The 41046-nt window shown below is 71.3% G+C and carries 43 protein-coding genes and 1 pseudogene; 25 read left to right on the top strand and 19 right to left on the bottom strand.

Translation table 11 applies throughout. The features are described from left to right. Nucleotides 1-271, top strand: a pseudogene (locus AB0J80_RS37210) (glucose-6-phosphate dehydrogenase); the annotation flags it as partial. A gap of 149 nt (nucleotides 272-420) precedes the next feature. On the opposite strand, the gene AB0J80_RS37205 reads toward AB0J80_RS37210, so the two are convergent. Continuing rightward, nucleotides 421-1023 carry a hypothetical protein gene (locus AB0J80_RS37205; RefSeq protein ID WP_364714400.1) on the bottom strand — a complete coding sequence of 201 codons (603 nt, stop codon included), beginning with the start codon at nucleotides 1021-1023 and terminating at the stop codon, nucleotides 421-423. Between the two features lie 1424 nt (nucleotides 1024-2447). Between AB0J80_RS37205 and AB0J80_RS37200 the strand changes: the two genes are divergently transcribed. Together AB0J80_RS37200 and AB0J80_RS37195 are read left to right on the top strand one after the other, a co-directional pair. Next, nucleotides 2448-2744 carry a hypothetical protein gene (locus tag AB0J80_RS37200; RefSeq protein WP_364714399.1) on the top strand — a complete coding sequence of 99 codons (297 nt, stop codon included), beginning with the start codon at nucleotides 2448-2450 and terminating at the stop codon, nucleotides 2742-2744. Nucleotides 2745-3008: 264 nt separating this feature from the next. After that, nucleotides 3009-3179, top strand: coding sequence for a hypothetical protein (locus AB0J80_RS37195; RefSeq protein ID WP_364714397.1), 171 nt, complete (start codon nucleotides 3009-3011; stop codon nucleotides 3177-3179). Nucleotides 3180-3662: 483 nt separating this feature from the next. Here AB0J80_RS37195 and AB0J80_RS37190 read toward each other — a convergent pair whose 3' ends face one another. The 3 genes from AB0J80_RS37190 to AB0J80_RS37180 all read right to left on the bottom strand — a co-directional run bounded on the left by AB0J80_RS37190 (nucleotide 3663) and on the right by AB0J80_RS37180 (nucleotide 5867). Then, entirely contained in the window at nucleotides 3663-4022 is a 360-nt protein-coding gene (locus AB0J80_RS37190) for a cyclic-phosphate processing receiver domain-containing protein (RefSeq protein WP_364714395.1), read from the bottom strand. A 61-nt stretch (nucleotides 4023-4083) separates the two neighbouring features. Then, nucleotides 4084-5331 carry a formaldehyde dehydrogenase, glutathione-independent gene (gene fdhA / locus AB0J80_RS37185; RefSeq protein ID WP_364714394.1) on the bottom strand — a complete coding sequence of 416 codons (1248 nt, stop codon included), beginning with the start codon at nucleotides 5329-5331 and terminating at the stop codon, nucleotides 4084-4086. 113 nt (nucleotides 5332-5444) lie between these two features. Further along, entirely contained in the window at nucleotides 5445-5867 is a 423-nt protein-coding gene (locus AB0J80_RS37180; RefSeq protein ID WP_364714392.1) for a MarR family transcriptional regulator, read from the bottom strand. Nucleotides 5868-5937: 70 nt separating this feature from the next. Here AB0J80_RS37180 and AB0J80_RS37175 point away from each other — a divergent pair, with 70 nt between their 5' ends. Continuing rightward, nucleotides 5938-6558 (top strand): maleylpyruvate isomerase family mycothiol-dependent enzyme, encoded by a 621-nt coding sequence (locus AB0J80_RS37175; RefSeq protein ID WP_364714390.1) that lies wholly within the window; start codon nucleotides 5938-5940, stop codon nucleotides 6556-6558. Between the two features lie 20 nt (nucleotides 6559-6578). On the opposite strand, the gene AB0J80_RS37170 is transcribed toward AB0J80_RS37175, so the two are convergent. Next, nucleotides 6579-6917: a DUF952 domain-containing protein gene (locus AB0J80_RS37170; RefSeq protein ID WP_364714388.1), complete on the bottom strand. Its 339-nt coding sequence runs from the start codon at nucleotides 6915-6917 to the stop codon at nucleotides 6579-6581. A 75-nt stretch (nucleotides 6918-6992) separates the two neighbouring features. Then, nucleotides 6993-7535, bottom strand: a complete 543-nt coding sequence (locus tag AB0J80_RS37165; RefSeq protein WP_364714386.1) for a hypothetical protein — start codon at nucleotides 7533-7535, stop codon at nucleotides 6993-6995. 22 nt (nucleotides 7536-7557) lie between these two features. On the opposite strand from AB0J80_RS37165, the gene AB0J80_RS37160 reads away from it, so the two are divergent. Further along, complete coding sequence (locus AB0J80_RS37160; protein ID WP_364714385.1) at nucleotides 7558-8175, top strand: hypothetical protein; 618 nt, start codon at nucleotides 7558-7560, stop codon at nucleotides 8173-8175. Between the two features lies 1 nt (nucleotide 8176). Here AB0J80_RS37160 and AB0J80_RS37155 read toward each other — a convergent pair whose 3' ends face one another. Then, nucleotides 8177-8560 (bottom strand): nuclear transport factor 2 family protein, encoded by a 384-nt coding sequence (locus AB0J80_RS37155; protein ID WP_364714383.1) that lies wholly within the window; start codon nucleotides 8558-8560, stop codon nucleotides 8177-8179. 22 nt (nucleotides 8561-8582) lie between these two features. Here AB0J80_RS37155 and AB0J80_RS37150 point away from each other — a divergent pair, with 22 nt between their 5' ends. Then, entirely contained in the window at nucleotides 8583-9422 is an 840-nt protein-coding gene (locus AB0J80_RS37150; protein ID WP_364714381.1) for a DUF1028 domain-containing protein, read from the top strand. Here the strand turns inward: AB0J80_RS37150 and AB0J80_RS37145 are convergent. After that, nucleotides 9407-10048: a response regulator transcription factor gene (locus AB0J80_RS37145; protein ID WP_364714379.1), complete on the bottom strand. Its 642-nt coding sequence runs from the start codon at nucleotides 10046-10048 to the stop codon at nucleotides 9407-9409. The two genes, AB0J80_RS37150 and AB0J80_RS37145, sit on opposite strands and share 16 nt — an antisense overlap. Nucleotides 10049-10061: 13 nt before the next feature. Then, nucleotides 10062-11300, bottom strand: coding sequence for a sensor domain-containing protein (locus AB0J80_RS37140; RefSeq protein WP_364714378.1), 1239 nt, complete (start codon nucleotides 11298-11300; stop codon nucleotides 10062-10064). 111 nt (nucleotides 11301-11411) lie between these two features. Between AB0J80_RS37140 and AB0J80_RS37135 the strand changes: the two genes are divergently transcribed. From AB0J80_RS37135 to AB0J80_RS37085, 11 genes are all read left to right on the top strand, one after another. Then, the gene (locus tag AB0J80_RS37135; protein WP_364714376.1) at nucleotides 11412-12158 is read left to right on the top strand and encodes an ABC transporter ATP-binding protein; all 747 of its coding nucleotides are present in this window, start codon (nucleotides 11412-11414) and stop codon (nucleotides 12156-12158) included. Further along, on the top strand, nucleotides 12155-14446 hold the full coding sequence (locus AB0J80_RS37130) for an ABC transporter permease (protein WP_364714375.1): 2292 nt from the start codon (nucleotides 12155-12157) through the stop codon (nucleotides 14444-14446). Before AB0J80_RS37135 ends, AB0J80_RS37130 begins: the two co-directional genes overlap by 4 nt. An 88-nt stretch (nucleotides 14447-14534) precedes the next feature. Further along, nucleotides 14535-16085, top strand: coding sequence for a long-chain fatty acid--CoA ligase (locus AB0J80_RS37125; RefSeq protein ID WP_364714373.1), 1551 nt, complete (start codon nucleotides 14535-14537; stop codon nucleotides 16083-16085). 151 nt (nucleotides 16086-16236) lie between these two features. Continuing rightward, nucleotides 16237-17556 (top strand): hypothetical protein, encoded by a 1320-nt coding sequence (locus AB0J80_RS37120; protein WP_364714372.1) that lies wholly within the window; start codon nucleotides 16237-16239, stop codon nucleotides 17554-17556. After that, nucleotides 17556-18530 carry a glutamate ABC transporter substrate-binding protein gene (locus AB0J80_RS37115; protein ID WP_364714370.1) on the top strand — a complete coding sequence of 325 codons (975 nt, stop codon included), beginning with the start codon at nucleotides 17556-17558 and terminating at the stop codon, nucleotides 18528-18530. Before AB0J80_RS37120 ends, AB0J80_RS37115 begins: the two co-directional genes overlap by 1 nt. Further along, on the top strand, nucleotides 18527-19717 hold the full coding sequence (locus AB0J80_RS37110; RefSeq protein ID WP_364714369.1) for a hypothetical protein: 1191 nt from the start codon (nucleotides 18527-18529) through the stop codon (nucleotides 19715-19717). The genes AB0J80_RS37115 and AB0J80_RS37110 overlap by 4 nt, the downstream gene beginning before the upstream one ends. Next, nucleotides 19714-21891 carry a tetratricopeptide repeat protein gene (locus AB0J80_RS37105; protein WP_364714367.1) on the top strand — a complete coding sequence of 726 codons (2178 nt, stop codon included), beginning with the start codon at nucleotides 19714-19716 and terminating at the stop codon, nucleotides 21889-21891. Before AB0J80_RS37110 ends, AB0J80_RS37105 begins: the two co-directional genes overlap by 4 nt. After that, on the top strand, nucleotides 21888-22862 hold the full coding sequence (locus tag AB0J80_RS37100) for a PP2C family serine/threonine-protein phosphatase (RefSeq protein WP_364714365.1): 975 nt from the start codon (nucleotides 21888-21890) through the stop codon (nucleotides 22860-22862). Before AB0J80_RS37105 ends, AB0J80_RS37100 begins: the two co-directional genes overlap by 4 nt. A 9-nt stretch (nucleotides 22863-22871) precedes the next feature. Next, nucleotides 22872-24137, top strand: coding sequence for a VWA domain-containing protein (locus AB0J80_RS37095; protein WP_364714364.1), 1266 nt, complete (start codon nucleotides 22872-22874; stop codon nucleotides 24135-24137). Beyond that, complete coding sequence (locus AB0J80_RS37090) at nucleotides 24134-24781, top strand: FHA domain-containing protein (protein WP_364714362.1); 648 nt, start codon at nucleotides 24134-24136, stop codon at nucleotides 24779-24781. Before AB0J80_RS37095 ends, AB0J80_RS37090 begins: the two co-directional genes overlap by 4 nt. A 65-nt stretch (nucleotides 24782-24846) precedes the next feature. Further along, nucleotides 24847-25287 carry a DUF1707 domain-containing protein gene (locus AB0J80_RS37085; protein ID WP_364714360.1) on the top strand — a complete coding sequence of 147 codons (441 nt, stop codon included), beginning with the start codon at nucleotides 24847-24849 and terminating at the stop codon, nucleotides 25285-25287. 8 nt (nucleotides 25288-25295) lie between these two features. Here the strand turns inward: AB0J80_RS37085 and AB0J80_RS37080 are convergent, their stop codons facing one another. Further along, nucleotides 25296-25715 carry an SHOCT domain-containing protein gene (locus tag AB0J80_RS37080; RefSeq protein WP_364714359.1) on the bottom strand — a complete coding sequence of 140 codons (420 nt, stop codon included), beginning with the start codon at nucleotides 25713-25715 and terminating at the stop codon, nucleotides 25296-25298. Nucleotides 25716-25892: 177 nt separating this feature from the next. Here AB0J80_RS37080 and AB0J80_RS37075 point away from each other — a divergent pair, with 177 nt between their 5' ends. Together AB0J80_RS37075 and AB0J80_RS37070 are read left to right on the top strand one after the other, a co-directional pair. Further along, the gene (locus tag AB0J80_RS37075) at nucleotides 25893-26207 is read left to right on the top strand and encodes a carboxymuconolactone decarboxylase family protein (protein WP_364714357.1); all 315 of its coding nucleotides are present in this window, start codon (nucleotides 25893-25895) and stop codon (nucleotides 26205-26207) included. Nucleotides 26208-26344: 137 nt separating this feature from the next. Further along, nucleotides 26345-27157, top strand: a complete 813-nt coding sequence (locus tag AB0J80_RS37070; protein WP_364714356.1) for an inositol monophosphatase family protein — start codon at nucleotides 26345-26347, stop codon at nucleotides 27155-27157. Between the two features lie 10 nt (nucleotides 27158-27167). Here AB0J80_RS37070 and AB0J80_RS37065 read toward each other — a convergent pair whose 3' ends face one another. Further along, nucleotides 27168-27788 carry a phosphoribosyltransferase family protein gene (locus AB0J80_RS37065; RefSeq protein WP_364714354.1) on the bottom strand — a complete coding sequence of 207 codons (621 nt, stop codon included), beginning with the start codon at nucleotides 27786-27788 and terminating at the stop codon, nucleotides 27168-27170. A gap of 284 nt (nucleotides 27789-28072) precedes the next feature. On the opposite strand from AB0J80_RS37065, the gene AB0J80_RS37060 reads away from it, so the two are divergent. Next, nucleotides 28073-30661 carry a SpoIIE family protein phosphatase gene (locus AB0J80_RS37060; RefSeq protein WP_364714352.1) on the top strand — a complete coding sequence of 863 codons (2589 nt, stop codon included), beginning with the start codon at nucleotides 28073-28075 and terminating at the stop codon, nucleotides 30659-30661. 16 nt (nucleotides 30662-30677) lie between these two features. Here the strand turns inward: AB0J80_RS37060 and AB0J80_RS37055 are convergent, their stop codons facing one another. Continuing rightward, nucleotides 30678-31532 carry an inositol monophosphatase family protein gene (locus tag AB0J80_RS37055; protein ID WP_364714350.1) on the bottom strand — a complete coding sequence of 285 codons (855 nt, stop codon included), beginning with the start codon at nucleotides 31530-31532 and terminating at the stop codon, nucleotides 30678-30680. Between AB0J80_RS37055 and AB0J80_RS37050 the strand changes: the two genes are divergently transcribed. Further along, a complete protein-coding gene (locus AB0J80_RS37050) occupies nucleotides 31527-31901 on the top strand; it encodes a VOC family protein (protein ID WP_364714349.1) in 375 nt (124 codons plus the stop codon). The two genes, AB0J80_RS37055 and AB0J80_RS37050, sit on opposite strands and share 6 nt — an antisense overlap. Here the strand turns inward: AB0J80_RS37050 and AB0J80_RS37045 are convergent, their stop codons facing one another. Next, complete coding sequence (locus AB0J80_RS37045; RefSeq protein ID WP_364714347.1) at nucleotides 31902-32714, bottom strand: phytanoyl-CoA dioxygenase family protein; 813 nt, start codon at nucleotides 32712-32714, stop codon at nucleotides 31902-31904. A gap of 59 nt (nucleotides 32715-32773) precedes the next feature. On the opposite strand from AB0J80_RS37045, the gene AB0J80_RS37040 reads away from it, so the two are divergent. After that, nucleotides 32774-33775, top strand: coding sequence for a LacI family DNA-binding transcriptional regulator (locus AB0J80_RS37040; RefSeq protein WP_364714345.1), 1002 nt, complete (start codon nucleotides 32774-32776; stop codon nucleotides 33773-33775). A gap of 88 nt (nucleotides 33776-33863) precedes the next feature. Next, nucleotides 33864-34688 carry a MarR family transcriptional regulator gene (locus tag AB0J80_RS37035; protein ID WP_364714344.1) on the top strand — a complete coding sequence of 275 codons (825 nt, stop codon included), beginning with the start codon at nucleotides 33864-33866 and terminating at the stop codon, nucleotides 34686-34688. Nucleotides 34689-34703: 15 nt separating this feature from the next. Here AB0J80_RS37035 and AB0J80_RS37030 read toward each other — a convergent pair whose 3' ends face one another. After that, the gene (locus AB0J80_RS37030; protein ID WP_364714343.1) at nucleotides 34704-35012 is read right to left on the bottom strand and encodes an NIPSNAP family protein; all 309 of its coding nucleotides are present in this window, start codon (nucleotides 35010-35012) and stop codon (nucleotides 34704-34706) included. 15 nt (nucleotides 35013-35027) lie between these two features. Beyond that, nucleotides 35028-35627 (bottom strand): YdeI/OmpD-associated family protein, encoded by a 600-nt coding sequence (locus AB0J80_RS37025; RefSeq protein ID WP_364714341.1) that lies wholly within the window; start codon nucleotides 35625-35627, stop codon nucleotides 35028-35030. A 130-nt stretch (nucleotides 35628-35757) separates the two neighbouring features. Here AB0J80_RS37025 and AB0J80_RS37020 point away from each other — a divergent pair, with 130 nt between their 5' ends. Beyond that, a complete protein-coding gene (locus AB0J80_RS37020) occupies nucleotides 35758-36975 on the top strand; it encodes an FAD-dependent monooxygenase (RefSeq protein WP_364714340.1) in 1218 nt (405 codons plus the stop codon). Nucleotides 36976-37064: 89 nt separating this feature from the next. Here AB0J80_RS37020 and AB0J80_RS37015 read toward each other — a convergent pair whose 3' ends face one another. From AB0J80_RS37015 to AB0J80_RS37000, 4 genes are all read right to left on the bottom strand, one after another. After that, complete coding sequence (locus AB0J80_RS37015; protein WP_364714338.1) at nucleotides 37065-37574, bottom strand: DUF664 domain-containing protein; 510 nt, start codon at nucleotides 37572-37574, stop codon at nucleotides 37065-37067. 146 nt (nucleotides 37575-37720) lie between these two features. After that, nucleotides 37721-39265, bottom strand: coding sequence for a hypothetical protein (locus tag AB0J80_RS37010; RefSeq protein WP_364714336.1), 1545 nt, complete (start codon nucleotides 39263-39265; stop codon nucleotides 37721-37723). Between the two features lie 48 nt (nucleotides 39266-39313). Beyond that, complete coding sequence (locus AB0J80_RS37005) at nucleotides 39314-39640, bottom strand: TraR/DksA C4-type zinc finger protein (RefSeq protein WP_364714335.1); 327 nt, start codon at nucleotides 39638-39640, stop codon at nucleotides 39314-39316. Nucleotides 39641-39737: 97 nt separating this feature from the next. Next, nucleotides 39738-40013, bottom strand: coding sequence for a hypothetical protein (locus tag AB0J80_RS37000; RefSeq protein ID WP_364714333.1), 276 nt, complete (start codon nucleotides 40011-40013; stop codon nucleotides 39738-39740). Between the two features lie 110 nt (nucleotides 40014-40123). On the opposite strand from AB0J80_RS37000, the gene AB0J80_RS36995 reads away from it, so the two are divergent. Continuing rightward, a complete protein-coding gene (locus tag AB0J80_RS36995) occupies nucleotides 40124-40663 on the top strand; it encodes a GNAT family N-acetyltransferase (RefSeq protein WP_364714331.1) in 540 nt (179 codons plus the stop codon). Nucleotides 40664-41046: the final 383 nt, after the last annotated feature.

Genomic DNA, 41046 nt, shown 5'->3' with positions numbered 1-41046 from the left:
CCTGGACCTCAACATCAACGGTCCCGGTGATCCGTTCGTGATCGACCCGGTGACCCTGGACGCCGATTTCGGGCCCGGTGAGCTGGCCGCATACGAGGAGGTGCTACGCGGGGTCCTCGACGACGACCCGAGCCTGTCGGTCCGCGGCGACACCGCCGAGCAGTGCTGGCGGATCGTGGACCCGGTGCTCTCCGCATGGCGCAAGGGCGCCGTACCTCTGCTGGAGTACCCGGCCGGCAGCAGCGGCCCGGAGGACTCCCTGTTGTCGTAGATGTCCGCAGGCGCCGAAGCAGTTGCTGTCTCGACATCAGCGGTGGCTGCTCCGTCGCATTTCGGTCGCCCGGAGACAAGCGCCGCTGCCATCCGACTCGGCTGTGTCCGTACCTTTCAAGGCGATTTGCTACAGGTATTGGGACCGGTTCAGGGTACGTTCCAAGCAGTCAGCGTGAAAACGAGTTTGCCGCGATTGTTCACGGATGAAACCTGAGTGACCGTCATAAAGACGATCTTCTGAGTTTGTGCCTCGCTCTCAGCCTGGGGAGCACTCGTCTCGAAGCAAAGCGTCAAACCTTTGGCCGCGGCGATCGGAGAATGCGCCGGCTGCGTGCGGATCTTGTCCAGACACTCGGCAGGCGTCACTTCCGGCCCGGAGACCTCAGCCTGGCGCAATTGAGACCGAATGGTGCCGGGGTTGCATCCTGAGTAGATGGCATCGTCGGTGCCAGCATCTATCTGAGGCCTGTCGAAGTCGATACCGATCGTGAAGTTGCCGTTGTCCACGCAGCCGGGTGACTCGGCGATCAGGCGCTCGTCCTGGTAGGCGCGTGTGTAATCGCCTACCGGGTCGATGGTCTCGGTCCCCGCGGGCTCTTGAGTAGCAGGTGCGGTGGTCGCTGAACCGGTATTCGCTTCGGGCGCGGTCGTAGCCGTTGGGAGTCCACCATCATTAGTGACCGGATCGTCCGATGTGTTCGAGGTGCACCCAGCTGCGCTCAGCGCGGACACGCTCAGCACGAGGCCCACAACACCGTGCATAACGGCGAAAGTTCCGGACCTACGTGAACGTCCTCGAGCCTGCAAAGAATTCATGGTTCCGCTCATCTCGTCAATACAGCGTTAGAGAAGGTCACACCTCCGCCCGGGCGGGCGCAGGTGATACGTAACTCGAATACGGAGTGACTCGCGACGTCGGAGGACACTTCCCTGCCGGGTTGCCCGGGGTCGATCCTCAGCGATGTCAAAATCACGCTGTCGTCTCGAACGTCAAGCTGCGCGGTGTCCGTGATTCCGGACGGGACGACTCGAGTGCGGAATGCCGAGTAGCCGCGAGGAACCTGGAACTGGACCGCCCGCTCCAGGTCCCTGTCGCTGTTAGTCGCGCAGGCCAGGTCAAAGACGGACGCGGACCTGACCTTCATCCAGGAGCCTCCGGCCACCGGTTCAAGGGCGGTCAACTGCAGTACAGCCGCCGGAGTCGGGTCTGGTTCCACGGACGTGGCAGCCGTAGTGGTAGGTGGGGTGACTGGCGTTGTCACGGTGGTTGTCCGGGGAGTATTCGAATCGCTTCCGATCTCGAAACCGGAGACGTCGCGCCATAGGGCGAGGACGGCGACGACCAAGGTTACGACACCGAGCACGACAGTCGGGCCCTTCCAATGCCATCGTTCGGGGGAAGAAGAACTGCCGCGCTGATCTTCTGTTGGGTATTCCATTCTTCGTCGATGCTCCCGTTCCCGACCATCCCGTCAGGGAGTCAGTCACGCCGATCCAGGCCTACGCCGGTAGGTGATGGCGGTCATGGGCAACTTACGGCACTGCCGATTGCGCCTGGGCCGCCACGAATCGAGCTGCCGGTGCAACGCGACGCAGCCCTTGAAATAGTGCTCCTCGTGAAGATTGTTCCTGTAGTCGGTGAAGCTTCACCCTAAGGCAGCGTCGGATCGGTTTGCGTCTCCCGAGATTCGCCCTCAGTGGAGAGTCGCGGCTGCTAAGTCGATCGAAAGTTACCCCGGCATCCGTCACGGCGCACTACACGGTTGTGACAGATCAAGGACAGCACGAGAGTCTGTGTCTGGAGATCGGATGCCTCCGCGCTCGTCTGCCGCCGATCGCGAGCGAGGGCCGGTGAGTCCGCGCGGCGGATCCCTTGCTGGCGCCGTTGCACCGCGAGCCGTCGCGTGTAAAGCCCCCTCACGGGATCCGTTTCGCGGCTTCGGCCGTCGGCGACGCCAGGGCATGACTTAGTTCAGCAAGGCGTGTGCCGGGCGCCGGCGCCGGACTCACCGATGCAGCCAGCCCCTGCTGGACCGACTCCGTCCGGGATCGCCCGGGAGCGGCCGGCACCGCCTGCTGCACGACATCCTCCGACGCCGAGTTCACCCGGACGAGCGGACGCATAGTGAGGGCGAAGACGCCGGCGGTAGCGTGAGGCCGATCGTGCCCGCACCTTGAGGAGAGACGTTGGAAATGAGATCCAGCTGATCAGTGACTGCGATGGCCTGGCGGTCATCGGGCATCCGGAGGCTGTCGATCGTTTCCTGTCGACAGAGCGACTGCTATGGAAGGACCTCGAACTGAAGCGGCTCAGCTTCGCTCTGCATACCGGATTCACGATCGCCGCGGCCGGCTCCGAGATCGCCGAACACTCCGGTCGCTGGGTCCAGTTGACCGCCGACTCCGCCCGGGCGATGAAGAAGTACGCCTGTTCGAAGTGGTGCGACGACGAACCTCCGGAGCGCTACTGACCAACCTGGCGTTACTGACCGGGGCCGCCGGTTGATGGCGCAACTGGCGATGCGATAGACCATGGATGAGTTCACCGACTATCTCGCGGTGATCGACGCCGTGCTCCGCGCCCACACCGACGCCGTGGTGGCGACATGATCGCGGTGGAGGTCGTCATCGACGAGGCCTTGGGGATCCGCGAGCAGGTAGGCCGGGCCTCCGAGGTCACCTGGTCGAAGGTCTAGGCCACACCGGTACCGCTGGCCCGGACTCAGGTGTATGCGTTGCGCCGGCTGGACACTCTCGCCGAGGAACTCGAGACCCACAACAAGGTCGGCGACTCGGCCAAGACCTCGAAGGAAGCCGAAACCAAGGTTCAGGAGTGGCTCGCCGTTCTGGCCCGCTGCCTTCCTACCGGCCGCTCCCGCCAGAGGCACCGCAGTCGGGCGATGTAGGGCGTGGGCGTCGGGCGAGGCCACGGCCTGCCTCGGGGAAGGCGACATCGAACAAGCAGGCGGCTACGCTGACGAACCCTCGCCCGCACGGACTGCGACACCGCCTGCTGCCGAACCTGGGTTGACCACGCAGATGCTGACCTGTCAAGAACGCCTCGAGAGGCTGGCGGAGATCCAGCGCAGCGGGTGGTGGCCCACGACGACATTTCACTGTCGGTGCCGATCGAGTGAACAGCAGGTTCGCCATGAACGCGGGGCGCAGCTTCAATACTCCGTTTCCCCGCAGTGGATGATCACCGCACTATGTTCAACCGCTGCGATCGCCCGGAGAAGCGCGCATTCCGCGCTCGCCGGACCGTCACCATGCGTGAGGAAGGCACCAGCAGTGCGGCCGCCGGAACCGGCTCCGCCCGGCGGTCGCGCAACGGCCCGCACGGGCCGCTTTCGGCGCGGGGATGCGGCCGGGCTCTGCTGTGTCCGTACCTATGAAGGGTTTGCCAGCGACGGGGAGCCGGACGCGTTCCGGATGCTGTACCCCCACCGGGCCAGCGCCTGGGCGATCTTCGCGGCGCCGGGCGGGTTGGCGGAGTGAATGTGGATCGTGCCGATGTCGTAGGGGTGCCCTTCGAAGGCGGCGCGTTCGAGGAGCTCGACGACCGGCCAGATGGTGTCGTCGCCGCCCAGGTCGTGGTCGAGCCACAGCTCGTGGATGCGCTGTCCGCGGTGGCGTTCCAGGAGCTCGACGCCCGCGGCGCTGGTGCGGGCCACGGCGGCGGTGCGGCCGTCGACGAACGAGCGCAGGTCGTCGACCAGGAGGATGGGCGGGGCTTCGGGCTCGATCATGCGGCCATCATGCCGGGAACGCACCCGGGCCTTGAGCCGGCCCGGGTGCGTCCGGTGGGTGTCACGCTGTGCGGGATCCGAGCATGCCGTGCGGGTCGAGGACGTACTTGCGGGCCGCGCCCTGGTCGAAATCCTGGTAGCCCTGCGGGGCCTGGTCCAGGGGGATCGGGGTGGCGTTGACGTTCTTCGCGATCTGTACGCGGTCGTGCAGGATCGCCATCATCAGCTCGCGGTTGTACTTCATGACCGGGCACTGGCCGGTGACGAACGAGTGGGACTTGGCCCAGCCGAGCCCGAGCCGCAGGGACAGCGAGCCGACCTTGGCGGCCTCGTCGACGCCGCCGGGGTCGCCCGTGACGTAGAGGCCGGGGACGCCGATCGCGCCGCCGGCGCGGGTCATGTCCATCAGGGAGTTGAGGACCGTCGCCGGCATCTCGGTGGCCGAGTCGGAGCCGTGCCCGCGGGCCTCGAAGCCGACGGCGTCGACCGCCGCGTCGACCAGGGGCTGGCCGATCGCCGGTGCGTCCTTGCCGAGGATCTGCTGGACCTGCTCGACCGGGTCACCCTGGCTGACGTCCACGGCCTCGCAGCCGAAGCTGCGCGCCTGGTCCAGCCGTTCCTTGTTGAGGTCGCCGACGATGACCACCGCGGCTCCGAGCAGGAACGCCGAGGTGGCGGCGGCGAGCCCGACGGGGCCGGCACCGGCGATGTACACCGTGGAGCCGGTGGTGACGCCCGCGCTCACGCAGCCGTGGTAGCCGGTCGGGAAGATGTCGGTCAGCATGGCCAGGTCCAGCATCTTCTCCATGGCCTGGTCCCGGTCCGGGAACGGCAGCAGGTTCCAGTCGGCGTACGGCACCATCACGTACTCCGCCTGGCCGCCGACCCAGCCGCCCATGTCGACGTACCCGTACGCCGAGCCCGGCCGGTCCGGATTGACGTTGAGGCACACGCCGGTCTTGCGTTCCTTGCAGTTGCGGCACCGCCCGCAGGAGATGTTGAACGGCACCGAACAGATGTCGCCGACCTTGATGAACTCCACGTCGCGGCCGACGTCGACCACCTCTCCGGTGATCTCGTGGCCGAGGACGAGCCCCTCGGGGGCCGTGGTCCGCCCGCGGACCATGTGCTGGTCGCTGCCGCAGATGTTGGTGGCGACCGTCTTGAGGATCGCCCCGTGCGGCGTTCTGCGCCCGACGTTGGCCTTGTTGACGCCGGGGCCGTCCTTCATCTCGTACGTGGGGTAGTCGGTGGTGCGGACCTCGACCTTGCCAGGGCCCTGGTAGACGACCGCTCTGTTGCCTGCCATCGGCTTACGCTCCCTTCCTGGCGCTCTACCGCCCCATCCTGCTCGCGTCGGCCGAGGAGAGAACCCCGCAATAGTGTCGATGGTTGTCGATAAAGGCATAACGCCCCGTGGCCTCACGCGTACGGATCGGTGATCTCCCGCAGGCTCGTCAGGGCGCTGCGCAGCTGAGCCGTCGCGCGCTTGCCGAGGTGCCGGGTCCACTCCGCCTCGACCCGGACCTCCACCTCGCGAGCCACCGCCACGACCGCCTCGCCGCGCGGCGCCATGCGCACCAGCCGGGCCCGGGCATCGGTCGGGTCGGGGGTACGGGTGACGTATCCGGCACGCTCGAGCTGGTCGACCAGGAAGCCCGCGGTCTGCTTGGTGACCTGCGCCTGCTCGGCCAGATCGGTGAGCCGCGTCCCCTCGGGCCCGATCCGCGCGGCGAGCCGGCCCTGCGCCACCGTGAGGTCGTCGAAACCCGCCTCGGCCACCGCCTTCATCACCTCTGTCTCCATCGCCCGGTACGCGATGAAGCACAACAGTCCCAGGTTCACCGTACCCCTTGACTCAGTCAGTCTCTCTTACCAATATAGTCAGAGAATCGTACCAAAGTCGGGAGGCGTCATGGAACGCGACGCGGTCTGGAAGACGATCGACGACGAGCGGCTGAGCATGGCGGACCTGCTCGACGACCTCTCCCCAGCCGAGTGGGACACCCCGTCGTTGTGCACCGGCTGGCGGGTACGCGACGTCGCGGCGCACCTGACCCTCGCCCACACCGGCATCCTCGCGGGAACCGTGGCCTTCGTCCGGGCCGGCGGCGGCTTCGACCGCATGATCCGCGACTCGGCGGTGCGCCAGGCGGCTCGGCTCCCGACCGCCGACTACGCACCTCTGCTGCGCGCGATGGTCGGCTCACGCCGCAAGGCGCCCTTCATCTCCCATCTGGAACCGCTGATCGACATCCTCGTGCACGGGCAGGACATCACCATCCCGCTGCACCGCGAGCGCGCCATGCCTCCGGAGGCGGCGGCTGCAGCGGCGGACCGGGTGTGGCCGGACCTCTACCCGTTCCGGGCGGCGCGGCGGTTGCGGGGGGTGCAGCTGCGAGCCACCGACCATGAGTGGTCGGCGGGCGAGGGCTCGGTGGTGGAGGGGCCGATCTCGGCGCTGTTGCTGCTCCTGACCGGGCGGCGAGCGGCTCTGGCGCAGCTTCGCGGCCCAGGCCTCGCGCTGCTCCCGTGAGGCGTGACCGGATGGGGTGATCAGTGAGGCGGCAAAGTCTCGTCCACGGCGGATGCTCCGGCGATCTCGTGCACCGCCGTCACGGCCGTTCGAGGAAGAGGGCCGTACACGTGTGGGAACAGACCGCCTCTGCCAGGCGCCTCCTCCCAGCGCAGCGCCTCGCCGAGCGCCTCGGCTTCGACGGCCACCACCACGAGCGCCGGCTCCTGACCGAACACCCGGGCGGCGGTGAGGCTGACCTGGTCCCGCGCGGAGCAGTGGATGAACCCACTGCTGCGGTCGAAGGGTGAACCGTCGAAACGCCCGAGGGCCTCGAACGCAACCCACTCGGACGGCAGCAGGATCTTGTAGATCAGCACCGGACCAGGGTGCCAGACGGGCGACGACGCCCCTCCCCTCGCTCACCAGGACAAGATCGGGGCCGGCCACGGCTGTCAGTGGCGCGAGGGCCGGCGGATGTCGGCCTGGCTGACGCGCAACGCGTCGACGCCGCCATCCGACCCCGGTGGCCGCACCCTGTCGAGCTCCTGCCACACCCGCTCCAGCGCCTCCTCAAGCACGCCGTGCTGCCGCTGGAATTCCGCCCGCAATGTCTCAATGCGACGCACCCAGCCCGCCGCAGCCTCGGGAGCGCCGCGAGTGCTCGGCGTCGGCACGGACCCACCGGGACCGGCCGTTGCCTCGGGCACGCCCCGCACGCTCGGTGACTGCGTCGGCCGGGCTGCGCCGTCGCCCGCCGGCGCGGGCCCGGCGGGGGCACCACGACCAGCCGGTGTCGGCCCCGCCCGCTGCAGGGCAGCCGGGGCGGTCACCGTGTCTGCCGGGACGATCGCCGCCAGGGGCCGGCCGGCGTCGGTGACGAGCGTGGTCTGCCCGGTCAGGCTCGCCAGTCGCGCCAGCTGCACGAACCGCGTGCGCGCCTCCGGCAGCGACAACTCCAGCCGCGGACGCGGAATCTCACCAGCAGGCTCAGCCATGGCCCTATGATGGCCGCCGGGTATGACACTTTTCCGCAGCCGCCGAGCGGCGATCACCGTCGCGGCCGCGACCACGGTTCTGGCGCTCATCGCCGGGATCGGGTTCGAGCGTTTCCAGCGCGAGCGGGAATGGGCGCACGGCGGCGACCGGCTCACCGTCGACGCCGAGGTCGCCCTCGCCACGGCGAAGGACTTCGACGAGGTCGCGGTGCGGCTGGGTGCACCACCGGGCGAGGCGGTACCAACCATTGAAGCGGACCAGACGGTCGTGGTCCGGGTGCGCTGGTCGGGGCTGCCCAAGGGCGGGTACCTGCACGTGATCGCCCTCGACAAACGGGTGACCCCTCCCGCGTTGCTGGACCCGGACGGCGGCTGGAACTCCGAGGGTGGGACGGGCTACGGGTGGTCGTCCTACCTGCCGCTGGCGGAGCACTACGACTGGTTGCGTGGTGTCGCAAAAGCGGAAGATCCCGGCGCGGTGGACGCCCCGGGCACCGCCACCGGGACGGTGACGGCGTGGTTCCACCGGCACGGGGAAGGCGGAATCCCGTTCCGGGATCCCGCCTCCGAGATCCTGGTGGCGATGTTCTCCGAAGACGAGGACAGCGAGGTGCGCTCGGCCCGCCGCGTCTCCGGATAGCTCAGGCCGCGAAGTAGTCGCGCATCAAGGCGATCTCCCCGTCCCGGATACGGAAGATCTGCACGAGCGAGATCTCGCCCGCGGCGACGAAGGCGGTGTCGGTCTCGACGATGAACACGTCGGGATCGGCGGTCTCGTGCAGCACGTACCGGGACCGGGCGAGATCGACCGCGCCCTGGAAGGCCGGGTGGTGGTGGAAGGCGCCAATGCCGGTGCGGATCTCCTCGCGGCCTGACAGCCGGCGTGGGAGGGCATGGCCGGCGGGGAGCAGCGGGGCTTCGAAGACGCCGTCGGGCGTGAAGAGTGCCGCGACAGCGTCCGGGTCGCGGCTGATCGGGCCGGCGTGGACGTACCGTTCGAAGATTTCCTGATGTGTTCGGCTCACTCTCCAGCCTAACGTGAGCCGCATGACCTTCTCGATCGTGGCGCGCTCCGCCGACGGCAGTGCCCTGGGTGTGGCTGTGGCCAGCAAGTTTCTCGGGGTCGGCGCGGCGGTGCCGGCCGCGCTCGCCGACGTCGGTGCGGTCGCGACCCAGTCGTACGCCAACCTCGCCTACCGTCCGCAGGCGCTGGCGTTGATGGGGACCGGCGTCGCCGCCGCCGAGACGGTCGCCGCGCTCGTCGCCGGGGACGCCGGGCCGGTCGATCATCGGCAGGTCGGCGTCGTCGGCACGACCGGTGACGGCGCGACCTTCACGGGTACGGCCTGCCACGACTGGGCGGGCGGCGCGGCCGGTGACGGCTATGCGATCCAGGGGAACATGCTCGCCGGTCCGCAGGTGGTCGACGAGATGCGGGCGGCGTGGCTGGCGAACGCCGTGCAGCAGCGGCTGGCGTACCGGTTGCTGGCCTCGCTGCGCGCCGGGGACGAGGCGGGCGGCGACCGGCGGGGGCGGCAGAGCGCGGCGCTGCTGGTCGTGGCGAAGGGCATGGGGTACGGCGGCACGAGCGACGTCTTGGTGGATCTGCGGGTCGACGACCATCCGGCGCCCGTGACGGAGCTGGCGCGGTTGCTGGAGATGCACACCCTCTACTTCGAACGGCCGGATCCGGCGACCCTGCTCGACCTGGACGGCGCGGTGGCCGGCGAGGTGCGGAAGCGGCTGGCCGCGGCGGGGCATCCGGCCGGGCCGTCGCTCGCCGAGCTGGACGAGGCGCTGGCCTCGTGGGCCGGGATCGAGAACCTGGAGGAGCGGATCGTGCCGGGCCGCATCGACCCGCTGGTGCTGGATCAGCTGCGCAGGTAGGCGAGCACGGCGCGGACCCGGCGGTGGTCGTCGGCGTCGGGTGGCAGGTCGAGCTTGGCGAGCAGGCTGCCGATGTGCTTGGCGACCGCCGCCTCGGTGACCACGAGGGTGCGGGCGATGGCGGTGTTGGACCGGCCCTCGGCCATGAGGGCGAGCACCTCGCGTTCGCGCGGGGTGAGGCGCTGCAACGGGTCGCGGCGGCGTCCGAGCAGCTGCCGGACCACCTCCGGGTCGACCACCGTACGCCCGGCCGCGACCTGCTCGAGCGCGTCGACGAACTCGGCCACCTCGCCGATGCGGTCCTTGAGCAGGTAGCCGACGCCCGCCGAGCGGCCGGAGTCGAGCAGCTCGGCGGCGTACGTCTGCTCCACGTACTGGCTCAGCACGAGCACCGGAAGGTCGGGGTCGGCGGCGCGCAGGGCGATCGCCGCCTGCAGCCCTTCGTCGCTGTAGCCCGGCGGCATGCGGACGTCGGTCACGACCACGTCCGGCCGGTGCTCGGCGACCGCGGCGTGCAGGGCGGGGGCGTCGGCGACGGCAGCGACCACGTCGTGCCCGAAGCGCCGCAGCATGCCGACGATCCCCTCGCGCACGATGAGGCCGTCCTCGGCGATCACGACACGCACGAGATCTCCACGATCATGATTCGCACGGGATCTCCACGTGCACGAGGGTAGGGCCTCCGGGCGGGCTGGAGAGCGCGACCGTCCCGCCCACCGCGGCGACCCGGTCCGCCAGCCCGATGAGGCCGGTCCCCCGCTCGGGGTCCGCGCCGCCGCATCCGTCGTCGCGCACGTCCAGGCGCAGCCGGCCGCCGTGCACACCGGCGCTCACGACGGCCCGGGTGGCCCGGCTGTGCTTGGCGACGTTGGCCAGCGCCTCGACCACGACGAAGTACGCCGCCACCTCGACCGTTTCCGGCAGCCGCCCGGTGAGGCGCAGGTCCAGGTCGACCGGGACCGGCGCGTGCCCGGCCGCCTCACCGACCGCCGCCGCGAGGCCCCGGTCGGTGAGCACCTTGGGGTGGACGCCGCGGATGAGCTCGCGGAGCTCGGCGAGTGCCTGTTTGGCGAGGGCCTGGGCGGCGGCGAGCGGCGTCTCCGCCGGGGAGCCGGGCGGGACCTCGAGGCGGGCCAGGCCGAGCTGCATGCTGAGCGCGACGAGCCGTTGCTGGGCGCCGTCGTGCAGGTCGCGTTCGATGCGCCGCCGTTCCACCTCGAAGGCGTCGACGAGCCGGGCGCGGGACCGGGTGAGCTCCACCAGTTTCGCGTCCGTGTCGTCGCTGCGCGGGGCGAGGATCGCGCGGGCCATCGCCGCGCGGGCGCCGGCCCAGGCGGTCACCGGGTAGGCGGCGATGACGAATGCGACGGGCGCCAGCAGGGTGAGCGGCACGGTCTTGGACGCCGGCTCGTCGTGCATGTAGGCGGGCGCGAACAGCAGCGCCGCCGGCACGTACAGGGCCATGAAGACGACCGCGGCGTCCATCCAGCACAGCACGACCGCGGACACCATCGCGTAGCCGAGCTCGCGCCAGGTCGCCTGCTCGCGCAGCCGGCACTTCAGCCAGGCGCGCAGCCCGGGCTTCGGCGGGCGGCGGTGCGGGTCGGGCAGGGCATCGCGGTCGATGAGGCGCATCCGCCACCGTTCCAGGCGTCCGACGGCGACCCCGGACAGCAGGGTCGCCAGGTAGCCGGCGACGCCGATGACCAGGACGGAGAGCACGAGGCCGGCGCCGAGCAGGCCCAGGACGACGAAGATGGTGGCGAAGCCGAGCAACGCGCCGCCGGTGAGGTAGGCCAGCGAGCGCCACGGCCACGACGAGACCAGGAACCGCGTCGGGCGCATGGTGAGCGCGTCGAGGGCGTTGCGGACCGGCATGGGCAGTGACGCTACCGGTGTGGCGTACCGGTCACGGTAGTGCTGGGTCTACCTTCCGATGTCGCGGACGCGTTACTGTGCCGGGCTCGCCGGGCCGGAAGGCTCGTTCCCATGACGATCACGAGCATCGGCACCGCGGTGGAGTTGCGGGCCGTCTCCCGGATTTACGGTACGGGCAGCGCCGCCGTGACCGCCCTCGACGCGGTGGACGTGCGCATCCCGGCCGCCACCTTCACCGCGGTGATGGGCCCCTCCGGCTCCGGTAAGTCGACCCTGCTGCACTGTGCCGCCGGCCTCGACCGCGTGACCTCCGGCGACGTGGCGATCGACGGCGTCGCGCTGCGCGGGCTGAGCGAGAAGGCGCTGACGCGGTTGCGCCGCGAGCGGGTGGGCTTCGTGTTCCAGGCGTTCAACCTGATCCCGGCGCTGAGCGCGGAGCAGAACGTGGCGCTGCCGATGCGCCTGGCCGGCCGCCGCCCGGCACCCGGCGAGGTCCGCGCGATGCTGGCCGAGGTGGGCCTCGCCGACCGCGCCGGGCATCGGCCCAGCGAGCTGTCCGGCGGTCAGCAGCAGCGGGTGGCGATCGCCCGGGCCCTGGTGACCCGGCCGGCGGTGCTGTTCGCCGACGAGCCGACCGGCGCCCTGGACACCGCGGCGTCGCGGGAGGTGCTGCGGCTGCTGCGGCTGGCCGTCGACCGGTACGCCCAGACGATCGTCATGGTGACCCACGACCCGTACGCGGCCGCCCACGCCGACCGGGTGCTGTTCCTCGCCGACGGCCGGGTCGCGGGCGAGCTTCCCGGCCCGTCGGGCGCCTCGGAGATCGCGGTGCGGATGGCCCGGCTGGAGGAGCGATGAGCCTGGCGTGGACCATGGTCCGGCACCGGTTCGCCGCGTTCGCCGGCACGTTCGTCGCGGTCGCGCTCGCAGTGGCGGTCGTCGCGGGGGCGACCACGCTGTGGGCGTCGTCGCGACCGGAAGTGCCCGCCCGCCTCGCCGCCGCGCCCGTCGTCGTGCATTCGCCGAGCGTCGGCGAGGGCCGGGACGGGTACCCGCAGTACCGTTCCTGGACCGCGGCCGAAACCCGGTCCCTGGCAGAGCGCCTCGAGGCCGTGCCCGGCGTGCGCGCCGCGATCCCGGATCCGGCGTTCTACGTGCAGCGGCTGGTCGGCGGGCGCGCCACCGGCGATCCCACCGCCTCGCTCACCGACGGGCACTCGTGGTCGTCGGCGACGCTGGGCGGTTATCGGCTGACCGCGGGCACGCCGCCGCGCCGGTCCGGGGAGGTGGCGCTCGCCGGGGTCGCCCCGGGGACTCGGATCGACGTACTGACAGCGAAGGGCCCTGCGACGTGGCGGGTCACCGCGACGACGGACGGTCCCGGGTTCTACGTGGCGGACGAGGTGGCGGCGACGATGGCGGCCGGCGTACGCGTCATCGGTGTGCAGGGCGACGTCGCCGGGGCTGTGGAAGCCGCGGTCGGAGCCGACGGGGTGGTGCTCACGGGCGACGCGCGGAACCGGCTCGAGGACGAGTCGGTCACTCGGATCCGCTGGATCGGCGCGCAGCTGCTCATCGCCATGGTGGCGATCGGCGGGTTCGTCGCGGTCTTCGTCGTCGCGTCCACCTGCGCCCTCAGCGCCGCGCAGCGCCGCCGGGAGATCGGCCTGCTCCGCGCGGTCGGTGCGACGCCGGGCCAGGTGCTGCGCCTGATGTACGTCGAGACGCTCGTCGTCGCCGTGCTGGGCGGGGCGGTGGGCGTACCGTTGGGGGCTCTCGCCGCTCCCCTGCTCGCGCCGCCGCTGGTGGCCGCCGGGCTCGAACCGGCGGGGTTCACCGTGACCACCCAGCCGGCCGCGCTCGCGGCGGCCTTCGTCGTGGGCGTGGTCGTGGCGATCGCCGGGACCGGGGTCGCCGCCCGCCGGTCGAGCCGCATTCCGGCGCTGGACGCGCTGCGCGACGCCGCGATCGACCGCCGGGCGATGACCGTGCCGCGCTGGATCGCCGGGGTCCTGGCGGCGGCCGGCGGGGGCGCGCTCCTGGTGGTGCTGCCCGCGCTGCCGCTGACCACGCAGACCACGGCGGCGCTGGGCGCGGCGATGCTGCTGCTGGTCGCGGCGGCTCTGCTGGCGCCCGTGGTGATCGTGCCGCTGGTGCGGGTGGTGACCCGGCCGTGGCGCGGTGCGGCGGTGGGGATGCTGGTGCGCGAGGGCACCCGGACCGGCGTGCGGCGGGTCGCGTCGACGGCGGCGCCCGTGCTGCTGAGCGTGGGGTTCGCGGCGCTGCTGACCGGGACGGTGGCCACCATCGAGGAGGCGGCCGGGATCGATGAGGCCGCGAAGCTGCCGGCCGCGCTCGTCGCCGCACCGGACGGCACTCCGGGGCTCTCGGCGGACGCGGTGGGCAGACAGCCGGGCACGGCGGAGCTGACGACCGAGGTCCTCATGACTGTCGCGGGCAGCACGTCCGAGTACGAAGCGACGGGCAAACAGGGCGTGACCGGCATCCTGGTCGCTTCGGACATGCCGGCGACCCCGGCGGCCGTCGGCGTGCGCTTCGCCGACGGCACGACCGCGCGGCTGCCGGTGACGGGTACGCACGACGGCCCGGCGGAGACGGTCACCATCTCGCGGGACCTGGTCGAGAAGCACGATCCCACGGCGCTGGCCGCGGCGGTCCTGCTCGACGGCGAACCCGTGCCCGCCGCCGGGATGAAGGTGCTGCCGGTGCGCGACTACGTGCAGGGCCGCATCGACCAGGAGGGCCGGATCATCGACATCTTCCTCGTGGTGCTCGTCGGCCTGGCCGTGGGCTACACCGGGCTGGCCGTGGCCAACACACTGCTGATGGCGACGGCGGCGCGGCGCAGCGAGTTCGCCGCGCTGAAACTTGCCGGCGGCGGCAGGTCGCACGTGGTGCGCGTGGCTTCCGCCGAGGCCCTGCTGGCCGTGGCCGCCGGCACGGTGCTGGGCGCGGCGGTCGCCGCGGCGGCGCTGCTGGGCATGCGGCACGCGGTCGAGGCGGAGCTGGAGCAGCACGTACGGCTCGTCGTGCCGTGGGCGCAGTCCGGTGCGGTCGCGCTGGCCTGCGCGGTCGTGGCGGTGCTCGCCGCGGCAGCGCCCGTCCTGCGTTCCCACACGAGATGACACAAGAGCGCAACGGAGGGTTCTCCCCGCCCGCCCGGCGTGCTGGGATCGGTACCGTCGTCACCGCGATCCGTCGAGGAGTTCCCGCATGATCAACCTCTCCGTGTTCCTGGAGGACAGCGCCCGCCACTACCCCGAGCGCGCGGCGGTCGTCCTGGGCGACCAGCGGTTGTCGTACGCGCAGGTGAACGCGGCCGCCAACCAGATCGCCAACCTGCTCGTCTCGCGCGGGATCCGGCCGGGCGACAAGGTCGCGCTGTCCTGCCCGAACCTGCCGTACTTCCCGGTCGTCTACTACGGCATCCTCAAGGCGGGCGCGGTCGTGGTGCCGCTGAACGTGCTGCTCAAGGGGCGGGAGGTGGCCTACCACCTGGCCGACTCCGAGGCCAAGGCGTACTTCTGCTTCCAGGGCACGCCGGAGCTGCCGATGGGCGCGGAGGGCCACGCCGGGTTCGGTCAGGCGGACGGCTGCGAGCACTTCTTCCTCATCACCGCCGACCCGGCCGCGCCCTCGCCCATCGAAGGCGCGGAGACGCTGGGTCAGGCGCTGGCCGGGCAGTCGCCGGTCTTCGAGACGGTGCTCGCCGCCGAGTCCGACCCGGCGGTCATCCTCTACACCAGCGGCACGACCGGGCAGGCCAAGGGCGCGGAGCTGAGCCACTCGAACCTGGTGCTCAACGCGCTGACCTGCAACCGGCTGTTCCAGACCCAGCCCGGCACGGACACCCACCTGCTGGTGCTGCCGCTGTTCCACTCGTTCGGCTCGACGGTCAACATGAACGCCGGCTTCTCCTCGGCCGCGACGCTGGTGCTCATGCCCCGCTTCGAGGCCGCGGGCGCGGTCAAGCTGCTGGAGAGCGAGAACGTCACGTTCTTCGCGGGCGTCCCGACGATGTACTGGGGGCTGCTCAACGCCCTCACCGAGGACGTGGACGTCGAGCGGATCGCCCGGAACATGCGCCAGGCGGTCAGCGGCGGCTCCAGCCTCCCCGTGGAGATCATCAAGGAGGTCAAGGCCCGGCTCGGGGTGCAGATCCTGGAAGGGTACGGCCTGAGCGAGACCTCGCCGGTGGCCACGTTCAGCGATCCGGACAGCGAGCCGCGGCCCGGTTCGATCGGCATCCCGGTCTGGGGCGTCGAGGTACGCCTCATCGACGAGTCGTGGAACACCGTCGAGGGCGCGGACGAGATCGGTGAGATCGCCATCCGCGGCCACAACATCATGCGCGGCTACTACTACAACCGTCCCGAGGCCACCGCCGAGGTGATGAACAACGGCTGGTTCCGCACCGGCGACCTGGCCCGGCGCGACAAGGACGGCTTCTACTACATCGTCGACCGCGCCAAGGACATGATCATCCGGGGTGGCTTCAACGTGTACCCGCGCGAGATCGAGGAGGTCCTGCTGACCCACGAGGCCGTCTCGCTCGCCGCCGTCATCGGGGTGCCGCACCCCAGCCACGGCGAGGAGATCAAGGCGTACGTGATCCGCAAGGAGGGCGCCACGATCACCGAGGAGGAGCTCGTCGCCTGGGGCAAGGAGCAGATGGCGAGCTACAAGTACCCGAGAATCGTCACGTTCGTGGACACGCTGCCGATGACGGCGACCGGGAAGCTGCTCAAGCGCGCTCTGTCCTGACGGGTCGCCGGACGCGCCCGCAGGGGGGACCTTGCGGGCGCGTCCGGCTGCGTACACTCTGCCGGTCGCCGATCCTGCGAAGATCGTTGCGCGGGTGCGGCACAGTGGCGAAGGTGAGCGCTTCACCACGCACGGCATCGACGGAGGAAGCTTGAGCACAGCCCAGCTCGACCGGGCGGCGCCCACCGTGGCTCCGGCGCCGGGCGGGGTCCTGCACCGGGTGGGGCGCCTGCGCCGCACCTCTCCGGGCCGCCTGCAACTCGTCCTCGCCCTGCTGCTCGCCCTGGGCCTGCTGACCGGCCTGGTCGCCGGGGTGACCGCCGCCTCGGCGCGGGCCGGCACCGACGACCTCGGCGAGCGCGCGCAACCTCTGCTCGTGGAGGCGGAGACGATCTACTCCGCGCTCGCCGACGCCGACACCACCGCCGCGCAGGCCTTCCTGGCCGGCGGGCTCGAGCCGGCCGAGCTGACCCGCCGCTACGAGGCCGACCTGGACCGGGCCACCACCGCGCTGACCTCCGCGGCCCGGCGTACGCCCGCCGACGGCCCCGCGGCCGAGGCGATCGGCAAGCTCTCCGCCGACATCCCCCGGTACGCAGGCCTGGTCGCCAGCGCCCGCGCGAACAACCGTCAGGGACTGCCGGTCGGCGCGTCGTACCTGGCCACCGCCTCCCGGCTGAGCCGCGAGTCGCTGCAGCCGCAGGCCCAGGCGCTGTTCCGCAGCGCGCAGCGGGAGGTCGACGCCGGCTACTCCGACGCCCGCAGCTCCTGGTGGACGGCGCTGCTCGTGATCCTGCTGCTCGCCCTGCTCGCCACCCTGGTGTACGCCCAGCGCCACCTGAGCCGCACCACCCGCCGTACCTTCAACATCCCGCTGGTGGCCGCGACCGGGGTGACGTTGCTGCTGACCCTGACCACCGCCGTGATCCTCGCCGGGCAGCGCTCCCACCTGGCGAGCGCCGACGCGGACGGCTCCGAGCCGGTCGCCAAGCTCGCCGAAGCGCGGATCCTCGCGCTGCGCGAACGCGGCGACGAGGCCCTGACGCTCGCGGCCCGCGCCGGCGAGGGAGAGCAGGAGAAGGACTTCGACGAGACCAGCCGGAAGCTGACCGGCCTGCTCGGCACGCTCGACCGCGAGCCGGACTCCGCCGTGGCCGACGCCGTCGACGCCGCGACCCGAGGGCACGGGGACTACGGCATCGCCCACGACAAGGTGCGCGAGCTCGACAACGGCGGCAGCTACGACGACGCGGTCAAGCTGGCCATCGGCCCGGCGACGACGAACGCCTTCACCTCCCTCACCGACGGCCTCGGCCAGGGGCTGGAGAACCGCAAAGCGCTGTTCACCGACGAGATCGACGTCGCCGGTCGCGGCCTGGGCTCGCTCACCGTGCTCGGCCCGCTGCTCGCGCTGGTGCTCTGCGTCCTGGCCACCGCCGGCATCCGCGCCCGCCTCGAGGAGTACCGCTGATGCGCACCCGTGCCGCGGCCGTTGCCGCCGTCCTCCTCGTGCTCGCCGTCGCCGGCTGCTCCGGCGACTCGTCCTCGCCGTCCCCGCAGGCCGGCCCGTCCGCGGCCGGCCCCGCGGCCGCCGGGCCGGGGAAGACGCCGGACACCTCCTGCAACCCGCGCGCGAGCCTGCGTCCGAAGAAGGCCCTGCCGAAGCCGGGCGCCATGCCGGCGGGCACCTACATGCGCACCATCCAGGACCGTGGCCGGCTCGTCCTCGGCACCGGCCAGGACCTGCTGCTGTTCAGCTCGCGCAACCCGTTCACCGGGCAGATCGAGGGCTTCGACGTCGACATGGGTAAGCAGATCGCCGAGGCCATCTTCGGCGATGCCAGCAAGATCCAGATCAAGGTGGTCCCGTACAACCAGCGTGTCGCGGCCGTCGACAAGGAGAAGCCGGCCGAGCGGGTCGATCTGGTGGCGAACACCCTGACCGCCAACTGCGCCCGGTGGAAGGACATCGACTTCTCCACCATCTACTACGACGCCGCCAAGAAGGTGCTCGTCTCCGCGAACTCCGAGTTCCGCGGCATGGACGACCTCGGCGGCAAGAAGGTCTGCGCGGCCGTCGGCTCCACGTCGTACGACGGCATCGTCGCCGCCCCCAGCAAGCCGATCCCCGTGGGGCGTCCCACCTTCGGCGACTGTCTCGTCGCCTTCCAGCAGAACGAGGTCGACGCCATCACCACCGACGACGCCATCCTCGCCGGGCTGGCCGCGCAGGACCCGTTCGTCAAGGTCGTCGGCCCGCCCCTGTCCGCCGAGCCGTACGGCATGGCGATCTCGAAGAAGCACCCCGAGTTCACCGAGTTCGTCAACGCGGTCCTCGAGAAGAACCGCAAGAACGGCACGTGGAAGCGTACGTACGACGAGTGGCTGCACGACCTCGGCCCGGCGCCGGATCCGCCCGCGGCGCAGTACCGGGCCGACAGATGACCGCTTCGTTCCCCGAGTTGCTGGCCCGAGCCGACGCCGAGCTCTCCCGGCTGGAGGCCGCCGCAGCGGCCGTGGCCGCCAACCTCGTCGACCTCGACGACAACAGCGCTCGGAAGGACCTGGACAAGGGCCCGCTGACCGGGGCGACGGCCGCCGCGTGGGCGGACGCGACGACCGCGCTGACCCAGCTCTGGGACGGCTACGGGATGCTGACCGCGCTGATCACCTCGGCGCGGGCGGCGCGCGGGCAGCGCCGGTTCACCGACACCGACCGGTCGGCGTACATCGACCAGGTGCTCGGGCGCTCGATCACGCTGTCCACGGCCACCGTGCCGCTCGCCCAGCGGGGCCTGCTCGGCGCCGGCAAGGTGACCACCACCTGCTCCCCCGCCGAGCTGCTGTCGGCGATGGAGGCCGCGTTCCGCACGGCGGTCGACGTGGCGACCCGGGCCGGCGACGTCTGGCAGCGGCTGATGCCGGCCGCCGCGGACGCCGCCGCTCGGATCGCCCACCTGCGTACCCTGACCCGCTCGGCCACGCTCGACGAGGCCGACCGGCGCCTCGGCGACTTCACCGCGACCATGGCGGGCGACCCCCTGGGCTGCGACGAGCGGGCGCTGGACACCGTCCGCGCGCTCATCGACCGCGCCGACGCCGAGCGCACGTCCGCGGCCGAGCTGAGGGAAGCCCTGGAGCAGCGGCTCGCCGACGCGCACACGCTCGCGACCCGGCTCACCGCCGCCGCTGGCAGCGCCGCGGCTGCCGAGGAGGCCGTGGCCGGGCGGTTCGACGACACCGCCATCGCCACGGTGACCGGGCCGGACCTGCGTCCCGACCTGGCGGCGATCGACGCCCTCGCGGCGGCCGGGCAGTGGGCGCTCATCAGCCCGCGGCTGGCCGCCTGGACGCGCGCGGCCCGGGAGCGGCTCGCCGCGCTGGAGTCGGCCACCGCCCGCAACTCGGCGATGCTGGCCACGCGCAACGAGCTGCGCGGGCGCTTCGACGCGTACAGGGCCAAGGCCGGCAGCCGCGGGCTCGCCGAGGATCCTGCGCTCGCCCCGCTCGCCGAGAAGGCGCGCGACACGCTCTACACCGCGCCGTGCGACCTCGACGCGGCGCGTGCCGCGCTGGCGGCGTATCAGGACGCGGTCTCCGCACGGACGACCTCGAGGGAGGCCGAACGATGAAGTGCCAGCGCGACTGCCCGGGCACCGTTCAGGACGGTTACTGCGACACCTGCGGCCTGGCCCCGCTCAAGACCGACGCTGCGGCGCCGCGTCCGCGCACGGCCACTGCGCCATCGGTACGCACGGCAGCACTGTCCACTCGCACCAGTGGCTCGGCGCGCACCGGCAGCGCGCGTACCGGCAGCCGGCGGCGGCGTTTCGGGGGCGGCCTCGTCGACGTGGCACCGCTGCCGGCCCGCGACCCGGCCACGGCGGTCATGGCCGTGGCCGAGGTGCCCGAGGACAAGCGGTACTGCGGCAAGTGCGCCAACCCGGTCGGGCGCGCCCGCGGCGACCGTCCCGGGCGTACCTCCGGCTTCTGCCCGTCCTGCGGCGAGCCCTTCAACTTCACGCCGAAGCTGGGCAAGGGCGACCTCGTCGGCGGCCAGTACGAGGTGGTCGGCGCCCTCGCGCACGGCGGCCTCGGCTGGATCTACCTGGCGATCGACAAGAACGTCTCGGACCGCTGGGTGGTGCTCAAGGGCCTGCTCAACTCCGGCGACGAGGACGCCCTCGCGGCGGCCGTCGCCGAGCGGCGCTTCCTGGCCGAGGTCGAACACCCGAACATCGTCAAGATCTACAACTTCGTCGAGCACGACGGCGCCGGTTACATCGTCATGGAGTACGTCGGCGGCGAGTCGCTCAAGGGCATCCTCAAGGACCGCCTCGCCGCCAAGGGCGCCCCGGACCCGCTCCCGGTCGACCAGGCGCTGGCGTACGTCCTCGAGATCATGCCGGCCTTCGGCTACCTGCACGACCGGGGCCTGATCTTCTGCGACTTCAAGCCGGACAACGTCATCCAGACCGGCGACCAGGTCAAGCTCATCGACCTCGGCGGCGTGGTCCACATCGACGACCACGACGCCGCGCTCTACGGCACGGTCGGCTACCAGGCACCGGAGATGGCTCACGCCGGGCCGTCGATCCAGAGCGACCTCTACACCATCGGCCGCACCCTCGCCGTGCTGACCACCGACTTCCGCGGCTACCAGACGACGTTCAAGGACAGCCTGCCCGACCGCGGCGAGTTCGACGTCTACCGCGAGCACGAGTCGTTCTACCGCCTGCTGCTGCGCGCCACCCGCACCGATCCGGCCGAGCGCTTCGTCGACGCGGGCGAGATGACCGAGCAGATGCTCGGGGTGCTGCGCGAGGTGCTGGCCGCCGGCGGGGAGCCCCACCCGGCCACGTCGCGGCTGTTCACCGGCGAGATGCGGACCGACGCCCGCGGCGACGACCCGAACTGGCGCTTCCTGCCCGCGCCGATGATCGACCTGACCGACCCGGCCGCCGCGTTCCTCGCCTCGGTCACGGTCACCGACCCGCGCGAGGTGCTGGCCCTGCTCGGCAAGGCGCCGGAGCACACGATCGAGGTGCAGCTGCGGGCGATGCGGGCGTACATCGACTCCGGGCCGGACGCGTTCGACGAGGCGGCGCGGCTGCGCGACGCCATGGCGGCGAGCTTCGGCGGCGACTGGCGGATCGCCTGGTACGACGGCGTGCTGGCGCTGGCGTCCGGCGACCTGGTCCGCGCCCGGGAGCAGTTCGACGCCGTGTTCTCGGCGCTGCCGGGCGAGCTGGCGCCGAAGCTCGCGCTGGGCCTGAGCCTGGAGCTGGCCGGGCAGCACGCCGAGGCGGCCCGCTACTACGACGTGGTCAGCCGCACCGACCCGGCGTACACCACCGCGGCGGCGGGGCTGGCCCGGTGCCGGCTCGCCGCCGGCGACCGGGACGGGGCCGTCGAGGCGTACAACCGGGTGCCGGGGACGTCGGCGGCGTACCGCAGCTCGCAGGTCGGGGCGGTCCGCGCGCTGGTCCGCCCGCACCCGTCGGCACCGGCGGCGGTCACCGCCCTCGCCGCCGCGGCCGCGCTCATCGAGCGCCTCGAGATGGAGGCGGCCCAGCTCGCCGCGCTGCGCGCCGAACTGCTCGAGCAGGCGCTCGCCGCCCTGCGCGCCGGCACGCCGGTCCCCGCCGCGGTGCTCGGTACGCCGGGCGACGGTGTCGCACCCGAGCGGGACCTGCGGTTCGCGCTCGAGGGGGCGTACCGCGAGATGGCCCGCGCCGCGCACGGCGAGGAGAAGATCCGCCTCGTGGACCTGGCCAACGCTTCCCGACCGAGGACCCGCACATGACCGTGACCGAGGACTGCGCCTCGTGCGCCGACGAGCGGGCCGCCGGCGCCGCCTTCTGCGAGAACTGCGGCAAGCCGCTGGCCACCGGCACCGAGCCCGCGACCGGCGCGGACTGCCCGTCCTGCGGCACGGCCGGGGCGGTGGGCGAGGACGGCTACTGCGGCAACTGCGGCATCCTCGCCGCCCGGCCCCGCGACCACGCCGAGGCCGACGCCGGTGACGTGGCCGCGGCGGTGACCGACCGCGGGCTGCGCCACCACCGCAACGAGGACGCGATGTGGCTGGCCGCCCGCGGCTCCGACGTGGACGCCGTGGTCTGCGACGGCGTCTCCGCCTCGTTCGATCCCGACGTCGCGTCGGAGACCGCCGCGGAAGCCGCCGGCAAGGTGCTGGCCAGTGCCAACGAACTGAAGGCTGTCGGTCTGGCCGCACAGGTGGCCGCCGCGATCACCGCGGCCGCCGAGGCGGTCGCGGAGCTGGCCGGCACCGGTGATCCCCGCCGGGCGGCGTCGAACCCCGCCTGCACGATCGTCGCCGCCTGCGTCCGGGGACCGGAGATCGCGTACGGGTGGGTCGGCGACAGCCGCGCGTACTGGATCCCCCGCGACGGCGACGCCGAGCAGCTCACCGAGGACGACTCGTGGGCGACGCACGCGATCGCGTTCGGCGCCGACCCGCAGGCGGCCTGGAACGACCCCAAGGCGCACGCCATCACCGCCTGGCTCGGCGCCGACGCGGGCCCGGTGCAGCCGCGCACGGCGACGCTGCGACCCGAGCGCCCGGGGCTGCTCGTGCTGTGCAGCGACGGCCTCTGGAACTACCTGACCGAGCCGGCCGCGTTCGCCGACACCGTGCGACGGGCCGTCCAGGAAGCACCGGACCTGCTCACCGCGGCCCGTTCACTGACCGCCTTCGCCAACGAGCAGGGCGGCGCCGACAACATCACCGTCGTACTCGTACCGATCAACTAGGGAGAGCCCATGGCATACACCGCCGAGGCGTTCCAGAACGAGTTCCTCGCCCTGGGCGCGACCGAGGTCAACGCGATCGTCACCGTGACGTCGTCCGGCGCGGAGGGCGGGCGGCGCACGGCCGGGGCGACCGAGATCATCATCGTGGACTGCTCCGGCTCGATGCAGGCGGAGGGCCGCATGGTCGCCGCCCGGCAGGCCGCGAAGGCCGCCGTGAACTGCATCGACGACGGCGTCCGCTTCGCCATCATCGCCGGCGTCAGCACCGCGCAGCAGCTCTTCCCGGCCCCCGGCCAGCTGGCGGTCGCCACCCCGGAGACCCGGGCCCAGGCGGTCAGCGCCATCGACCGGCTGCAGGCCAACGGGGGTACGGCGATGGGCGCCTGGCTGAAGCTGGCCCACCAGCTGTTCGCCCAGCGCCCCGGCGACATCACCCACGCCATCCTGCTCACCGACGGCGAGAACGGCGAGTACAAGGGCTACCTGGAGAGCGTGCTGCAGGAGATCGGCGGCTCGTTCACCTGCGACTGCCGCGGCGTCGGCACCAACTGGCAGGTCTCCGAGCTGCGTAAGATCGCCACGGCGATGCTCGGCACGGTGGACATCGTGGCCCGCCCCCAGGACCTCGCCGCCGCGTTCGAGCAGATGATGACCGCCGCGATGGGCAAGACCAGCGCCGACGTCCAGCTCAAGGTCTGGACCCCGGTCAACTCGACGATCCGCTTCGTCAAGCAGGTCGAGCCGCAGATGGTGGACCTGACCGGCAAGCGTACGGAGGACGGTCCCCGGGCCGGCCGCTACCCGCTGGGCAGCTGGGGTTCGGAGAGCCGCGACTACCACATCTGTGTCGACGTGACCGCGGGCGCCGCGGGCGACGAGATGCTCGCAGCCCGGGTGTCCGTCGTGGAGGGTGACGACGTGCACGCCCAGTGCCTGGTCCGTGCCGTGTGGACGGACGACACCGTGCTGTCCGCCCGGATCAACCGCCAGGTCGCGCACTACACCGGCCAGGCCGAGCTGGCCGATGCGATCCAGGCCGGCATCGAGGCCCGCAAGTCCGGCGACGACCGTACGGCCACCCTCAAGTTCGGCCGCGCCGCCCAGCTCGCCCACGAGAGCGGCAACAAGGCCACGGAGGAGCTCCTCGCGACGGTCGTCGAGATCGAGGACGCCGCGACCGGCACGGTCCGCCTGCGCCGCAAGGTCGACGCGGCCGACGAGATGGCGCTGGACACCCGCTCCACGAAGACGGTCCGGGTGGGACGGGCGCAGTGACGACGTACGCCTGCCCCAAGGGCCACGCGTCCACGACGGACGACTTCTGCGACACGTGCGGCGCCCGCATCACCGGCGCCGCACCCGTCGCCCCTGCTGCGGCACCGGCGACCCCTGCTGTGGCGGGGGAATCCTGCCCGCATTGTGGGGCGCCCCGGGCCGGCACCGGTCGCTTCTGCGAGGACTGCGGCTTCGACCACAACACGGGCAAGATCCCCGTCCTCGCCGCGCCCGCCACCGTCCCGGCCGCCGCACCGGCCGCCGCGTGGACGGCGACGATCGCGGCGGACCGCGAGTACTTCGAGGCCAACGCCATCGAGGGCGTCGACTTCCCGGCCGAGACCCACACCCGCACGGTGGCGCTGCCCCCGCCCCAGATCCGCATCGGGCGGCGCAGCACCTCCAAGGGCACCGACCCGGAGATCGACCTGGCCGACGACGACCCGGGCGTCTCGCACAGCCACGCCCTGCTGACGCTGAGCGTGGACGGGGTGTGGCTGCTCTCCGACCTCGGCTCGACCAACGGCACCTACCTCAACGACGAACCGAAGCCGCTGACCGCGGGCCAGACCCGTACCCTCGCCGACGGCGACCGCGTTCACGTCGGCGCCTGGACCACCATCACCGTGCACGCCCCGTCCTGACCCCACGTCGAGCGCTGTCCATATCCGCCCGCGACGGCCCGGCCACGCGATACGGTCGGGCCGCGATGAAGGACGAGCGCATCGGTACGGTGCACCGCACTCAGGTGATCGACCTGCTGAACCAGGCGCTCACCGAAGGCCACCTGCCCGAACCCGCCTACGACGCCCGCATCGTGGCCGTCAGCACGGCCACGTACGCCTCGGACCTGCTGGCCCAGGTGCAGGACCTGCCACCCCGCCTCCAGTGGGACCCCCGCAACGCGGCGCCGCCCACGCCCCCGGACCGCAACGCCGGGCGGGGCGCGCTGCTCCTCGGCCTGTTCTCCGTACCCCTGTCGTTCTGCCTGATCGGCGGAGTCCTGGGGGTCGTCGCGATCGTGCTGAGCACCCGGGGCCGCGGCGCGCACGGGGTCGGCCCGGCGCTGATCGGCCGCGTCCTGGGCATCCTCAGCGTCGTCCTCTCCCTGGGCGCGGTGGCCGCCCTGATCTTCGCCGCCCGCACCTGAGGAAGCCGTTACGCCACGGGCGCCACGCCGCTCTTCGCCAGGGCGGCGGCCTTGAGCTTCTCGTACTCGCTCGCGGTTATGGCCCCGGAGTCGAGAAGCGCCTTCGCCGACGCGATCTCGTCGGCGACACCGCCCCCGCCGCCGTTGGGCGCCGCCACCGACCTGATGTACGCATCCTGCCTCCGCTGCGCCTCCACCTGAGCGGCCTGCGCGCGCTCGGCCATGCCCCGACCGCGGACGATCAGGTAGATCAGCATGCCGAGGATCGGCAGGAAGATCAGGAACACGACCCAAAGGGTCTTGGCCACCCCGCCGAGGTCCCTGCTCCGGAAGACGTCCCCGAAGACCCAGAACATGCACATCAGCCAGGTGAAGAAGATGAAGAACTCCACCATGGCCAGCAGAAACGAGCCGTTGTCGTCGAACACGTGACTTGTCCTTCCCCGGAAACGATCAGTCTTCGGCGAGTGCATCACTCGGCTCTCGTCCCGGCCTCATCCGCCAGGTGGTACTTCGTGCGCCCGAGTCATCCGCCGTGGATGAGGAGGCTGTCGCCGCCCCGGTCCAGGCTGGAAGTCCTCGATTCCCGCTGAAAGGAAACGCCGATGGCGACTGGAGAAGCACCCGTCCTCGAGGCGCTGACCGACATCAACGCGGTCTCGCTGTCCCGAACCGAGCTCGACCCCGCGACAATGCTGCTGGTGCGGATAGCCGCGCTGGCCGCGGTGAACGCCCCTCCGGCCTCCTACCTGCTGCACGTCGGCCCGGCGGTCGAGTCGGGCGTCAAGCTCGAGGAGGTCCAGGACGTCCTCGTCACCATCGCCCCGATCGTCGGAGCGCCCCGCGTCCTGCGGGCCGCCGGCGCCATCACCGAGGCGCTGGGCGTGGCCATCGCGATCACCGACGCCTCGGCCGGCTGAAGCAAACGCTCATGGGTGGCTGGCTGTTGTGGGGACTCGTCCTTCCGGTTCTCCTGGTCATCGCCGGGATCCTCACCCTGCGTCGCCGGCGGGGTCGCCGCTGAGGTCGGCACCTGCCCGCGCGGTACCGTACCGGGATGAGTTCTTCGTCCGGTTCGGAGGGCGGAGCCGACGACGGTGAGCTGCACGCGCTGGCGCTGGAAGCGGCGGTCGCCGGCGTGACGGCGATCCGCGCCCTGGTCGCTGGAGGCGCCACCGGCGACGACCGGCTGGCGGTCGCGGACAAGGGCGGCGTCGAGGACTTCGTCACGAACGCCGACCTCGCCGCGGAGGAGGCGATCACCTCGGTGATCCGGACCGCCCGCCCGGACGACGAGATCATCGCCGAGGAGTCCGGGGTGAGCTGCGGAACCAGCGGCGTGCGCTGGTACGTCGATCCGCTCGACGGCACCGCCAACCTCGTGGCGGGCCGACCGGACTACGCCGTGAGCATCGCGGCGCACCGGCAGGGCCGGCCGGTCGCGGCGGTCGTCTACCGGCCGGCGGATCTGTGCTGGCTGGCCAGCTCGGCGAACGGCGAGCTGCGGGGCAACCTGCGCCCGACGATCAACGACCCGGACCGGCTCAGCGCGGCGACGGTCTCGTTGAGCCGCCCGCACGACCCCGGCCGCCACGCGGAGGCCATGCGCCTGCGGGAGGTGCTGACGCCGCTCGTCGCTACGGAACGACGGGTCGGCTCGGCCGCGTGCGCGCTGCTGGAAGTGGTTACCGGCCGGCTCGACGCGTACGTCTCGGTGGACATCCCGGCTTGGGACACGGCCGCCGGGCACGGGCTGGTCGAGCTGGCCGGCGGGACGGTGGCGGTGACCCGGCTGAGTTCCGGCACACCGGTCACCATCGCTGCCGGGCCACGGCTTGCCGCCCTGCTCGCCGCGGCCGTCGGCGGGTAGCCGGCACACGTCACCGCCGGGCGAGACTCGCCTGCCCCCGTTCGGCGGGAAGGTCGTGACGCCAGCCGTCGATCATCCACGGCATCCGGACGAGCAGCTTCTCGGTGTCGTACCGGCCGTTCCTGCCCGTCTCCCGTCCGATGTGGTCGGGCCGTACGAGCGCGCCGGGCCGGGAATACACCGCCGCGGTCTTCACCTGCACCGTGGGGGCATGCTCGGCGAGCCATTCTTGAGCGGTCCTCAGCGCCTCGCCGGTGTCATTGATGCAGCCCACCAGAATGACCTTGGAGAACGGCGAAAAATCGGCCGGACCACAGTTGACGGTCGTGTGCCGCAATCCCCGCCGACGGTCCACCTCGATCGGCAACACGATCGGCGCGCCGATGGCAAGCCCGTCAAGCAGCCCGGCCAGCACCCCACCCACGACCGCGCCGCTGCGGCTCACCGCGACAACCGCGTCCGGCCGGAACGACGCGTCAGCCTTGATCTTGCAGGCCAGCGCCTCGATGTCGCGGACGACCTGCCGGAACGGCACCTTACGCCCCCACGAGAAGTACCGGGCGCAGCCGGCCACGATCGCCGTGGCCACCAGGCTGGAGAGAACACCCCCGGTGAAGTTCGCCGGATCCATGGCAACCCTCTCTCGCGGCACTGCCGGGTGAGAAACCTGCCAGCATCATACGCAGTGGACACCACGGCCCTCGCCATTGTCGAGGGTGCCGAATCGCGGATGATCGCCCGCTCGCACCACCCATTCCGACGCGTTCCCATTTCGGTCCCTCCGATTCTCGTCAGGCGGTCTGCCGCAGTACGGTGATCCCGTCGCCTGGTGCCGGGGGGGTGATGCGGTGGACGTGACGGGGTCGGATGCGGGCGGGGCTGCGCAGTGTCGCGCGTTCGAGCGGTCGGTGGCTGGTGCGCACCACTCCGGTCGCCACGCTCGCAGCGATGGCAGCGGCGGCGGTCGCTCCGGTCGTGATGGCCGGCGCCGACGGAGGTCTCGTCACCGCGCTGGCAGGCATGGGCGGGGGCGTCGGCGGCAACTACCTCACGAGCTGGCTGTACGCGACGGTGCAGCGCATGGGCGGTGGCCGGGACCTCACCGAAGCGGTCCTCCGCGACGTCATCGCCGATGAGCTGAGCGCTGCGGTACAGCGCGAGGATGACCGATCGCTAGCGCTTCGTGCCGATGTGGCGCAGATGCTCGAGGGCCTGGACGCTGTGCACATCGTCCTGGAAGACGCTGCGGATGACTGCCGGCAGGCGCTGGTCACGGTGTTGAGTCGGGTGGACCAGCTGCCCGGGCAGCTGCAGACGGTCGCCGCCCAGCTCGAGGGCAGTCTGCAACGCCTGCGGGCGGAGTGGACGCAGGAGTCGCGGCAGACCCGGCGGATCCTGCATCGTCTTGTCGAGCAGTCGGATGCGCAGTTGGCACTGCTCCGGGATGCCACGGCACCACCGCCGGTTCAGTACGTGACCTGCCGAGCGCCGTATCCCGGGCTGGCCGGTTTCCACGACGGGGACAGCGGGTTGTTCTTCGGCCGCGACGACCTCATCGCGACGTTGCGGACGCGGCTGCTGGTCAGCTGTACGTGCGTGGTGACCGGCGAGTCCGGCAGTGGCAAGTCGTCGTTGCTGCGCGCCGGGCTCTCGAAAGGCCTGGCGACCAGCCCGTATGACGCGCAACGCCGCTGGCAGCTGCTGTACTGGGCCGCCGGCGACACGCCGGTCGAGGATCTGGCCGACCGGCTGGCCGATGCCCTGGCACTGCCGCATCGACGGGTCGCCGAGGCGATCGGGACCGGCCGGCTCGCGTCGCTCCTCGCCGACCGCCCGTTCGACCAACGGCTGGTGATCGTCGCGGACCAGTTCGAGCGGCTCTTCACGCGCTGCACCGCCGAGGACCGGGCGAGGATCGTGGCGGCTCTGCTGTGGCGACGAGCTCCCGACCACCCCATGGTGGTGATCGTCTCCGTCCGCGCCGACTTTCTGGCGTACTGCGTAGCGGATCCCCTGCTGGCGGGCGCGCTCGAAGATCAACAACTGGTGGTCGGTCCGATGCGGACGCCGGACGTCCGGGCCGCGGTGGAGCTGCCCGCCCGGGCGGTCGGCGGCGACATCGAGCGGGCTCTGGTCGACCAGATCATCACCGATGCCGTGCGGTGGCCCCGATCCCTGCCCTTGATGGCGCACGCCCTGCGAGAGGTGTGGAAACGTCGCAGCGACGGCACCATGCGGTTCGATGACTACCGGGCGATCGGCGGCATGGCAGGGGCGATCAGTTCGACGGCCGACGCGGTGCTCGAGGCCCTGCGGGACGACGAGCGGGTGCTTGCCCGTCGGCTGATCACCGGATGCGTCGACATCGACCCGGACCGTGCCACCCACACCAGCCGACCCATCCCGTTGGGCCACCTCACCTCCCTCGGTTCGCCCGAGGACGTCCACGCGGTGATGGAGCAGTTGCGTTCGGCAGCCGTCATCAGCCTCACCGCGCACCATGTCGAACTCACCCACGAAGCCCTGATCACCGCCTGGCCGACGCTCGCGAGGTGGGTCACGGAGGACGAGGCGTCCATCAAGGCCCGGTCCCGGCTGCGCCGCGCCGCCCGCGAGTGGGACGGCCGGGGCCGCCACGCGGAACTGCTGTACGGCCCCATCGGCATGGCGGAAGTGGAGACGCTCCTGCGGGAAGGGTCATCACAGCTCGCACCGGTCGAGGAGGCGTTCGCCGAGGAAAGCCGCGCAGCGCTCGCTCGGGCAGCCGGGCAGCGCGAGGCTGCGGAAGCCCAGAACCGCGTCGCACGAACAGTGCAGCGGGCGCTCCTCCCCGCGACATTGCCGACCATCCACGGCGTGTCACTGGCGGTCACCTACGCGCCCGGCTCAATGCACTCCGAGGTAGGTGGTGACTGGTACGAGCTCATAGCCACCTCCCCGGACGAACTGCTGCTCGTAGTGGGCGATGTCGCCGGTTCGGGCCTCGCCGCGATACCGCTCATGGCTCAGCTGCGGATCGCCACGCGGGCCTACGCCGTGGACAACCCCCCACCGGACGAACTGCTGCACCACTTGAATCGCTATCTGACGCGATTCCCCGAGGACCGCGACGCCACCGCGTTCGCCGCCAGTCTCTCGGTCGGTTCGGGACGACTTCGATGGTCCAGTGCGGCGCATCTCGACGCCTTCGTGTGGAACCCGGCCGAACCCGACCGCACGGTCGCACTCGCGGGCGCGAAGGGCCCCGCTCTGGGCGGTGACGTCACGGGGCGATATCCGCTCCACGTCCACGATCTGACCGCCGGCACGCGTCTGCTTATCTTCACCGGAGACCAGGCCCTGGACCTCGGGGAGCCGCACTGTCCGACATCGGTCGGCGTGCTCGACCGCTTCACCGCCGGTAGCAGCAGCGGAACAGACCTCATGGCAACCGTGGAGAGCGTCATGCACACCTTCTCCTACGAAGAGGACCGCTGTGTCGTCGCTCTGGAGCTCGAACGTTGATGCTCGGATGCGGGGGTCACGGCCAGAGGGCGCGGCGGGCTTCCTCCCACAGGGCCGGGCTGCGGGCGAACAGCGACGTTCCCGCCCGCGGGCCGCGGATGCCGTCCACCCCGCCGTACGCGCCGCCCGCCTCCGTCACGATCAGCGAGGTCGCCGCGAAGTCCCAGATCTGCCCGCGGGTCTGCACCGCGAGGTCGAGGCCCCCGCACGCGACCAGCAGGGGTGCGTGCACGTCCCATTCGGCCGTGGTCGCCCGGGCGGCGAGGGGTGCGGCGATCAGCCGGTCGGATTCCAGGTAGTTCGGCGGCGCCGGGACCACGCCGAGGCGGGCGCCGTCGAGGACGTCCGGGCGGTCCGTGGCCACGGTGACGCGTTCTTCCGCCGTACCGTCGAGGGTGGAGCGGAAGGCGCCACCGCCGCGACTCGCCCACCAGAGCGTGCCCTGCGCGGGCTCCGCGGCCGCCGCGGCGACGATATCGCCGTCCTCCTCGAGGGCGACCAGGACCAGCCACCGGTCGTCGCCGGCGACGAACTGGGCGGTGCCGTCGATCGGGTCGACGATCCAGCGGCGGCGGCCCTCGCCGGCCGCGCCGCCCTCTTCGCCGAGCAGAGCGTCGGCGGGGCGTTCGCGGGTCAGCAGGTCCCGGATGGCGGCCTCGGTCTCGCGGTCGGCCTCGGTGACCACGCTGCCGTCCGGTTTCACCTCGCGGGGCAGGTCCGCCAGGGCGGCGAAATGCTTCAGCGCGACGGCGGATCCCGCGAGGGCGGCCCCGCGGGCCAGATCAAGATCACTCAGCATCGCCGTCAATCCTGCCTCGGGCGCGGTGCCGGCACCGTGCGGCACGCCGTCGTTACAGTCGGCTGCATGCATCGCAGCCGCCTCTACGGCCTGTTCATCGACACCCCGGACGCCGACCGGGCCGCCGCGTTCTGGTCCGCGGCGCTCGGCGTGCCGGCGACGCCCGAGCCGCACGAGGAGCAGTTCATCATGCTCCGGGATGCGCTGCCGACGCTCGTCGCCGGGGTGCAGCGGGTCGACGATGCGCCGCGCTATCACGTGGACATCGAGACCGATGACGTGGACGCCGAGACCGCGCGCCTGATCGGCCTGGGCGCCGTCGAGGTCAACCGGTGGCAGGGCTGTCGCATCCTGCGCGCACCCGGCGGGCATCTCCTGTGCGTCGTGCCCGTGCACAGCGAGCGGGCGCTGTTCGATGCTCAGGCCCGTACCTTCGAATGATCAGGCCTCGCCCATGACCAGGCCCTCGATGGTGTGCTTCTGCGTGATGGGGGTCAGCACGTCCACGACCGGGCAGTGCAGGTGGTCGCGCACTTGCTGGGACAGGCTCTCCCAGTAGCCGCGGGTGACCGCCGTGTCGTGCCGCTCGCCGTTGATGCCGCCGGGGGCGTCGACGCCGAGGACCAGCACGGGCCGCGACTTCTGCGACTCGTTGCGGGTCCCGCGGTGGATGGTCAGCGCCGAGCGCGCCGAGATGTCGCCGCGCTTCGGGTACTTGCGGACGGCGCGCTGCTCGTAGCGGGGGTAGAACGGCTTGGGCGGGAACATGCCGTGGCCGAACTCGGGCTCGTCGTCGAACTGGGTGCCCGGGGCGATCTCGAACGGCCCCATGTCCTCCTCGGTGTCGACCGCGGTGAGGTTGAAGGCGAGCGAGTCGAGCACGCCGGTGGTACGGGTGATCTCCGGCATGGGGAAGTCGCGGTGCCACGGCTGGTTGACCGCACCGGCGAACGGGATGTCGAAACCGAGCTCGACGATCTCGTACTCCGGTCCGAGCACCGCCTCGCAGACCGCCGTCACCCAGGGGTGGGTCACGAGGTCGACGAAGCCCCGCAGCTGCTCGGGATGAATCTCGACGTAGTAGCGACGCGGTCCTCGGCCGACGGCACCGCCGGGGCGGGCGATCGCCTCGGCGAACGCCTTCTCGATGTCCTCACGCATCATGTCGGCCCATTCGACGCTGAACGCGCCGCGGCACGCCGTGATGCCGTCCTCGTAGATCGCCGCCTTGGCCGCTGCTCCCGGATCAATCATGGCGCCATGGTTGCAACGTTGCATGCCACGTTGCAATAGACACAGGTAAGGTTTTCACCATGAGCGCGAGCCTGCGACAGGTGGCCGAGCGGGCCGGCGTGTCCGTGCGTACCGTGTCGAACGTGGTCAGCGGCTTCGCCCTGGTCGCGCCGGAGACCCGGGCCCGGGTCCAGGCCGCCATCGACGAGCTGCAGTACCGGCCCAACGCCGCCGCCCGGCACCTGCGCGGCGGCCGTTCGGGGCTGGTGGCCCTGGCCATCCCCGAGATCGCCTCGCCGTACTTCGGGGAGCTCGCCGGCCTGCTCGTGGAGGAGGCCGAGCGCCGCTCCTGGATGCTGCTCGTCCAGCAGACCGGCGGCGACGCCGACCACGAACGCGGCCTGCTCGGCGGCGTCCGCGGCCAGGTCGTCGACGGACTGGTCCTCAGCCCGTGGGCGCTGTCCCCCGCCGAGCTGAGGCGGCGGCCGGATGCCGTACCGCTGGTCCTGCTCGGCGAGCAGGACGCCGACGGCCTCCTCGACCACGTCGCCGTCGACAGCGTCGCCGCGGCGCGCGACGCGACCCGCCACCTCATCGACCGGGGCCGGACCCGCATCGCCGCCATCGGCCTCCAGCCGCACCTGGAGAACGGCACGGCGGCCCGGCGGGTCGAGGGCTACCGGCAGGCGCTGGCCGAGGCGGGGCTGCCCGCGGACCCCGCCCTGGAGATCGCGGTGCAGCGGCTGCACCGCGCCGACGGCGCCGAGGCTGTGCGGCGGCTGCTCGACACGGGTCCGCCCGTCGACGCGATCTTCTGCTTCAGCGACCAACTCGCCCTCGGCGCCATGCAGACCGCGCTGCGCGCCGGGCTGCGGATCCCGGAAGACCTCGCGGTGGCCGGCTTCGACGACGTCGAGGACGGCCGGTACGCGACACCGGCGCTGACGACGATCACACCGGACAAGGAGGCGATCGCCCGGGAGGCCCTGACCTGTCTGGCCGACAGGATCTCCGGCGACCGCACCGCCCCGGCACGCCGCATCGTGGTCCCCCATGCGCTGACGGTCCGCGACAGTTCCTGAGGCCGTGTCGGATCCGGGTGCCGCCGTTCGTAGTTAGGTGGAAGGGCTTCCCACCAGGGCCGCCATCGACTACAGGAGGTGCCGAGCGATGCCGCACTCGCAGGCCAAGGTCCACCGCATGTTCGAGCTCGTCGAGCCGATCGGCACCGTCACGTTCTCCGAGGTCCCGAACGAAGCGTTCCTGGCCGTGGGCATGCGCAACTACTGGGACGGATACTTCGCGGGCCGGGCCGCGCCGCTGGGACCGGCACCGGCCGAGGTGGTCCACGCGGTGTTCTACAACTTCGCCGACGGCGAGGTGGCACGCCACATCCCGTGGGTCTGGGGCAAGATCACCCCGCAGGAGGCGATCGCCGTACGGGAACGGGGCAGCGCCGCCGCCCTGCGGCAGATGATCGGACAGCTCGCCGACTCCCCCGCCCTGGTACGGGTCGCCGACCTCGCCACCCGCGCAGCGCTCAGCGCACCGACCGAGGGCCGCGTGCTGTACGCCGGCCTGCGGGCGCTCCAGGTGCCCGAGGAGCCCGTGGCCAGGGTCTGGCACGCGGCGACGCTGTTGCGCGAGCATCGCGGCGACGGTCACAACGCCGCCCTCGTCGCCCACGGCATCGGTGGCACCGAGGCGCACGTTCTGCTCGCCCTCTCGCTGGGGATGAGGGCGGAGGAGTTCGGCCGGGTCCACCACCTGCCCAGGAAGCAGCTGGCCGCTGTCGTCGACGGGCTGCGGAGTCGCGGCATCGTGAACGCCGCCGGTGGCTTCACGGAGGCCGGCCGGGAGCTCAGGGAGCGGATCGAGGCGCTCACCGACGAGCTGGCGGCGCCGGCGTACGAGGTGCTCAGCGCCGAGGAGCTCGACGAGCTGATCGCGGGGCTGGAGCCGATCGCTGACGCGGTGAAGGCCGCCGGGGACTGAGCGGGTGCGCTCGGCTCAGCCTGGTAGGAGCGGTCGCATGAAGGTGCGGTCGTACCGCAGGACGCACCCGGATTCGTCCCTGATCCGGTCCGCGGCGATGAACTCAGGATCGGTGCCGAACCGAGAGCGGTAGCGCTCGTATGCGGCCAGACTCTCGAAGCTGAACAACGCCTCGGCTCGGTCGCTGGCACCCTCGGCCGGGAGAAAGTAGCCATGGTGAACGCCGCCGTGCTTGGCGACCAGCCGCATCCACTCGCGGGCGAACTGTTCGAACGCCTCTGTCTTGCCGGGGTCGATGACGTAGTGCACGACACACGTGATCACCTGCCCAGCGTAGGTTCAGTCCGAAGGTCTGGCCTTCTGCGGGTAGATCGTCTCGTGCCGGGCCAGCATGGCGACGAACTCGCCGATCTTCCGCTCGCGCGTCTCCGCCCGTTTGACGGCATTGAGCCGGTAGATGAGAGCGAACCGGTTGGTCTTGGTGAGCACGTCGAACATGGCCTGGGCGGCCGGAACGGCGGCGATGGCGGCGAGAAGATCCGCCGGCGCCTCGGCTTCCGACGACGGGGCGTAAGCCGCCGCCCACCGCCCGTCCGCTTTCGCGGCATCCACCGCGGCACGACCCGCAGCCAGCATCCGCCCCTGATCCTCCAGCCGGGCCACGTTCGCGATGTTGCGTTGCGACCAGACGCTGCGGGATCTACGAGGAGTGAACCGGATCCACGAGGTCTCCCCATCCCCTTTCCGAGCCTGACCGTCGATCCAACCGAAACACAGCGCCTCATCGACCGCCTGCTGCCAGGTCAACGTGGTGACCGTGCCGCCCTTCCTGGTCAGGGCCAGCCACACGCCGGGCGACGTGGTGTGGTTGGCGGACAACCACTCGCGCAGCGCCTCGGCGTCCGCGACGATCAGCTCCTCCAGCTCGGCGCTCCCCATGACGGCAGGCTAGACGACGCGACGTGCACTCGCGCGGAATGGTCAGTTCGAGTCGCGGGTCACTGGCCGGCCGGTGCACCGTGCGCCGATACGATCCGGGCACTGATCCGGACGCTTGGCTGGGGGCGAAGTGAGCGGAACCAAGGTGTTGGTGACGGGGGCGAGTATCGCGGGGCCCGCGTTGGCGCATTGGCTGCATCGGCGGGGAGCCGAGGTGACCGTGGTCGAGCGGGCTCCTTCGCTGCGTCCCGGTGGGCAAGCGGTGGACGCGCGCGGGGTGGCCAAGGATGCCATCGGGCGGATGGGGCTGGACGCGGCGGTGCGTGCGGCGCGCACCGAAACCGAGGGCGCCTACACGGTGGACGCGGACGGCAACGTGCTGGAGACCTTCCGCGCGGACGACCACGGCGGAGACGGGTACATCGCGGACATCGAGATCCTGCGAGGAGACCTGTCCCGGGTGCTGTACGACGACACCCGAGACCACGTCGAGTACATCTTCGGTGACCGGATCGCCGACCTCACCCAGGACGCGGACGGCGTCGACATCACCTTCGCCGGCGGCGACCGGCGGCGTTTCGACCTGGTGATCGGGGCGGACGGACTGCACTCGGCACTGCGGGCCATGGTCTTCGGGCCGCACGAGCAGTTCGTACGCCACCTCGGCCTCGTCCTCGCATTCTTCAGCGTGCCCAACGAGTTCGGTCTGGACCGCTGGCTGATCGAGTACCAGGACAAGGAGTCTGGACGCTCGGCCCTGCTGCGGCCCATCGCGGACGCCACCCGGGCGATGGCCATGTTCTCCTTCCCCGCGGCCTCGTTCGACGTCGACTACCGCGACGTGGCGGCGCAGAAGCGGCTGCTGCGCGAGCGGATGACGGGCCTGGGCTGGTTGACCCCGCAGCTCCTGGCGCACCTGGACGACAGCCCGGACTTCTATCTCGACCAGGTCGCCCAAGTGGTGATGGACAGCTGGTCCAGCGGCCGGGTCGGGGTGTTCGGAGACGCGGCTTTCAGTTCGTCGCCGATGTCCGGGCAGGGGACCGGGCTGGCCCTGGTCGGTGCTTACCTGCTGGCCGGTGAGCTGGCCGCCGCCGGATGGGATCCGCAGGCCGGATTCGCCGCGTTCGAGCAGCGGATGCGGTCGTTCGTCGAGGCGAACCAGGAGATCGGCCGGATGCACGTGCAAAGCCTCAACGCTTCGGGGGCGGACGCCGAGCCGGCCCCAGAGCCCGACATGGCGGCGATCACGGAGCTGGTCGAGCGTGCGATCAACGGCGTCGACCTGCCCGGCTACGAGGGACTGCCGGATTCCAGGGGCGCCGCCGCACCGCCGACCACCCCATAGGCGCCGCTTCGGGTTCGGCCAGGCCCAGGGCCCGCATGCTCGCAGGTCGGGGCCGCTCGTGAAGGCGGACGCCGTGCAGACGGACGCGGCTACTCGCCGACCGGGCCGCCGGCCAGCTCGGCGACGATGTCAAGGTGCCCGAGATGACGGGCGTACTCCTGCACGAGGTGAAAAAGCACCCGTTCCAACGTCGCCGGCGCCGCTCCGTCCCATCTCGGCCCCGGAGCTCCGACCGCCGTCAGATCGCTCCTTCCGACTACGGACGCAGTATGCGCTCCTTGAGCACGCAGTGACGCCGTCAAGCTGTCGCGCGTCTCGTCGGGCTCGACGTACCACCGATCGTCGCGCTGGTCGCCCCATGGTTCGGCGATATCGCCGCCTTCGAATCCCCACTCGATCCAGCGGAGCTCCACGTAGCGCAGATGCTTGAGCAGCCCGAGCGGAGTCCACCCGGACGGGAGCCGGCTGTGACGCAATTCGTTGTCGGGGAGAGCCGACACCTTGGAAATGAGGGTTTCCCGGAAGTACTCGAGGTACCTCACGAAAACCTCGGCGCGTCCTGATGCTGGAGTTGTCGGCGACGGAAACGGCAACGTCATCCCGCCATTGTCCAACCTCCGCATCCTTCGCGACCTTGGCGTCCCGTGTGCCGCTTCGACCTCGCGCCTGGTCGAGGTAGTCGCTGCCCGGTCGCGGGCGCGACATCTCGGGTGCCACCTTTCAATCCGCGTGCCGAGTCGCAGGCTCAGGTCAGGGCGTCATGGGCGTCGGCGAGGAAGCGGTCGAGGTCGTCGCCGTGGGCGATCGCCGCGTTGTAGACGGCGTCGATCGCGGCGACCAGAGGATCGTCATTCGCCAAGGCGAGCAGGGCGGGAAACGCGACGGCCTGCTGGAGAATCTCGGTCCCGCTGCTCGTGCCGAAGGCCTTCGAAGCGTGACGGAGGGGGACGGTGGTGTGTGGCACCTCGGGATCGGACAGGAGCCGGTTGAACGCGGTGGCGCCGCTCTTCTCGGTGAACGACGAGGGCAGCGGGTGGTCGTCCTCGGTGGCGGCGAGCGCTTCGGCGATCCACCCGATGTTCTCCAGCCCGGCTACACGCATCGCGCGACGGGCCGCCCAGCAGGCCGCCTCCCGCTGGCGGACCGCGGGCAGTGCCTCCATCCGGTCGAGCAGCGCCCGGTCGATGCGGGCCAGGGACCGCGCCTGGCTGACCAGCCCGCGGACACGATCCGACGGCGGCGAACCTCCCCACTGCTCGGCTTCCTGCTCGGCGCGCAGGCGGCGGGTCTTCTCGGCCTGCGCCATCGCCTCGGCAGCCTGCGCCCGCAACGTCTGCATCCAGGGGTACGACCCGGCGGCGTCGAGCAGATGGTCCCAGATCAAGCCGAGGGCGAAGGCGTGCCGACCCAGCACTCCCTCGTGCCGCAATGTGAAACCGCCAGGGCCGGACATCAGCCGGACGATACTCGGCTCGCTGTCCGGCAACGTGACGAGCGGATGTGGGAAGATCGGCTCGTCGGCGGTGACCCACGACCACTTAAGAGTCTCGCCGTCGACCCGCTCCACCCGGACCTCCAGGTCGCCGGCGGGCAGCACTCCCGCCGGCGCCTCGACCGGCGCGGGCCGGTGGCGCACCACCGCCACTCGGGGCAGCCCAGTGTCGTCCTCATACGGGTCGGATGGCGGCGGCGGCAGGATCGCCGGACGGCTGGACGGGCGCGGCACCAGCGACAGCATCGCCCACTCGGCGGCCTTCGCCGGCTTCTGGTCCCAGCTGCGGCCGGGGGGGTCGGCCAGCACGGTACGCCATGGCGTCTCCTCGGACACCGCCCAGATGTGCAGCTCGTGCCGCTCGGGTGGGTCGTCGTCAGTGCGTACGGTCTCGTGCAGACGGTCGCGTGCGTGCACCCGTACCCGGATCAGCCCGCGCGGGACGACGACATCGGTGAGGGCCTCCGCGGTGCCGCCCATCAGGCCGACGACCGACAACCGGCCGCTGGGACACCAGAGGGTCGCCTCACTGATCGCGTCCCAGCCGGCGTCGGCCTCCGCGGGAGGCTCGGGCAGAACACGGACGCGTACCTGGATCCAGCCGGTGTGGATGCCGCAGAAACCGGTGAAATGACTCGGCCCGCCGAGATGCAGCAGGTCGTCGCCGAGCGTGTAGATGCTCACGCCGGACGCGCCCGGCACGGCGGACACTCCGTACTGGCAGTAGCTGACGAACAGCCGGGCCCAACCCGATGCGGATGCCGCAATCTGCCGATCTTCGCCACGCTCGTCGCCCACTCCGAGATTCTACGGCCGTCCTGATTGGACCGTCGGCGCCGCGCTGCCCTATGCGCATGCCATGCAGAAGCGGGCGAACGGCCGCGCGGCGAGCCGTTCATCGCCGATCGGCTCCCCGCATCGTTCGCAGACGCCGTAGGTCCCCGCGGCCACCCGACGCAACGCGTCGTCGACGTCGGCGAGCCGCTCCCGCGCCACGGCCAGCAGCGCGGTCAACTGGGCGCGTTCGAAGCCGATGGTGGCGCCCTCCGGGTCGTGCTCGTCGTCGGCATTCGAACCCCGCGATGCCAGGAACAGCGCCTCCAGATCCTGGGCCAGCGACGCCGCCTCAGCCTCCGCCCTCGCTCGCAGCCGCAACAGCTCATCCCGGACCATAGGCGCAGCCTAACGGCCTCAGCCAGCACAGACAGGACATGCAGGGGATGCGCACGGGCCGAGGCATGAGAGTGAAAACGTCGTTGCGCCGACGACGTCAGCTGACGATGCGACCTTCGGTGGTGTCGACCACGAAGCAGGCGCATTGCAGGATCTCCAGGAGCGCGGCTCGGACCCGCCGGACCGCGTCGTCGTCCACGTCCAGCTGCACCCGGCAGTCGCGGGGCAGACCGAGGGTCTCGGCCGCTTGTGAGCCGAATTCGAGGGACAACTCGTGGTCGATGAGGGTCCACGAGTCCGGCCCGTGTGCAGATGATCCCGCGCTGGTGACGACCTCGTCCACCCAGCCGTCGTAGCGCAGCCGGATCAGCATGACGCGGACGCCCTCGGCGCCGAGGATCAGCGTGAGCTCATCATCGGTCTGCCGGACATCGACCCGGTCAACCCGCAGCGGCGTGTCATCGACGGCGCCACCGTACAGCGATGTCGAGTACCGCGCGATCGCAGATCCGCGCAGCGATTCGACTCATCGACGACGAGTCCACGATCCGAGAACTGGCTTCCTCGGCAATCGTTCCTTACCGGCAGAATCGAGGAGTGAGCGACTATCGGTTGAGCGAGGACCCCGCAGATCTTGACCTCGACAGGGTCGTGCGCTGGATCAGTACCGACGCCTACTGGGCGAAGGGTCGCACACGTGAGGTGATCGAGCGTTCGTTCGCCAACTCTTTCCCGGTCGGCCTCTACGCCGCCAGCGGGAGGCAGGTCGCGGTGGCGCGCATCGTCTCCGACCGTTCAACGTTCGTCTGGCTCTGTGACGTCTACGTCGAGCCCGATCACCGCGGTCGCGGGCTTGGCACGATGCTCGCCGACTGGGCCGTCACTTGGGCCGAGCGCCATGACATCAAGCGCATCATCCTGGCAACGCTTGACGCGCACGGGGTTTACGCGAAAGCCGGTTTCACACCGGTCGGACACCCAGAGCGATGGATGGAAATCGATAGACGGCCACCCTTCGGATAAGGCGGGAGCGGCTTGGAGCCAGCCCGCGACACACTCACCTCGGCAGTTTCGCGCGCGCAGGCTATTTCACTGATGTCGTGTAGGCGGCGAGGATGTAGTTGGGGCGGCGGTCGAGGTTCTTGCGGGCGCGGTCGTAGCGCATAGTGGTTCGGGGTCAGCGTGGCGGGCGGCGATCTGGACGTCGCGGAGGCTAACGCCGGCGTCGAGCATGGTGGTCACGAAAGGTGTGCCGCAGCATGTGCGGGTGCATCCTCGGCAGACGAATGCCTACAGTGTCGGCGAGCCGCTGGGTCTGCTGCACCGACAGGTGACAGGTCAAGTCACGCGGCCTGACTGGCCGGTGGGGTCATGATGGTCTCGTACTCGATAGGGGTCAATCGGGC

This window comes from Actinoplanes sp. NPDC049548 (genome assembly GCF_040676695.1).
GTDB lineage: Bacteria > Actinomycetota > Actinomycetes > Mycobacteriales > Micromonosporaceae > Actinoplanes.
The sequence above is the reverse complement of the archived record's forward strand: the minus strand, read 5'-3'. Positions and strand labels throughout refer to the sequence as shown.

Excerpts from the sequence above, each read along its gene's own strand:
- AB0J80_RS37190 (WP_364714395.1), bottom strand. The coding sequence starts at position 4,022 with ATGATCGAGCCCGAAGCCCCGCCCATCCTCCTGGTCGACGACCTGCGC.
- fdhA (WP_364714394.1), bottom strand. The coding sequence starts at position 5,331 with ATGGCAGGCAACAGAGCGGTCGTCTACCAGGGCCCTGGCAAGGTCGAG.
- AB0J80_RS37175 (WP_364714390.1), top strand. The coding sequence starts at position 5,938 with ATGGAACGCGACGCGGTCTGGAAGACGATCGACGACGAGCGGCTGAGC.
- AB0J80_RS37165 (WP_364714386.1), bottom strand. The coding sequence starts at position 7,535 with ATGGCTGAGCCTGCTGGTGAGATTCCGCGTCCGCGGCTGGAGTTGTCG.
- AB0J80_RS37160 (WP_364714385.1), top strand. The coding sequence starts at position 7,558 with ATGACACTTTTCCGCAGCCGCCGAGCGGCGATCACCGTCGCGGCCGCG.
- AB0J80_RS37150 (WP_364714381.1), top strand. The coding sequence starts at position 8,583 with ATGACCTTCTCGATCGTGGCGCGCTCCGCCGACGGCAGTGCCCTGGGT.
- AB0J80_RS37140 (WP_364714378.1), bottom strand. The coding sequence starts at position 11,300 with ATGCCGGTCCGCAACGCCCTCGACGCGCTCACCATGCGCCCGACGCGG.
- AB0J80_RS37135 (WP_364714376.1), top strand. The coding sequence starts at position 11,412 with ATGACGATCACGAGCATCGGCACCGCGGTGGAGTTGCGGGCCGTCTCC.
- AB0J80_RS37130 (WP_364714375.1), top strand. The coding sequence starts at position 12,155 with ATGAGCCTGGCGTGGACCATGGTCCGGCACCGGTTCGCCGCGTTCGCC.
- AB0J80_RS37125 (WP_364714373.1), top strand. The coding sequence starts at position 14,535 with ATGATCAACCTCTCCGTGTTCCTGGAGGACAGCGCCCGCCACTACCCC.
- AB0J80_RS37115 (WP_364714370.1), top strand. The coding sequence starts at position 17,556 with ATGCGCACCCGTGCCGCGGCCGTTGCCGCCGTCCTCCTCGTGCTCGCC.
- AB0J80_RS37110 (WP_364714369.1), top strand. The coding sequence starts at position 18,527 with ATGACCGCTTCGTTCCCCGAGTTGCTGGCCCGAGCCGACGCCGAGCTC.
- AB0J80_RS37105 (WP_364714367.1), top strand. The coding sequence starts at position 19,714 with ATGAAGTGCCAGCGCGACTGCCCGGGCACCGTTCAGGACGGTTACTGC.
- AB0J80_RS37100 (WP_364714365.1), top strand. The coding sequence starts at position 21,888 with ATGACCGTGACCGAGGACTGCGCCTCGTGCGCCGACGAGCGGGCCGCC.
- AB0J80_RS37095 (WP_364714364.1), top strand. The coding sequence starts at position 22,872 with ATGGCATACACCGCCGAGGCGTTCCAGAACGAGTTCCTCGCCCTGGGC.
- AB0J80_RS37085 (WP_364714360.1), top strand. The coding sequence starts at position 24,847 with ATGAAGGACGAGCGCATCGGTACGGTGCACCGCACTCAGGTGATCGAC.
- AB0J80_RS37075 (WP_364714357.1), top strand. The coding sequence starts at position 25,893 with ATGGCGACTGGAGAAGCACCCGTCCTCGAGGCGCTGACCGACATCAAC.
- AB0J80_RS37070 (WP_364714356.1), top strand. The coding sequence starts at position 26,345 with ATGAGTTCTTCGTCCGGTTCGGAGGGCGGAGCCGACGACGGTGAGCTG.
- AB0J80_RS37065 (WP_364714354.1), bottom strand. The coding sequence starts at position 27,788 with ATGGATCCGGCGAACTTCACCGGGGGTGTTCTCTCCAGCCTGGTGGCC.
- AB0J80_RS37050 (WP_364714349.1), top strand. The coding sequence starts at position 31,527 with ATGCATCGCAGCCGCCTCTACGGCCTGTTCATCGACACCCCGGACGCC.
- AB0J80_RS37055 (WP_364714350.1), bottom strand. The coding sequence starts at position 31,532 with ATGCATGCAGCCGACTGTAACGACGGCGTGCCGCACGGTGCCGGCACC.
- AB0J80_RS37045 (WP_364714347.1), bottom strand. The coding sequence starts at position 32,714 with ATGATTGATCCGGGAGCAGCGGCCAAGGCGGCGATCTACGAGGACGGC.
- AB0J80_RS37040 (WP_364714345.1), top strand. The coding sequence starts at position 32,774 with ATGAGCGCGAGCCTGCGACAGGTGGCCGAGCGGGCCGGCGTGTCCGTG.
- AB0J80_RS37035 (WP_364714344.1), top strand. The coding sequence starts at position 33,864 with ATGCCGCACTCGCAGGCCAAGGTCCACCGCATGTTCGAGCTCGTCGAG.
- AB0J80_RS37025 (WP_364714341.1), bottom strand. The coding sequence starts at position 35,627 with ATGGGGAGCGCCGAGCTGGAGGAGCTGATCGTCGCGGACGCCGAGGCG.
- AB0J80_RS37015 (WP_364714338.1), bottom strand. The coding sequence starts at position 37,574 with ATGACGTTGCCGTTTCCGTCGCCGACAACTCCAGCATCAGGACGCGCC.
- AB0J80_RS37005 (WP_364714335.1), bottom strand. The coding sequence starts at position 39,640 with ATGGTCCGGGATGAGCTGTTGCGGCTGCGAGCGAGGGCGGAGGCTGAG.
- AB0J80_RS37000 (WP_364714333.1), bottom strand. The coding sequence starts at position 40,013 with ATGCTGATCCGGCTGCGCTACGACGGCTGGGTGGACGAGGTCGTCACC.
- AB0J80_RS36995 (WP_364714331.1), top strand. The coding sequence starts at position 40,124 with ATGTCGAGTACCGCGCGATCGCAGATCCGCGCAGCGATTCGACTCATC.